Here is a 57,671-nt window from a genome sequence, read left to right on the forward strand (position 1 = left end):
GCCGGAACGGGACCAGGACGACGCCGTCGTCGCCGACGTGCTCGAACGCTGCGACGTCGCCCGCTTCGCGGCCCGGCCGTACCCGGCGCTCTCCGGCGGCGAGCAGGCCCGCGCCGCGCTGGCCCGCGTCCTCGCGCAGCAGGCCACCACGCTGCTGCTCGACGAGCCGACCGCCGCGCTCGACCTGCGGCACCAGGAACTGGTCATGCGTATCGCCCGGGAGCGGGCCCGCGCCGGGGACGCCGTGGTCGTGGTGCTGCACGACCTGACGCTGACCGGCGCGTACGCGGACACCGTGACCCTGCTCGGCGACGGACGCGTCCGCGCCGCCGGAGCACCGCGCGATGTGCTCACCGCCCCGCTGCTCAGCGAGGTCTACCGGTACGACATCGACGTCGTCCCCCACCCCCGTGACGAGCTGCCGCTGATCGTCCCGCGACGCGGCCGGCCCGAGAACCAGTCAGTTGGCGAGGAGAGATAACAGATGAGTTCCCAGACGTTCGCGGCCCGGCTGCGCGCCGAGACCCGCGACGCGCACCAGAGCGCCGAGTCCCAGCGGTACGTCTCCGCGCTCACCTCGGGTGAACTCGACGTGGCCGGCTACACCGCGCTCGTCGTCGCGCACCACGTCATCTACGCGGCGCTGGAGGGCGTCGCGGAGACGATGCGCGACGACCCGCTGGCCGGCCCGTTCGTCGACGACGCGCTGACCCGGCTGCCCGCGCTCGCCGCCGACCTGCGGTTCCTGCTCGGCCCGCGCTGGCGCGAGGTGATAGAGCCGATCCCGGCCGCGTCCGCGTACGCCGCGCGGATCACCTCGGCCTGCGCCGGGTCGCCCGAGCGGTTCATCGCGCACCACTACATCCGCTACCTCGGGGACCTGTCCGGCGGGCGGCACATCGGGCGCTGCGTGGCCCGGTACTACGTGGTGACCGGCGAGGCCGGGGCGTCGTTCTACAGCTTCCCGCACATCGCCGACCCGAAGTCGTACAAGGACGCCTACCGGGCGCGGCTCGACGCGCTCCCGCTGGACGAGGCGGGCCGCGACGCGCTGCGCGACGAGGTGCTGGTGGCGTACGAGCACAACATCGCGGTCTTCACCGGCCTGGGCCGCCTGGTGGCGGCGAGCGGCCAGGAGGGCGCCGCGTGAGCGCCGGTTTCCCGCCGGAGGTGGTCGCCGCCGTCGCCCGGCACATGAACGACGACCACGCCGGGGACGCGCTGCTGATCTGCCGTACGCTCGGCGGCCGGCCGGACGCCACAGCGGCCCGTACCACCGGCCTGGACGCCGACGGCATCGACTTCGCCATCACCGTCGGCGACGCCGAGGTCCCGGTGCGCGTCCCGTTCGCCCACCGGCTCACCGAACGGGCGCAGATCCGCCGGGAGGTGGTGCGCATGTACCAGGAGGCGTGTGAGCGGGCGGGCGTACCGCCCCGGCCGGCGGGCTGAGCGCCGGGGACACGTCCCGGCGGTGGAAACTCGGTCGGCCGTCGCACCGCCGCGGCGTACAGTCCGCCGCATGGCTGTGGACACCAGGCCGGCGGTGCGTGCCGGCCGATTCCGGCTGCTCCCGCTGGGTGTGGTGTTCCTGACCGTCGGTCTGTCCACCGCCGTGGTGCTGCCGTTCCTGTCGCTGTTCCTCGACCGCGAGGTCCACGCCAGTCCGATACGGGTGACCGTGTTCCTGGTCGTCGCCCCGCTGTCCGGGGTGGTCGCCTCCGCGCTGATCGGCCGGCTGTCGGACCGCCGGCCGATCCGGCGCGCGCTGCTGGTCGGCGCCGCGCCGGCCGGCGTGGCGGGCGCGGGCCTGACCGCGTACGTCCGCGACTACTGGATCCTGCTGGGGCTGACCGCGACCGCCACGGCACTGGCGAACTCGCTGTTCCCGCAGTCGTTCGCGTACACCCGGGCGCTGTTCGACAGGGACGATCCGGCGCGGGCCGCGTTCGGCGTCAGCCTCATGCGTACCGTGTTCTCGTTCGCCTGGGTGGCCGGACCGGCGCTGGCCGCGGTGCTGCTCGACGTCGGCGGCTTCCGCCTGGTCTACGGCATGGCCGCCGTCATGTACGCGCTGGCCGCGCTGGTGGCCGCGCTCCGGCTGGAGGAACTGCCGCTGCCGGCGCGGCCGGTCGCGGCCGATCCGGACGGCTCGGCACCCGGCCCGCCCGGCGCGTCCCGGCTGCGGCTGGCGCTGACGGCGCTCACGTTCGTGCTGCTCCAGTGCCCGCTGACGGTCGGCGTGCAGGCGATGCCGCTGTTCATCGACACCGAACTGAACGACGACCCCTCCCGCGCCGGGCTGGTGCTGGGCCTGTGCGCGGCGCTGGAGATCCCGCTGATCCTCGGGCTGGGCGTGCTGACCGCGCGGGTCCGGCTGCGGCCGCTGATCCTGATCGGCGGCGCCTGCGGGGTCGCCTACTACGCGAGCGCCGCGCTGGCGCCGAGCGTGCCGTTCCTGCTGTTCGCGCAGCCGGTGAACGCGCTGTTCATCGCCGCGGTGTCCGGCGTCGGCATCGCCTACGTGCAGGATCTGCTGCCGGGCGAGCCGGGCCGGGCCACCACGCTGTTCACCAACACGTTCCCGATCGGCGCCATGCTCGCCGGGCCGCTGCTCGGGCTCTCCGCGCAGGTCGGCTACCGGTGGGCGTACGGCATGAGCACCGCGCTGTGCGCGACCGGGCTGCTGGTGCTGCTGCTGACCCGGCCGGCCGCGCGGGCCTGACCGGCGCGGCGGTCAGCGGCGCCGCACCAGCACCACATGGTCGATCAGCTCGCCGGTCCGGCCGTCCGGGCCGGTGGCGGTACGGCGCGCCGCGCCCAGCCGCTCGGTGTCCCAGCCGTCCGGGTCGAGGTCCATCGCGGCCAGGATCTCCTCCGGTTCGGCGAACCGGTGGTGGCCGGTGTCGGGTCCGGCCCAGGGCGGCGGCGCGCCGTGCTCGACGACGAGCAGCCGGCCGCCGGGCGCGACCGCTTCGGCGGCCGGGGGCAGCACCTTCTCCCGGGGCAGGACGAGCGGCGACTGGAAGAACTGCGCGGACACCAGGTCGTACCGGCCGGGCGGGAAGCCCTGGGTGAGGTCGTGCCGGACGGTGGTGATCCGGTCGGCCACCCCGGCCCGCTCGGCCTCGACGGCGAGGCGGTCCAGCGCGACGGACGAGATGTCCACGGCGGTGACCCGCCATCCCTGCGACGCCAGCCAGACCGCGTCGCCGCCCTCCCCGCTGCCCAGGTCGAGCACGGTGCCCGGGGGCAGCGTGCCGGCCACCTCGGCCAGGACCGGGTTCACCCGGCCGCTCCAGATCCGGTCCCGCTGGCCGTACCGCTCGTCCCAGAACCGGCCCGGGTCGGTGTCCGCCGCCGGGTGTTCGTGGTGGTGCCCCGTCATGTCCGCCTCCTCGCCGCCGGGCGTCTCCCCGCCCGGGCCCCACCATCGTGCGCCGCAGCCCGACCAGCAGCAAGGAACCTTGCCGTTCCGGCAAACCAATGAGGGACAGCAGGATTAGCGCACCGCGCCCGTGGGCAGACATTTGTCATCAGTCACGCGACCCAGGGAGCTGACGGCATGGCGAAGGGCGACATCGACACCTACCAGCAGGACGGGCAGTGGAAGAACCGCCCGGAGGGCAACGAGCGCGCGAGCAGCCGCCACGACACCAAGGCGGAGGCGGAGGCGGCCGGCCGGGAGATGGCGGTCGAGCGCGGCACCGAGCACGTCATCAAGAAGCAGGACGGCACCATCGGGGAGAAGAACACGTACCCCCGCGAGCGCGACCCCCGGGACATCCCGGGCTGAGCCCGCACCGCAGGCACGTCACGGCGCCGGACCCGCACGGGTCCGGCGCCGTAGCGCGTACTGGCGGGTAGTGAGTGGCTGGCTAAAAAGTTTTGTTCGGTTCCTACAACGGCTCCCGCTCAGGCTTCGGCCGTTACGACATGGCGCCACCCGCGCACAGGCGGAAGGGTGAGGCAAGCCGGGGGCATCGTCGCGCCCGGCGCGCCACCGTGGGTCTACCGAAGGGGACGGTCACGTGTTCACCCGTGTCGCCATCGTCAACCGTGGTGAGGCCGCGATGCGGCTCATCCACGCGGTCCGGGAACTGGCCGCGGAGACCGGCACCCGGATCGAGACCGTCGCGCTCCACACCGACGTCGACCGCACCGCCACCTTCGTCCGCGAGGCGGACGTCGCCTACGACCTGGGCCCCGCGTCCGCCCGCCCGTACCTCGATCTCAAGGCGCTGGAACGCGCGCTGGTGGAGACCGGCGCGGACGCCGCCTGGGTCGGCTGGGGCTTCGTGGCCGAGGACCCGGCGTTCGCCGAGCTGTGCGAGAAGATCGGCGTGACGTTCGTCGGGCCCAGCCCGGACGCCATGCGCAAGCTCGGCGACAAGATCGGCGCGAAGCTGATCGCCGAGGAGGTCGGCGTGCCGGTCGCGCCGTGGAGCCGCGGCGCGGTGGAGAGCCTGGAGGACGCGCTGCGCGCGGCGGCCTCGATCGGCTACCCGCTGATGCTCAAGGCCACGGCGGGTGGCGGCGGGCGCGGCATCCGGGTGGTCCGCAGCGACGCCGAGCTGGCCGACGCCTACGAGCGCACCAGCCAGGAGGCGGCGCGGGCGTTCGGCAGCGGCGTGGTGTTCCTGGAGCGCCTGGTGACCGGCGCCCGGCACGTCGAGGTGCAGGTGATCGCCGACGGTCAGGGCACCGCCTGGGCGCTCGGGGTACGGGACTGCTCGGTCCAGCGGCGCAACCAGAAGGTGATCGAGGAGTCCGCGTCGCCGGTGCTCGCCCCGGAGCAGGCGGCGGAGCTGAAGACGTCGGCGGAGCGCCTGGCGGTGGCGGTCGGCTACCGGGGCGCGGCGACTGTCGAGTTCCTCTACCACCCGGGCGACCGGCTGTTCGCCTTCCTGGAAGTGAACACGCGCCTCCAGGTCGAGCACCCGATCACCGAGGCGACCACCGGGTTCGACCTGGTCAAGGCGCAGCTGCACGTGGCCGGTGGCGGCCGGCTCACCGGCGAGCCGCCGGTCGAGCGCGGGCACGCGATCGAGGCGCGGCTCAACGCCGAGGACCCGGACCGCGACTTCGCGCCCTCCCCCGGGCGGATCACCCGGCTGGACCTGCCCGCCGGGCCTGGTATCCGGGTGGACACCGGGGTCAGCGAGGGCGACACCATCCCGGCCGACTTCGACTCCATGATCGCCAAGATCATCGCGTACGGCCGGGACCGGGACGAGGCGCTGGGGCGCCTGCGCCGGGCGATGGCGAACACCACAGTGGTCATCGCCGGTGGCGCCACGAACAAGAGCTTCGTGCTCGACCTGCTCGACCAGCCCGAGGTGATCGACGCCAGCGCGGACACCGGCTGGATCGACCGGGTACGCGGCGAGGGCCGGCTGATCGCGCACCGGCACTCCGCCGTCGCGCTCGCCGCCGCCGCGATCGAGGCGTACGAGGAGGACGAGACCGCCGAACGGCAGCGGCTGCTGTCCACCGCCGCCGGTGGACGCCCGCAGGTGCAGCACCGCAGCGGCCGGCCGCTGGACCTGAAGCTGCGCGGCGTGACCTACCGGATGCGGGTGGCCCGGGTCGGCGCGCACCGGTTCCGGGTCGGCGTCGAGGCCGCAGGCGACGTGCGCACCGCCGACGTCGAGCTGGACCGCTTCGACCGGCACACCGGCCAGATCGCCGTCAACGGCGCCCGGTTCCGCCTGCTCACCGACACCCACGGCCCGGTGCACCTGGTCGAGGTGGACGGCGTGACGCACCGGATCAGCCGCGACGAGGGCGGCGTGGTGCGCTCCCCCATGCCGGCGCTGGTGGTCGCCACGCCACTTGCGGTCGGCGCGGAGGTCGAGGCCGGCGCGCCGGTGCTGGTGCTGGAGGCGATGAAGATGGAGACGGTGCTGCGCGCGCCGTTCCGGGCCCGCCTCAAGGAGTCGTCGGTGCAGGTCGGCACCCAGGTGGAGGCGGGCGCGCCGCTGCTGCGCCTGGAGCCGCTCGCCGAGTCCGGCGCCGAGGCGGCCGTCGACCCGGCCGGTCCCGCCGTCGAGCTGGACCTGCCGGTGCCCCCGGTGGACGTGCCGGCGCGGTCCCGGGCCGAGCGCGGCCAGGAGGACCTGTGCGCGCTGCTGCTCGGCTATGACGTCGACCCGCACGACGAGCGCCGGGTGCTCGACGACTACCTGGACGCGCGGCGCGCCGCCACCGAGGCGGGACACCGGCCGCTGGCCGAGCAGCTGGAGCTGGTCGGCGTCTTCGCCGACCTGGCCGAGCTGAGCCGCAACCGCCCCGGCGACGACGGGCCGGCCGGGCACGTGCACAGCGCCCGCGAGTACTTCCACACCTACCTGCAGAGCCTCGACGTCGAGCGGGCCGGTTCCCCGGAGTCGTTCCGGGCCCGGCTGTCGAAGGCGCTCGCCCACTACGGCGTCACCGAGCTGGACCGCTGCCCCGAGCTGGAGGCCGCGGTCTTCCGGATCTTCCTGGCCCAGCAGCGGGCCGCCGCGGACGCCACGGTGATCGCCGCGCTGCTGCGCTCGTGGCTGCGCGAGCCGCCGCCGGACGAGGCGCTGCGCGAGCCAGCCGGCCTCACCCTGGAGCGCCTCGTCGCGGCCACCCAGGTCCGTTTCCCGGTCGTCGCCGACCTGGCCCGGGGCGTGGTGTTCGCCTGGTTCGCCCAGCCGCTGCTGCGCCGCAACCGGGCCCGGGTCTACGCGCGGGTCCGCGCGAACCTGCGGCACCTCGACGCGCACCCGGACGCGCCGGACCGCGCCGAGCGGGTCGCCGAGATGGTACGCAGCACCGAGCCGCTGGTCCGGCTGCTCGGGCAGCGCCTGGTCCGCGACGACCTGGACAACGCGACGATGCTGGAGGTGCTGACCCGCCGGTACTACGGCAACAAGGCGCTCCACGAGGTCAACACCCGTACCGCCGGTGGCTGCACGTTCGTGGTGGCCGGGCGGGACGGGTCGAGCGTCGTGTCCGCAGCGGTGCGGTTCGACGCGCTCGGCGACGCGCTGCGCGGGCTGGCCGAGGTGGCCGGGGACCGCGACGCCGTCGACGCGGACGTCTACCTGTCCTGGGAGAACCAGCCCGAGGACTTCGACGCCACCGCCGCCGCGCTGCTCGACGTGCTGAACGCGCACCCGCTGCCGGCGGGCGTACGCCGGATCACCACCACGGTCGCCGGGCGCGGCGGCGCGGTGATGCACCACCACTTCACGTTCCGTCCCGGCGAGGACGGGATGGCCGAGGAGCGCCTGATCCGCGGCCTGCACCCGCACATCGCGCAGCGGATGCAGCTGGAACGGCTGCGCGAGTTCGACCTGACCCGCCTGCCGTCGCTGGACGAGGAGGTCTACCTGTTCCAGGCGGTGGCCCGGCAGAACCCGTCCGACCAGCGGCTGGTCGCGTTCGCGCAGGTACGCGACCTGACCGGGCTGCGCGAGCAGGACGGCCGCCTGGTCTCGCTGCCGACCACCGAGGACACGGTGGCGGCCTGCATCGACTCGATCCGGCGGGCGCAGTCGCGGCGGCCGTCGAAGGCACGGTTCCCGACCAACCGGATCGTCATCTACGTGTGGCCGCCGAGCGAGCTGACCCGCGAGGAGATGGAGCTGATCGCCGGGCGGGTACGCCCCACCACTGTCGGCGCGGAGCTGGAGGAGATCCTGTTCATCGCGCGCCAGCGCGACCGCCGTACCGGCGAGCTGACCAAGGTCGGCGTGCGGATCACCTTCGACGTCACCGGGCACGCCCGGCTCGACATGGGTGAGCCGCCGAGCGAGCCGGTCGAGCCGCTGGACGAGTACCGGCTGAAGGTGCTGCGGGCGGCCAGCCGCAACACCGTCTACCCGTACGAGCTGACCGGGCTGCTGGGCGACTTCGTCGAGCACGACCTGGACGCCGACCACCGGTTGGTGCCGGTGGACCGGCCCAAGGGCCGCAACAGCGCGGCGATCGTGGCCGGCGTGGTCACCACCCCGACGCCCCGGCATCCGCAGGGCGTGACCCGGGTGGTGCTGCTCGGGGACCCGACCAAGTCGCTGGGCGCGCTGTCCGAGCCGGAGTGCCGGCGGGTGATCGCCGCGCTGGACCTGGCGCAGCGGATGGGCGTGCCGCTGGAGTGGTACGCGCTGAGCGCCGGCGCCCGCATCTCGATGACCTCCGGCACCGAGAACATGGACTGGGTGGCCGCGGCGCTCAAGCGCATCGTCGAGTTCACCCAGGACGGCGGCGAGATCAACATCGTGGTCGCGGGCATCAACGTCGGCGCCCAGCCGTACTGGAACGCCGAGGCGACGATGCTCATGCACACCAAGGGCGTGCTGGTCATGACGCCCGACTCGGCGATGGTGCTCACCGGCAAGCAGTCGCTCGACTTCTCCGGCGGCGTGTCCGCCGAGGACAACTTCGGCATCGGCGGCTACGACCGGGTGATGGGCCCGAACGGTCAGGCGCAGTACTGGGCGCCGGACCTGCCGGGCGCGCGGGACGTGCTGATGGCGCACTACGACCACACGTACGTCGTGCCGGGCGAGCACGCGCCGCGCCGGGCGGTCACCATGGACCCGGTGGACCGGGACATCTGCGGCTACCCGCACGCGGTGGCCGGCAGCGACTTCGCCACGGTGGGCGAGGTCTTCTCCGCCACCGCGAACCCGGACCGCAAGAAGCCGTTCGACATCCGTACCGTGATGCGGGCCCTCGCGGACCAGGACCACCCGGTGCTGGAGCGGTGGGCCGGCATGGCCGACGCGGAGACGGCTGTGGTGCAGGACGTGCACCTCGGCGGCATCCCGGTGTGCCTGCTCGGCATCGAGTCCCGCTCGGTGCCGCGGCACGGCTTCCCGCCCACCGACGGCCCGGACACCTACACCGCGGGCACGCTGTTCCCGCGCTCGTCGAAGAAGGCCGCGCGGGCGATCAACGCGGCCAGCGGCAACCGGCCGCTGGTCGTGCTCGCGAACCTCTCCGGCTTCGACGGCTCACCGGAGTCGATGCGCAAGCTGCAACTGGAGTACGGCGCGGAGATCGGCCGGGCGATCGTCAACTTCCGCGGCCCGATCGTGTTCTGCGTGATCTCGCGCTATCACGGCGGCGCGTTCGTGGTCTTCTCCAAGGCGCTCAACCCGGACATGACAGTGCTGGCGATCGAGGGGTCGTACGCCTCGGTGCTGGGCGGCGCGCCCGCCGCCGCCGTGGTGTTCGCCGGTGAGGTCGCCGCCCGCACCGCGGCCGATCCCCGGGTACGCGAGCTGGAGGGCCGGGTCGCGTCCGCCACCGGCACCGGGCGGGCCACGCTCAGCGCGGAGCTGGACGAGCTGCGCGCGTCGGTGCGGGCGGAGAAGCTGGGCGAGGTGGCCGCCGAGTTCGACCGGGTGCACAGCATCCAGCGGGCGGTCGAGGTCGGCTCGGTCGACGCGGTGGTCCGCGCCGCCGAGCTGCGGCCCCGGGTCATCGAGGCGATCGAGGCGATCGAGGCGCACCTGCGCTGACATGTTCCACGCATCGGACGGCGGGCGGGCCTTCGGGTCAGTCCGCCGTTTCGCGTCCGCCGGTGGGGCGGGACGCCTGTTTGATAATGGAAACGGTGTTCGCTCGGCGCAGGTCAGGCGGCGCAGCGGTCGCAGGTGCCGAAGATCTCCAGGGTGTGCCCGACGTCGGTGAAGCCGTGCTGCACGGCGACCTGGTCTGCCCACCGCTCCACGGCCGGGCCGGCCACCTCCACCGCGCGGCCGCAGCGGCGGCAGACCAGGTGGTGGTGATGGCGGCTCTGGCTGCACCGCCGGTACAGGTGCTCGCCGCCGGGCAGCCGCGCCGAGTCGATCTCGCCGTTGTCGACAAGCAGCTGCAACGTCCGGTAGACGGTTGTCAGGCCCACCTTCGCCTGCCGTTGCACGAGCATCTGGTGCAGCTGCTGTGCGCTGTGGAAGCCGTCCAGCTCCCGTAGCAGCGCCAGCACCTCGGCGCGCTGGCGGGTGTTGCGGGTCGCCCCGGTCGTCGCCTGGGTCACCGTCCGCCCTCCCTCGTCCGGGCGCCCTCTCCGGCCACGGCCGCGCCCGGCGCGCCACGTGACACCCGGAACCATTATGCCTTCCGCGCGCACCCCGGTCCCGGCCGCCGTGATCCGGGGCGGCATGTGACACGGCCGACTCCCCCGGCCGGAACTATCCGCCGTACCGCCCCGACCAACGGTACGAACACCGGATCTTCGAGGGGACGACGTCATGCCCAGCACCACCAGCCGCCGGTTCCTGCGCCCGGCGGCCCTGATCGGCGCCGCCGTGCTGGCCGCGTCCGTCGCCGCCTGCGGCTCCGCCGACGCCACGCCCACGCCCCCTGCCGCGCCGTCGGCGTCGGCGCCTGCCTCCGCGAGCGCGGCGGCGGGCGTGCTCACGATCCGCGACCCGTGGGTGAAGGCCGCCGACAAGGGCATGACCGCCGCCTTCGGCACGCTCGTCAACGACAGCGACACCGACGTCACGATCACCGGCGTGAGCACCGACGTCTCCCGGGCCGAGCTGCACGAGATGGCGATGAAGGACGGGAAGATGGTCATGCAGGCCAAGCCGGGCGGCGTCGTGGTCAGGGCCCGCTCCCAGGCCGCTCTGGAGCCCGGCGGCGACCACCTCATGCTGATGGACCTGACCCGGCCGGTGCGCCCCGGTGACCAGCTCGACATCACGCTCACCTTCGCCGACGGCCGCGCCCAGACGTTCACCGCCGTGGCGAAGCCGTTCACCGGCGCCCAGGAGTCGTACGCGCCCGGACACGGCGCCACTGGAGCGTCATGACCGAGACCACCGCACCCGCCCGCCGGATGAGCCGGCGCGGCCTGCTCACCGGCGGCGCGGTCGCCGCCGGGGGCGCGCTGGCCGGCGCCGGCGCGCTCGCCGCCGCCCGTTCCGGCGATCCCGGGGTACGCGCAGCCGAACCCGTTCCGGTGGCCCACGTCGGCAGCGCTGTCGAGCCGTTCCACGGCGCGCGCCAGTCGGGTGTCACCACCGAGCCGCAGGCACACGCCGCGTTCGTCGCGTTCACGCTGCGCCCGGGCACCGACCGGGCCGCGCTCGGGCGGATGCTGCGGCTGCTCTCCGACGACGCCGCCCGGCTCACCCAGGGCCGCCCGGCGCTCGCCGACACCGAACCGGAACTGGGCCTGCTCCCGGCCCGGCTGACGGTCACGTTCGGCTTCGGTCCCGGGCTCTACACCGCCGCCGGGCTCGACGACCGGCGGCCCGCGTCGGTGGCCGACCTGCCGGCGTTCCGCATCGACCGGTTGCAGCCGCGCTGGTCCGGCGGGGACCTGCTGCTGCAGATCTGCGCCGACGACCCGCTCACCGTCGCCCACGCCCAGCGGGTCCTGACCAAGGACAGCCGCCCGTTCGTCACCGTCCGCTGGGTGCAGCAGGGCTTCCGCCGGGCCGCCGGCGCCGAACCGGGGCGCACCCAGCGCAACCTGTTCGGCCAGCTCGACGGCACCGCCAACCCGAAGCCCGGCGCACCGGCCGACACCGCCGTCTGGGTGAGCGACGGACCGGACTGGCTGCGCGACTCCACCACCCTGGTGGTACGCCGGATCAGCATGAACCTGGAGACCTGGGACCTGCTGGGCCGCGCCGACCGGGAACTCGCGGTGGGCCGGCGCCTCGACACCGGCGCGCCTCTCACCGGCCAGGCGGAGCACGACGAGCCGGACTTCGCCGCGCTCGGGCCGGACGGGCTCACCGTGATCCCCGACTTCTCGCACCTGACCCGGGCGCGCGTGACCGACGACCGGCAGAAGATCCTGCGCCGGCCCTACAACTACGACGGCGCGCCGACCGCCGAGGGACACGCGGACAGCGGGCTCGTCTTCGCCGCGTACCAGGCCGACATCGCCCGTCAGTTCCTGCCCATCCAGCGGCGGCTGGCCGAACAGGACCTGCTCAACGAGTGGACCACCCCGATCGGCTCCGCCGTGTTCGCCGTACCGCCCGGCTGCCCCGAGGGCGGCTGGATCGGCCAGCAGCTGCTCGGCTGACCACGACGCTGACCACGACCAGGAAGGCGCGCCATGCGTACCCGTACCGTCCCCGCACTCCTCGCCGCGCTGTTCACCGCGGCGCTGCTGCTGGTCCCGGCCACGCCCGCCGCGGCGCACAACTCGCTGCAGGAGGCCACACCGGCGCGCGACGCCCGGCTCACCACCGCGCCCACGCAGGTGACGCTGCGGTTCATGCAACGGCTCAACCCGGCCTTCACCACCATCACGCTGCGCGACGCCGCCGAACGTCCGGTGCCCGCCAGCGCGCCCGCCGTGAACGGCGCGACGGGCACGGTGACGATCGAGGAGCCGCTCGGCAACGGCACCTACACGGTCGCCTACCGGGTGGTCTCCCGCGACGGCCACCCGGTCCAGGGCTCGTACCGCTTCACTGTCGCCGACCCGGCCGCTCCGCCGGCGGCCGTCCCGTCACCGACCGCCGACGCTTCGGCGGGCGCTTCAGCTTCGGCACCGGCGGACGCTTCGGCAGGTGCGGACGCCTCTCCGGCGAGCGCTGACGCCTCGGCGAGCGCCGACGACGGCGGTCTGCCGGTGGGACTCCTGGTCGGCGGAGCGGTCGCCGCGGTGGCAGCAGCCGCCGTGGTCGCACTGTTGCTGCGCCGTCGCCGCCCGTCCTGACGCCTCACCCGCCGACGCGGGCTGACCCGTCACCCGCTTACGCGCGTCCGCCCGGAGATCTTGGTACGAAACGGCCCCCATAGGGGCGCATTCCTTCCAAGATCTCGGGCTTCCTGACAGGCGAGAGAGCCGTCCCGCTATGCGGACTGCGCCTGCGGGCCGGCCACGGGTGCGCCGGTGTGGGACGGGCGGGGGCACGGCGGGGCACGGCGGGGCACGGCGGGGCAGGGCGGGGCAGGGCGGAACGCGGGTCCCGGCGAGGGCGGGTCGGGGCTGGGTTAGGCTGCCGGCAGCGCTGGTTCACCCGGTCGGCGACGGCCGCCTGTCGTAAGAGGGAACCCGGTGGAAGTCCGGGACTGCCCCGCAGCGGTGAGTGGGAACGACCGCCGTCAACAGCACTGGGCCACCGGCCTGGGAAGCGACGGTCAGTAGGCGACCTCGTGTCAGGCCCGCGAGTCCGAAGACCTGCCCGCGTCGCGCGTACCACCGGTGCGCGCTGCCGTCGACCTCGCGGGTGGGTCGGGCGGGTGACACGCCGGGCGCGAGCCGTCGGCGTGCCTCGACGTGCACACCCCGTCCGGTCGGCGGTCCGCTTCTGCGTAGGACGGAACCGCACGATGACCGATGCCATCACCCTCACCGGCCGACCACCGTCGGCCTCGCACCTGACCCTGTCGCAGATCATGGACCAGCACCACACCAACCTCATGGGTACGGTGCACGGCGGCCGGATCCTCAACCTGATCGACTCGGTCGCCGGGGTGGTCGCCGCCCGCCACTCCGACGGACCGGCCGTCACCGCCGCGATCGACGAGACGGCCTTCCTGCGCGCGGTACGCGTCGGCGACGTGGTCCACGTGGACGCCCGGATCACCTGGGCCGGCCGCAGCTCGATGGAGGTGGCCGTAAAGGTCAGCGCGGACCGCTGGGACCGGGCGGTGCCACCGGTGGACGTGGCGACAGCGCACCTGGTGATGGTGGCGGTCGACGACGAGGGCCAGCCCCGGCCGGTGCCGCCGCTGCTGCCCGGCACCGACGGCGACCGGCGGCGCTACCGGGAGGCACAGATCCGGCGCGAACACCGGCTGGCGCTGCGCCGGGCGCTGCTCGACGGCGTCGAGGAGGGCTGAGGCGTGCTCGGACTGTCGGCGGCCACGCTCGCGGGTTACCTGGCCGCGATCGTGGTGCTCATGCTCACCCCCGGGCCGGACATGATGTTCGTGCTCGCCAACGCCACCCGGTACGGCGCGCGGGCCGGGGCGGTGGCGGCGCTCGGGGTCGCCGCCGGGGAGGCGGTGCACGTCGCCGCCGTGGTGGCCGGGCTCGCTACGGTGATCGCCGCGTCCCCGGTGCTGTTCACCGCGATCCGGTGGGCCGGGGCGGCGTACCTGATCGTGCTCGGGGTGCGGGCGCTGCGCGGCACGGGCCGTACCGGTCCGGCGGCCGGTGGGCCGGACGGCGGCGCCGGGCGGGCGTTCCGGCGCGGACTGCTCACGAACCTGCTCAACCCGAAGATGATCCTGTTCAGCGTGGCGTTCCTGCCGCAGTTCGTCCGGCCCGACGCGGGCCCGGTGGCGGCACAACTGATGCTGCTCGGCGCGCTGTTCGTCGCGGTACAGCTCACCGTGGACCTGGCTCTCGGCCTGGGCGCGGGGCGCTTCGCCCGCCGCTGGGGCGACAGCCGCTGGTCGCGGCGGGTCGACCGGCTCTGCGCTGTCGCCTTCGTCGCGCTCGGCGTCCGGCTGGCCGCCGGCTGAGACGCGCCGGTGGCGGAGCGCGGCGGGACGGGTCAGGCCGCTTGATCGACTTCAGCACGCCGGGGTGGCGGCATCAGGAGGGCTCCGACCCCGCCACCTCGGCGAGCTGGTGAGGATCATGCTCCGCCGGCGCCCGGGGCGGGGCGGCCGGCCGCTCGCGGTCCAGGTGCAGACGCAGCAGCACCCAGCCCAGCGACACGCCGCCGATGAACAGGTACGCGGGCTGCGTGCCGAACGTGTCCCAGCAGGTGTGCAGCGTGACAGCGGCGGCAAAGGTGAGCAGGAACGCCGCCAGTCTCCGGCCGCCGGGCGCGGCGGCGAACGTGAACAACGCGGCGGCGGTCAGCCCGGTCCAGGCCAGGTGCGCGGCGGGCGCGGTGAGACCGCGTACCAGCAGCGTCCGCTCGACCGCGCCGAGGCTGCCCTGCGACCCGACGAACGTGGCGAACGCGTACCCCATCGTCTCCAGCGCGGCGAACCCGGCGCCGGAGGCCACCCCGATCACCAGGCCCTGCGCCGGTGACCGGTGCCGCCGCCAGAGCAGCAGGATGCCGGCCGGCACGATCAGCTTCGCGGCCTCCTCGGCCAGGCCGACGAACGCCATCGGCAGGACTCCGAGCCGGTGCAGCGTGCCGTACTCCAGCCAGCCGGCGGCGACGACGCCGATCACTCCACCGAGGAACGCGGCGACGCCGACGACCGGGCCCGGCACCCGGCGGTGGCCGGGCCGCCCCTGGGTGAAGGCCAGGAACGTGGCCGGGGCGACTGACGCGCCGAGCACGATGAGCGTCGGCACGAACGTGACGGTCCCGGTGCCGGCCAGCGTCTCCAGCACCAGCAGGTGAAGCCCGACGCCGACGAGCAGGACCGCCACCCACGCCCACCGGCGTCCGGTATTCCCCATAGCGCCCAGTATCGCGCCCGGCGGGGAGCGACGGCATCGGGGGTGGGCACTGTGGACGGTGAGATTCATCCGACACGCCGACACGACATCTGGTGTTGCCAGACATCGCCCACCGCCATATATGGTGGTGCCGCAGCTGGTTCGGCCCAGCCCTCCCGGGCAGGGCCGAGGCAAGAGGGAACCCGGTGGGAATCCGGGACTGCCCCGCAGCGGTGAGTGGGAACGACCGCCGTCAACAGCACTGGGCCACCGGCCTGGGAAGCGACGGCCAGTAGGCGACCTCGTGTCGTGCCCGCGAGTCCGAAGACCTGCCAGCGCGCCGTGCGCCTCCGCGTGCGGCGGTCGGAGGTCGCGCGGGACGACCGACGCCAGCAGCCGGGCCGGCCGTGCGCCGCGCCCGTTGGCGTCTCCCGCCGTCTCCAGACGGTGACAGCGAGGAGAGGTCATGACTGTCGTGCAGGAACATCCCCCGTCCACCGCCGGCGGGTCCGAGCCCCGCCGGCTGGCGATGCGGGTACGCAAGCGGGACGGCGACACCGAGCCGGTGGACGTCAACAAGATCGTCCGGGCGGTCGAGCGCTGGGTCGCGGACCTGGACGAGGTGGACCCGCTGCGGGTGGCCACGAAGACGATCAGCGGCCTCTACGACGGGGCGAGCACCGCGGAGCTGGACCGGTTGTCGATCCAGACCGCGGCGGAGCTGATCGGCGAGGAGCCACAGTACTCGAAGCTCGCGGCGCGGCTGCTGGCCGCGTACGTGGACAAGGAGGTACGCGGGCAGCAGGTGGCGAGCTTCAGCCAGTCGATCGCGTACGCGCACGGGCTGGGCCTGATCGGCGACGAGACCGCCGCGTTCGTCTCGCGCCACGCCCGCAAGCTCGACGACGCCGTGGACCCGGCCGGTGACCTGCGGTTCGAGTACTTCGGGCTGCGGACGGTGGCGGACCGCTACCTGCTGCGGCACCCGCAGTCCCGGCTGGTGGTGGAGACGCCGCAGTACTGGCTGCTGCGGGTGGCCTGCGGGCTGTCCCGCACCCCGGGCGAGGCGGTCGGCTTCTACCGGCTGATGTCCAGCCTGGCCTATCTGCCCAGCTCCCCGACGCTGTTCAACTCCGGCACCCGGCACACCCAGATGTCGTCCTGCTTCCTGGTCGACTCGCCGCGCGACGAGCTGGACTCGATCTACGAGCGGTACCACCAGGTGGCGAAGCTGTCGAAGTTCTCCGGCGGCATCGGCATCTCCTGGTCGCGGGTGCGGGGCCGGGGCGCGCTGATCCGGGGCACCAACGGGCGCTCCAACGGCATCGTGCCGTTCCTGAAGACGCTCGACGCCGGGGTGGCGGCGGTCAACCAGGGCGGCCGGCGCAAGGGCGCGGCCTGCGTCTACCTGGAGCCGTGGCACCCGGACGTGGAGGAGTTCCTGGAGCTGCGGGACAACACCGGCGAGGAGTCGCGGCGTACGCACAACCTCAACCTGGCCAACTGGATCCCGGACGAGTTCATGCGCCGGGTCGAGGCCGACGGCGAGTGGTCGCTGATCGACCCGTCGGACGCCCCGGAGCTGCCCGACCTGTACGGCGAGGCGTTCGACGCGGCGTACCGGGCGGCCGAGAAGAACGCGGTGCGCACGGTACGGGCCCGGGACCTGTACGGGCGGATGATGCGCACGCTGGCGCAGACCGGCAACGGCTGGATGACGTTCAAGGACGCCGCGAACCGGCTGTCCAACCAGACCGGTGAGCCGGGCAACGTCATCCACCTGTCCAACCTGTGCACGGAGATCCTGGAGGTCAACGACGACGCCGAGACGGCTGTGTGCAACCTCGGCTCGGTGAATCTCGGCGCGCACGTCACCGCCGACGGCGTGGACTGGGAGCGGCTGCGCGCGACGGTACGCACGGCAGTGGTCTTCCTCGACCGGGTGATCGACATCAACTACTACCCGGCCGAGCAGGCGGCGGCGTCCAACCCGCGCTGGCGGCCGGTCGGGCTCGGCCTGATGGGCCTGCAGGACGCGTTCTTCACGCTGCGCCTGCCGTTCGACTCCGCCGAGGCGAAGGAGCTGTCCACCCGGGTGCAGGAGGAGATCCTGCTGACCGCGCTGGAGACCTCCGCCGGGCTGGCCGAGCGGTTCGGGCCGCATCCGGCGTACCCGCAGACCCGGGCCGCCAAGGGTGACCTGCACCCGGACCTGTGGGGCGCGGAGCCGGCGCAGACCGGGCGGTGGGCCGCGCTGCGCGAGCGGATCGCCGCGCACGGGCTGCGCAACTCGCTGATGGTGGCGATCGCGCCGACCGCCACCATCGCCTCCATCGCCGGCTGCTACGAGTGCGTCGAGCCGCAGGTGTCCAACCTGTTCAAACGCGAGACCATGTCCGGGGAGTTCCTCCAGGTCAACACGTACCTGGTGCGGGAGCTGAAGGCGCGCGGGCTGTGGACGCCGCAGGTCCGCGACCGGATCAAGCGGGCCGAGGGCTCGGTGCAGGGCGTCACCGAGCTGCCCGCGCCGGTGCGGGAGCTGTTCCGCACCGCCTGGGAGCTGCCGCAGCGGGCGCTGATCGACCTGGCCGCCGCGCGGGCGCCGTTCGTCGACCAGTCCCAGTCGCTGAACCTGTTCCTGAGCGCGCCGACCATCGGCAAGCTCTCCTCGATGTACCTGTACGCCTGGAAGGCCGGGCTGAAGACCACGTACTACCTGCGATCCCGTCCCGCCACCCGCATCCAGCAGGCCACCGTCGCGCCGGTGCTCGCCCCGGTCTCCGGCGTGGTCTCCGCCGTGAGTGACGACGAGGCGCTGGCCTGTTCCCTGGAGAACCCCGAGAGCTGCGAGGCATGCCAGTGACCACCACCGCGCCGACCCGGCACATGCTGCTCGACCCCGGCATGGACCTGACCCTGCGGCCGATGCGCTACCCGCGCTTCTTCGACCGGTTCAAGGACGCCATCAAGAACACCTGGACGGTGGAGGAGGTGGACCTGCACTCGGACCTGGCCGACCTGGCGAAGCTGTCGGCGGCCGAACGGCACCTGGTGTCGCGGCTCGTGGCGTTCTTCGCCACCGGCGACACCATCGTCGCCAACAACCTGGTGCTCAACCTCTACCAGCACGTCAACTCCCCGGAGGGCCGGCTCTACCTGTCCCGGCAGCTGTTCGAGGAGGCGGTGCACGTCCAGTTCTACCTGAACCTGCTTGACACGTACGTGCCGGACGAGAAGGAACGGTTCGCCGCGTTCGCCGCGGTGGAGAACATCCCGTCGATCGCCCGCAAGGCGGAGTTCTGCTTCCGGTGGATCGACTCGATCTTCGAGCTGCGGGAACTCCGGACCCGCGACGACCGGCGGGCGTTCCTGCTCAACCTGATCTGCTTCGCCGCCTGCATCGAGGGCCTGTTCTTCTACGGCGCGTTCGCCTACGTCTACTTCCTGCGGTCCCGGGGCCTGCTCAACGGGCTGGCCTCCGGCACCAACTGGGTGTTCCGGGACGAGTCGATGCACATGGCGTTCGCGTTCGACGTGGTGGAGACCGTACGCGCCGAGGAGCCGGACCTGTTCGACGCCGAGATGGAGCGGCAGGTGAAGGAGATGCTGGCCGAGGCGGTGGAGTGCGAGGTGAGCTTCGCCGCTGACCTGCTCGGTCAGGGCGTGCCCGGGATGTCGCTCGCGGACATGCGCGAGTACCTCCAGCACGTGGCCGACCGCCGGCTGGCGGTGCTCGGCATCGCCCCGATGTACGGCAGCGGCAACCCGTTCGCGTTCATGGAGTTGCAGGACGTGCAGGAGCTGTCGAACTTCTTCGAGCGGCGGGTGTCGGCGTACCAGGTCGGGGTGACCGGCAGCGTCACGTTCGACGACGACTTCTGACCGCCGCCCCCGCCCCGGCCGTCACGGCCGGGGCGGGGCCGGGCTCTCGCCGGGCAGCGCCGCCGCCCGGACCCGCCCGATCAACGCCACGACGGCGAGCGCCAGCACCGCCACCACCACGAACGCGGTACGCAGGTCCAGCGCGCCGGCGAGCAGACCGATCACCGGCGCCGCGAGCAGCGCGCCCGGCCACTGGCCCATCGCCACCACGGAGACGCCCTCGCCGGACGTGAGGCCCGGCTGCTCACCGGCGAAGCCGAGCACCGTCGGGGTCACGCACGCCAGGCCGAACCCGAGCAGTCCGAAACCGGCCATCACCGCCGCCGGATGGGGGTACGCCACCGGCAGCGCCACGCCGACGGTCGCGACGAGCGCGGACAGCCGGACGAAGCGGATCCGCCCGACCCGGCCGGCCAGCCGGTCGCCGAACAGCCTGGCGACGGTCGCGGCCAGCGAGAGACAGGTGTACGTGGCCGCGGCGAGCACCGCCGTGGCGCCGGCCACCTCGGTCGCGTACAGCGCGCTCCACTGGGCGCCGGCCATCTCGATGAACGAGGCCAGGAAGGCGATCACCGCGAGCAGCAGCAGTTGCGGGGTGAACCGGTCACGCAGCCGGCGCCGCGCCTCGCCGTCCTTCGTCTCCTGGCGGGGCGTGTCGGGCAGCCAGCGGTGCGTGCCGACCAGCAGCGCGCCCAGCAGGACACTGGTGACGGCCATCTGCGCCGACGGCGACATCCCGATCGCCGCGGCGCCGGTGCCGCAGAGGCCGCCGACCAGCATGCCGATGCTGAAACCCGCGTGGAACGTGGACAGGATGGGCCGCCCGTACCGCTTCTGCACCTCCACCGACTGGGCGTTCATCGGCGTGGCCAGCAGATTCGCCGCGAAGCCCCAGACCGCGAGCCCGCCGACCAGCGCCACCACAGTGGCGGACGCGGCCAGCAGCGGCGCGTTGAGCAGGATCAGCGCCGCCCCGGCCAGCGCCAGCCGGCGGGTGTTGATCCGGCTGATCAGCACCGCCACCACGACCAGGGAGACCAGCTCCCCGGCGTTCGTGGCGATGTTCGCCAGGCCCCAGCCGGTGTTGCCGACCCCTACCGCGTCGCGGACGTCCGGCACACGGGCCGACCAGCCGCCGATGGCCAGACCCATGATGACGAAGAGCAGCACCACCGACCAGCGGGCCCGTACGGCCGCGCGTGGCACGGGCGGCGCGGGCGGCTCCGTCGTGTGCTGGTTCGTCGAGGTGTCCGTCATATCGTCGTACCTCTCTGGGAGCGGTCCGGTCCCTCTCCTACCCGATCGCGTGGTCGAGGAAGCACGCACCGTCAGGCAGGCGCACCTGCCCCGGGGACATGTCGGGAGTGGTGACGAGTGCCGACACCACAGCGACGTAGTCGTCGATCAGCCCGCGGACGAGGTCGTCGCCGAAGACGCCCCGGTTGCGGATCACCACGCCCCCGGCCCGGTCGTCGTCCACCACGACGATCGGTGAGCCCCGCTTCACCCAGACGGGCAGGCACTCGGACGGCACGTCGGCGGCGACCACCGGCGGCGGGGTGCCGGGCGCGGGCCGGGCGGTGATGTCGACCGGCTCCACCCGCAGGTCCGGGCAGTGCAGCACCGGTGACGCCGACGCGGCGGACTGGAACCAGGCGTCGAACAGGTGGTTGTCCGGCCAGGGCCGGATCGCCGGGAAGTCGGGGCGGACCGACCGGGCCACCCGGTGGAACGCGGTGGCGTGCGCGACCGCCTCGGCCAGCGAGGCGTGCGCGGCCTCGACCACCGCGCGCATCGGCGCGTCCGGCTCGACGGTGACCGGCAGGTAGACGTTGTTCGTGAACTGACCGACGAGCCGGCGGGACAGCGGGCTCTCCCGGCCCAGCGTCGTGGTGCCCAGCACCACCCGGGACCGTCCGGCCCGCCGCGACAGCAGCACCAGGTACGCGGCGAGCAGCAGCACGTACGGGCTGGTGCGGGCCCGCCGGGCGGCCGGGCGCAACCGCGCGGTGACCTCGGCCGGGAACGCGAAGCGGGTGGCCACCTCGGCGCTGAGCGCGACGTCCGGCGCCGGTGGCGACGCGGGGAAGAGCTGGTACGGCTCCACCGGCCGCAGCCGGTCCCGCCAGTACGCGGCCCGGACGGCGGCGTCGACGCCGTTCCCGGCCTGCTCCGTCTCCTGGAGCGCGGCGAGCGCGGTGAAGTCCACGCCCAGCGGCGGCTGCGGGTCGGCCGCGCCGAGCCGGGCCGTGTACGCGTGGCACAGGTCCTCCACCACGACCCGGCACGACCAGCCGTCGGAGACCATGTGGAAGAAGCAGAGCGCGAGCACGTGCTCGGTCGCGGAGAGCCGGACCAGCGCGGCCCGCCACAGCGGCGCCCGGCCGGGGTCGAACGCGTCGTTGCGGTGCGCGTACGCGATCCGCTCCACGCGGGCCTGCTGCTCGGCCGGCGGCAGGCCGGACAGGTCGACGTACTCCAGCGGCGACTCCACATGCGGCAGGATCCGCACCGCCGGCTCCACGCCGACGCGGTCGAACCGCATCCGCAGCGCGTCGTGCCGGTCCACCACGTCCTGCATCGCCTGCCGCAGCACGTCGACCCGAAGCGTGCCCCGCAACCGGCGGAACTCCACCACCACGAGCCGGGCGGCGCCGGGGTGGGCCGGGTCGAGCGCGGTCATGAACTCCCACATCATCTGCTGGCCGGGGGCCAGCGGCAGCGTCGTCGCCACGGCCGCCCCCTCAGGCCGCCACCGGCGGCGCCGCCACCGGCGGGATCGGCTGGTAGTCCGCCTCGTCCGGCGCGCGGAAGCCGGTGAAGAGCAGGTCCGGGCGGCCGAGCCGCAGCGAGGTGACGAACGCGGCCCCGTCGAAGAGCGTCTCGATGGCCGCGCAGGCCGCCGACTCGGCCACCGCGCGCGGTCCCCGGTCACCGCCGAGCCGGCCGGGCGTCTTCGCGGCGATCACGGCGGCCGCGACGGCCGGCACCGCGAGCAGGCTGCGCCCACCGCTGCGCCGGGCCGTCAGCAGCCCGGCCAGCGCGGTCACGGCGAGCGTGCTGGCGGTGTTGAGCACGAACCGGCGCCGGTGCGGGTGGGCCAGGCAGAGCCACTGCTCGGAGCGCCCGTACGTGGTGAACCGGTAGGCGACCGCGCGGAACGTGTCGGCGACGCCGGTGTCGTGGGTGACCACCCCGTCCGGGTCGGTGAGCAGCACGTAGCCGGCGTCGGTGAGGAGCAGCCCGAGGTGCAGGTCCTCCCCGCCCAGCGGCATCGGGGAATCCTCCGGGAACCCGCCGACCGCCTCGAAGACCGCGCGCTTCACGGCCATGTTCGCCCCGGCGCCCCAGGACACGCGCTCGTAGTGCAGCGGCCGGGTCAGGTCGCCGAGCAGCAGGTAGGAGCGGCGCATCACGCGGAAGAACGCGCTGTCGCCGGGCTCCACGAGCACCGGACCGGTGACGCCGGCGACCTCGGCGCCCGAGGCGCGCAGCCGGGCCGCGTACCGGGTGATCAGGTCTGCGGGCACCCGGCAGTCGGAGTCGGTGAACAGCACCAGGTCGTGGCGGGCGTGCCGGACGCCCAGGTTGCGTTTGGCCCCGACGTGCCGGGGTCCGCGCACGTAGCGGGCGCCGTACTCGGCGCAGGCCGCGCGGTGGGCGGCGGCCGCGGCGGGCGCCGAGTCGTCGACGACCACCACCTCCACCGGCTCCGGGCAGTTCGGGGCGGCGTCGCGCAGGCTGCGCAGCTGGCGGCGCATCTCCGCCACCCGGTCCTTGACCGGGATGACCACGGAGACGCCGCGCGTGACGGCGCGGGGTTCGGTCGGTTCGCCCACGGGCGATGCGGATCGGCTCATGCACCGAGAGTCGACCACCGGGATACAACGCCGATACACGGCGCCGCCCGCCCCGGACATCGCGTGTGTACCGCTGATGTATCGATGAGCATCAAGGTCGAAGGCATGACGACCTCCATCCCCATCGACCGGCGGCTCGCCGTGGACGGCGGCCGGCCGGTCCGCCCGCCGGACCGCCCATGGCCACGCTGGCCGACCCCCGCGCCGGACGCCGCCGCCAACCTGACCGCGGTGCTGACCGGCGGCCGGTGGGCGATCAGCAGCCCGTCCGTCGGCGACGGCGTCCTGTTCGAGCGCCGCTTCGCCGCCGACTTCGCCCGCTACGTCGGCACCCGTCACTGCGTACCCGTCGACCACGGGTCCAGCGCCCTGGTGGTGGCCCTGGAATCACTCGGCCTCGGCTACGGCGACACAGTGCTCGTACCGGCGCTGACCTGGACCGCCTCCGCCACCGCCGCGCTGCGCGCCGGCCTGGTTCCGGTGCTCGTCGACGTCGACCGCGACACCGGCTGCGTCGGGCCGGACGACCTCGACCTGTCCGTGGACCCGCGGGCCGTGGTCGCCGTGCACTGGGCCTCCAACATGGCCGACGTGCCGGCGCTCGACGCGGTCACCCGGCCGCGCGGCATCTCCGTCGTGGAGGACTGCGCGCAGGCCCACGGCGCCACCTGGCAGGGCCGCCAGGCCGGCTCACTCGGCCGGCTCGGCTGCTTCAGCTTCCAGCACGGCAAGGTCCTCACCTGCGGTGAGGGCGGGGCCGTCGTCACCGACGACGACACGCTCGCGCCGGTGCTCGAGGAGCTGCGGGCCGATTCGCGCCGCTACCGCGGCGACCGGACGCCCCCGGGCGAACTGGACCTGGAGGAGAGCGCCGGCGTGCAGGGGGCCAACTTCTGCCTGGACGAGTTCTCCGCCGCCGTGGCCTGCGCGCAACTGGCCGTCCTGGACGACCAGCACGACGTGCGCAACCACAACTACCGGCTGCTCGCCGACCTGCTCGACGGCGTCGACGGCGTACGGCTGCTGCAACCCGCGCCGGAGCAGACCCGCATCTCGATCTACGAGGGCACGATCGTCTTCGACGAGCTGCCGGCCGGCCTGGACAACGCCGCGGTGGCCGCCGCGCTCACCGCAGAGCTGGGCCGGCGGTTCTACTGCACCGACGAGCCGCTGCACCGCAGCCGGCTGCTGCAGCCGTGGACCAAGCCGCTGCTCGCGCCGCTGGCCGAACGCTTCGCGGCGATCCACCGGGACCGGACGTACCCGAACACCGAATGGCTCGCCGCACACACCGTCCAGACGCACCACAGCACCTTCCTCGGCACCGAGCAGGACATGCACGACGTCGCCGCCGCCGTCGCCAAGGTGCTCGCCCGCTGATCCGCGCCATCGCCGGCGCACCAGAGAAGGGAACTTCCCGTGACCGTCACCCATCACGAGACCTCGCACGCCTCGACCCCGTCCCCCGACACGGACGCACCCGTCGGCGTGTGGCTCAACGGCGCCCGCGGTTCGGTCGCCACCACGGCGATCACCGGTCTGCTGGCGCTGCGCGCCGGCATGGCCGACTCGACCGGCTGCGTCACCGACACCGGCATGCTGCGCGACGCGCCGCTGGCGAGCTGGACCGACCTGGTGGTCGGCGGCCACGACATCGTCGACACGCCGCTGGAGAAGAAGGCCGAGTCGCTCGTCGACTCCGGCGTCATCCCGGCGCCGGTGCTGGCCGCCGTACGGGGCAGCCTGCCCGAGGTCGAGCAGAACCTGCGCACCGGCTACGACGCGCGTACCGAGACCGGTCCGCTGGCCGAGGTGGTCGAGCGGCTGGCCGGCGACATCGAGGAGTTCCGCGCCCGCAACGGGCTGTCCCGGGTCGTCGTCATCAACGTGTCCTCGACCGAGCCGCCGGCCGACCACCGGCCCGAGCACGACGACCTGGACGCGCTGACCCGCGCCCTGGCCGACCCGGACGACAAGGCGCTGCCGGCCAGCTCGGTGGTCGCGTACGCGGCGTTCCGGGCCGGCTGCGGCTTCGTCGACTTCACCCCGTCCACCGGGGCGCGGCTGCCCGCGCTGGAGATGCTGGCGCAGCGGGAGCGGGTGCCGTTCGCCGGCTCCGACGGCAAGACCGGGGAGACGCTGCTGCGCACCGCCCTGGCGCCGATGTTCACCAGCCGCGCCCTGCATGTGCTCTCCTGGGCCGGGGTGAACCTGCTCGGCGGCGGTGACGGCGCGACGCTGGAGGACCCGCGCAACGCCCGCAGCAAGCTCAGCTCGAAGTCGGGTGTGCTGCCCGCGCTGCTCGGTGAGGACGTCACCGCCCCGCTGCACATCGACAACGTGCCGGACCTCGGCGACCACAAGACCGCCTGGGACCACGTGTCGTTCGAGGGCTTCCTCGGCGTCCGGATGTCCATGCAGCTCACCTGGAGCGGGGTGGACTCCACGCTGGCCGCCCCGCTCGTGCTCGACCTGGCCCGGCTGACCGCCGCGGCGCACCGCGCCGGACACGTCGGCCCGATCGAGGAGCTGGGGTTCTTCTTCAAGGACCCGATCGGCACCGACGAGCACGCGCTGGCCGAGCAGGCGCACGCGCTCGCCGCCTGGGCCAACGGGCTGGACGGCCGCGGCGACAGCTGACCTTCTTCACCGGCCGCCGGCGCGGCAACTCCCGCGCCGGCGGCCCCGCCCCACGTATCCGCATCGAGGAGCCTCCCATGTCCCCACACGTCCCGAACGCGCCGGACCGGCCGAGCACGGATCCGGTGTGGACGCCGATCCTGACCGGTCTGCACGCGACCGCGCTGGACTGTCTCCAGACGAGCTTCGCCCTGCTCGCCGACTACGCCAACGGGTCCGGCAGCCACCTCGCCCTCGGCGCCCGGTACGGGTTCCGCACCCGGGATCAGGACGCTCTGATCTCCGTCGAGGCGACCTCGGACGACCGGGCCGCCGAAGCGGTAGACCTGCTGGGCCTGCGGGTCGAGGGCCGGTGGATGCAGCTCGACGGCCCGCAGGTCCGCCGGCTGTGCGCCCCGGGCCAGCCGCTCTACGTCACCGCCGACGCGTACGACCTGCCGTGGTGTCCCTACCACGGGCACGAGCACATGCGGCACAGCTTCCTCGTCACCGACGCCGGGCCGGATCAGGTCTCAGTGGTCGACGCCTACCACAACGACACCGCCTGGGGCCCCGCGCGTCCCGGCGTGTGGCGACTGCCCACCGCCGCGTTCGACGCGGCGCTGGCCGCAGGCGCGCACACGCTGGCGGTGACGGCACACCCGGCGCCGGCGATCGACGTACCCGCCATGCTCGCCGGCAACGCCGCCCGGGCCCGGCGGGCTCGCCCGGAAATCGCCCGCTACCTGGACCGCACCGGCGCCGCCCTGGACACAGTGGCCGGGCTGCACCGCTTCGTGCTCGACGTCTGGCTGCTGGCGCGCGCACGCGACCTGCACGAACGCTGGCTGGCCGCGGTCCGGCCCGAGGCCGTCGCCGCGCTGGCCGGGCAGGCAGCCCGCTGGCAGCAGCTCGCCACGCGCAGCTACGTGGCGCTGCGGCGGGCCCAGGCGGGCCGGCCGGCCGCGCCGGAGCTGGTGGACGCGCTCGGCGCGCTGATCTCCGACCACCTCGCCGCGCTGGAGTCGATCGCCGAACCGGCCGCCACGCCCGGCCACGACGCCGTGCCGCCCGCGCCGGACCCGGCAGGCGGGGACGGCGTACGCGCGGCGGTGCTCGGCGCGCTGGGCGACACCCTGGACCTGGACGGCTCGACGCTGCGCACCACCGACGTGCTCCGGGAGCTTCCCGGCTTCGACTCGTTCCGGCTGGTCGACGTCATCGACCGGGTCGAGCGGCGGCTCGGCGTCGAGGTTCCGGCCACCGCGCTCTCCGCGGCCGACCTGCGCGACGTCGGCTCCCTGTGCGCCATGTTCGGCGCCGCCACCGGAGGTGCCCGATGAGTACCGAACTCCTGCACGACCTGCTGGACCGCACCGCCGGCGCGCGCCCCGACGCGCCCGCCGTCGGGGACGGGACCGTCGGGCGCACGTACCGCCAGGTGCGGGCCGACAGCCTGCGCCTGGCTGGCTGGCTGCGCGGGCAGGGCGTCCGGCGCGGCGACCGGGTGCTGGTGGCGCTGCCCGCCGACGCGACACTGCCGGCGCTGCTGTACGCGGTCGCCCGTACCGGCGCGGTCTTCGTCGTCCTCCGGACGCCGGCCCCCGAGGTCGCCCTCGCCCACGTGCTGGACGACGCGGAACCGGTCCTGGTCCTCACCGACGACCGGGTTCTCACCGACCTGTGCCACGCCCGTGGCGTCGCGGTGTGCGACGCCGCCGCGCTGCGGCGCGCGGCATCCGCCGTGGCCGGCGGCGACGCGCCGGCCGGGCCGGGCCCGCTGGCCGTCGACCCGGTCTGCCTGATCTACACCTCCGGCAGCACCGGCATGCCGAAGGCCGTCGTCTCCACGCACGCCCAGGTCACGTTCGCGGTCCGGGCGATCCAGTCGGAGCTGCGCTACCGGCCCGACGACGTGGTGCACGTCCTGCTGCCGCCCTCGTTCGACTACGGCCTCTACCAGATCTTCCTGAGCACCGTCGCCGGCGCCCGGCTGCGCCTGGGCGACAGCGCGGAGACCGGTGGCCGCCTGCTGGTGAGCCTGGTCGAGTCCGGCGCCACGGTGCTGCCCTGCGTGCCGTCGCTGGCGATAAACCTGCTGCGGCTGCTCGGCCGGGCGGGCGCGCCGCGCCCGCCGCTGCGCCTGCTCACGAACACCGGCGCCGCCATGCCGCCGGAGGTGCTGGCCGGCCTGCGCCGGCTGCTGCCCGGCCTGGCCGTCCAACTCATGTTCGGTCTCACCGAGTGCAAACGCGCGGCGATCATGCCGCCGGACGCCGACCTGCGCCGGCCCGGCGCCTGCGGGCGGGCGCTGCCCGGCACCGAGATCTTCACAGTGGACGCCGAGGGGCGGCGTCAACCACCGGGCGTCCCCGGCGAGCTGGTGGTACGCGGCCCGCACGTGATGGCCGGCTACTGGCGGCGGCCGGAGCTGACCGCACAGCGGTTCCGGCGCGCACACGGGCTCTTCCCGCAGCTGCACACCGGCGATCACGGCCACGTGGACGACGACGGGTACGTCCACTTCGCCGGCCGGCGCGACGACGTCTACAAGGAGAAGGGCACCCGGGTCAGCGCCACCGAGGTGGAGGCCGCCGCGTACCGGGTCGACGGCGTGGCCGCGGCCGGGGTGCTGCCGCCGGCCGACGGCCACGACGGCGCGACGCTGTTCGTGGTGGCCGCGCTCACCCCCGCCGACGTGCTGGGCCGGCTGCGGGAACAGCTGGAGGAGATGAAGGTGCCGGCGCGCTGCGTCGTGCTGCCCGACCTGCCGCTCACCGGCAACGGCAAGGTGGACCGGCGGGCGCTGGCCCGGCTGGCGGGTGAGCACAATGGCTGACCTGCCCTTCGACACCCCGGCCTACCGCTACGACCTGGCCCGGGTACGCGTCAACCACGCAACCCTGGTCGCCGCGCTGCCCACGCCGAGCCGGCTGTTCTACTCGCTCAAGGCCAACCCGCACCCGGCACTGGTGGCGGCGCTGCACACCGCCGGCTGCGACGCGGAGATCTGCTCCCCGGGTGAGCTGGCCGCGGCGCTGCGGGCGGGCGTGCCGGGTGACCGCATGCTCTACACCGGACCCGGCAAGCGCGACGCCGAGGTGGCCGAGGCGGTGCGCGCCGGTGTCCGCTGGTTCTCCGTCGACTCGCCCGAGGGCCTGGACCAGGCCGACCGGATCGCCGTCGCGCACGGCGTCGAACTGCGGTGCCTGCTGCGGGTCAACGACCGGGTGCCCAACCCGGGTCAGGGGCTCACCATGACCGGCGTCGCGTCCCAGTTCGGCGCCGACGTCGACTGGATCGAGCAGGAACCGCAGCGGTTCCGCTCCCGCCCGTCGGCCCCGGTCCGCGGGTTCCACCTCTACACCGGCAGCAACGTCGACTCGGTGGACGCGCTGGTAGCCCAGTTCACCACCGCGGCGCGTACCGCCCGGCGGCTGCGGGACCTGCTCGACATCGACCTGACCCTGCTCGACCTCGGCGGCGGCTTCGGCGCGCCGTTCGCCCGGCCCGGCCACAACGCGGACCTGACCGGCCTCGCCGACCGGGTCGGCCCGGCCCTGGACGGGCTCTTCCCCGGCTGGCGCGACGGCGCGCCGGAAGTGGCCTTCGAGTCGGGACGGTTCCTCACCGCCACCGCCGGCACGCTGCTGACCCGGGTGCTGGACGTCAAGCGGTCGCAGGGCACGCCGGTGGTGGTGCTGGAGTCCGGCATCAACCACCTCGGCGGGATGTCCGGCCTGCGCCGGCTGCCGCCGCTCGTGCCCACCCTGCACGCCGCTGACGACCGCGACGGCGCGCCGCTCGAGGCCGCGATCGTCGCCGGACCGCTGTGCACCCCGCTGGACACCTGGGCCCGCGCCGCGAGCCTGCCCGACGTACGGCCGGGCGACGTGCTCGCCGTGCCGAACGTCGGGGCGTACGGGCTCTCGGCGAGCCTGCTGGCCTTCCTCGGCCACCCGGCGCCGGTCGAGGTCGTCTGCGACGGCGACCACGTCGTCGAGACGTCCCGGCTCACCCTGACACGGCACCCGGTCGACGCGCCGGGAGCCACTGACGAACCACGAGAAGAAAGGTGACGTCATGAACACCGAATTCACCGAGCTGCTCCGGCCGTTCCTCAAGTTCGCCGGCCCGGACGAGATCACCGAGGACGCCCGGCTGCGCGACCTCGGCCTGGACTCCATGCGCGAGATCGAGCTGCTCTTCGCCATCGAGGAGACGTTCGGGGTCGCCGTGCCCGACGACAAGCTGGTCGACTCCACGTTCGCCACCGCCGGCGGGCTGTGGGGCGTGGTCGAGGAGCTGCGCACGCCGGTCGGCGGTGGTTCCCGATGACGGCCGTCGCCGGGTACGCCCCGGCCGTCGAGACCGTCGCCGGCGTCGCCGCCGAGCACGCCCGGGAGGCCGACGAGACCGCGGCCTTCCCCACCGAGGCGCTGGCCGCCATGCGTCACAGCGGGCTGCTGGGGCTGCTGGTCCCGGCCGCCGAGGGCGGCGCCGGCGGGACGCTGCCGGACCTGGTCGACGTCACGCTGGCGCTGGGCCGGGTGGACATGTCGGTGGCGATGGTCTTCGCCATGCACTGCCAGCAGGTCGCCGCGATCACCGCGTACGGCGGGGAGAAGCTGCGCGCCGAGGTGCTGCCGTCGGTGGCCCGGGGCGAGCGGTATCTCGGCTCGGTCACCACCGAGGCCGGCAAGGGCGGTCACCTGCTGACCGCCGAGTCGGCGCTGGAGCACGACGGCGAGATGCTGCGCGTCGACCGGCAGGCCCCGATCGTCACCGGCGGCCCGTACGCGGACGCCTTCCTGATCACCACCCGCGCCCCGGGTGCTGACTCGGCGGCTCAGGTGGACCTGGTCTACGCCGACCGGGACCAGGTGGAGGTCGAGGTGACCGGCGGGTGGCGTCCGCTGGGCATGCGGGCCACGCACAGCGTTCCGATGCGGCTGCGCGGCGCGGTGCCGCAGTGGCAGGTGATCGGCGAACACGGCGGGTTCCGGGAGATCGCCACCACTGTCTTCGCGCCGCTGGCGCACGTCGGCTGGGCGGCGGCCTGGATCGGGGCGGCGGCCGGCGCGTACGCCCGGGTGCTGCGGCACGCCCGCAGCGAGGCGGGACGGCGGCAGTTCGCCCCCTCCTCCGAGCTGGTGCTGCTGCGGCTGGCCGGGATCCGGGCCCGGCTGGACGCGGCGCACGCGCTGCTGCGGCACACCGTCTCGGTGGTCACCGACGCGCCGGACATGTCGGCGGCGCCGGTGCAGATGCTGCTCAACACGCTGAAGATCCGCGCGGCCGAGGAGTCCTTCGCCGCCGCGCACGAACTGGTCGAGCTGGCGGGCCTGCGCCACGGCTACCTGACCGACTCGCCGCTGGCGCTGGAGCGCACGTTCCGGGATCTGCGCTCGGCCTCGCTGAACTACGCGAACGACCGGCTGCGCCTGGCGAACGGGGCGCTGTCACTGCGCGACCCGGGGGTGCGTCTTGCCTGAGCCGAGGGCGACACCGACGACGGCCGGGGACCACGCCGTCCCGGTGGGCGCCGCCCTGTCCGGAGTGGACCCCACCGACCCGGGTGCGGTGTGGCGCGCGCTGGGCGCCGCCGGGATCGTCGAGGCGCTCTACGGCGACGGCGTCCAGCCCGACCCCCGGCGGCTGTCGGCCCTGCTCACCGAACTGGACGCCCGGTGCCCGCTCGGCGTGACGCTGTCGGTCTGCGTCCAGGTCGCCACGGTGCTGCCGCTGCTGGCCGGCGCGACCGGGCCGGCGGAGCGCGCGCGGCGCGGGATGCTGCGCGGCGAGACGGTGGTGGCGCTGGCCGTCACCGACGCCGCCGGGTCGGGATCGGACCTGCTCGACGCCGCGACCCGGGTGAAGCTGGGCGACGACGGCGCGGTCCTGGACGGGGGCAAGGACTGGATCACCAACGCGACGAGCTGTGACGCGGCGCTGGTGCTGGCCCGGCACCGCGAGGCGCGGCACTTCACCAGCTTCTGCTGGGTGCTGGTGCCGGCCGACGCGCCCGGCGTGACAGTCGGATCCGCCGGCCGGGCGTTCGCCGGGTCCGGCGTGGGCCACCTGCGCTTCGCCGGCGTGGCGCTGGGCCCGGACGCCGTGCTGGGCCGCCCCGGCCGGGCGCTGGCCGGGTTCGCCCGGCAGGTCGGCGTCGAACGGGTCGCCGGGGCGCTGTGGGCCCGGGCGATGTGCCACCGGATGCTGACGGGCCTGCGCGACTGGCTGCGGCGGCGGCCGGCCGGGGCGGGCACGCTGTGGGACCGCCCGGCGGTCCGCGAGCGGTACGCCCGGTGCCTGGTCGCCGTGCACCAGCTCGACGCGCTGTGCGCGCCGCTGCTGGACGCGCCGGCGGCCGTCCCGTCCGCGGTCGCCGGGATGCTGCTGAAGGTCAGCGCCGCCGAGACCGTGGACCGGGTCGCCGCCGAGGCGGTGCGCCTGCGCGGCGCGGACGCGTTCCGCGACGGCGGGGAGGCTCAGCTGCGCACCGAGGCGGCCATGTTCGGCATCGCCGGTGGAGCAACCGGAGCGATGCTCGCCGGCATCGCCGACCACGCCGACGAGCTGGCCGGCGCGGTGACCTGACGGGCGTCCCGCGCCCGGTGGCGGCGGGACGCCGATCGACGACAGCACAGCGAAGGGAGCAACGTCGTGAGTCTCTACCAGTGGTTCGAGCGAACCGTGGCACGGGTGCCGGAGGCGGTCGCGCTGGAGGTCGGCGGGGAGTCGGTGACCTACCGCCGGCTGCGCGACCTCGCCGGCCGGATCCACGCCGAGGTGGGCCGACGCCCCCGCGCGGTCGGCCTGCTGGCCGCCCGCAGCCTGCCCGCGTACGCCGGCTATCTGGCCGCGCTGCGCGCCGGAGCGGTGGTGGTGCCGCTCAACCCGGCCTTCCCGCCGGCCCGCACCGCCCGGCTGTGCCGGGACGCGGGGGTGGACGCGCTGGTGGTCGACGACGCCGGCGCCGCGACGGCGGCGCAGGTCGCGGGCGGCGCCGTGACGGTACGCCTCGACGGCGCGCCGGGCGTCCCGCCGCCGACCGCCCCGGTGGCGCCGGACGACGTGGCGTACCTGCTGTTCACCTCCGGCTCGACCGGGCGGCCCAAGGGCGTGCCGATCCGGCACCGCAACGTCGACGCGTTCCTCACGTACTGCCGGGACCGCTACCCCGTCGGCCCGGGCGACCGGCTGTCGCAGACCTTCGACCTGACCTTCGACCCGTCCGTCTTCGACATGTTCGTCGCCTGGGGCGGCGGCGCCACGCTCGTGGTGCCGCAGCCCGACGAGGTGCTGACGCCGGTGCGGTTCGTCAACGAACGACGGATCACGCACTGGTTCTCGGTGCCCTCGGTGGTCTCGCTGGCCCGCCGGATGCGGATGCTCTCCCCCGGCGCCATGCCGGGCCTGCGGCACAGCCTCTTCGCCGGCGAGGCGCTGACGCTGGAGCAGGCGCGGGCGTGGGCGGCGGCGGCGCCGGGCAGCGGGGTGGAGAACCTCTACGGGCCCACCGAGCTGACCGTGACCTGCACCGGTCACCGGCTGCCGGCGGATCCGGCGGCCTGGCCGGCCACCTCGAACGGCACCGTGCCGATCGGTGACGCGCACCCCGGGCTCGACGCGATCCTGCGCGCCGAGGACGGCACCGTCGGCGGTGACGACGGCGAGCTGTGCGTGCACGGGCCGCAGCGGTTCGACGGCTACCTCGACCCGGCCGACGACGAGGACCGGTTCGTCACGCACGCCGGTCGCCGGTACTACCGCACCGGGGACCGGGTCCGCCGCGAGCACGGCACGCTCGTGCACCACGGCCGCCTGGACGACCAGGTGAAGCTGCGCGGCTACCGGATCGAACTCGGCGAGATCGAAATGGTCCTGCGCGGCCACCCGGGGGTGCAGGACGCGGTGGTGCTGGCGTTCGGCGCGGGCGACGACGTCGCCCTGCGAGCCGTCTACACCGGCGCCGCCGGGATCACCGCCGAGTTGACCCGCCGGTGCGCGGACCGGCTGCCCGGCTACATGGTGCCGGCCCGGATCCACCACGTGGCCGCGCTTCCCACGAACGCCAACGGCAAGACCGACCGACGCCGGACCGCCGACCTGGTCGGCAGCGCGACGAGAGGAGAACGACGATGACCGGGACAGGAAACGGACACGAGGAGGAAGGGGCGTTCCGTTCGGTGGCCGGGCGGTTCGCCACCGGAGTGGCGGTGGCGACGGCCGTCGGACCCGACGGCCCGGTGGGCATGACTGTGAACTCCTTCACCACCGTGTCGCTGTCGCCCCGGATGCTGCTGGTCTGCCTGCGGCGGGACTGCCGGCTGCTCGGCGCGGTCCGGCGTACCGGGCGCTTCGCGGTGACAGTGCTCGCCGACGACCAGCGCGCGGAGGCGGCCTGGTTCGCCAGCCGGGGACGGCCCAGCGGCGCCGACGGCTTCACCGGCGTCACCTACGACGCGGAGCGGGCGACCGGCTGCCCGCGCCTGACCGACGGGGTGGCGTACTTCGGCTGCGAGGCCGTCTCCGCCGACCCGGCCGGTGACCACGCCGTGCTGATCGGCGCGGTCCGCTCCGCCGGCCTGCTCCGGCCGACCCCGCCGCTGCTGTTCGTGGACGGCCACTACGCGCGGGTCGCCGCACCGGCGGAAGCGCAGGTGGCGCGATGAGCATCGGCGCCGCTCCCGGCGACCTGCGCTACCTGAGCCTGCGCGCCGCGCGGGCCGGGGCGGACGCGATCCGCGAGGCGCGGAGCCAGGGCTTCCGGACCATGCACAAGGGCGGGGCGGCACAGGACCCGGTGACCACCGCCGACCACGCCAGCGAACGGGCCATCCTCGACCTGCTCGCCCGCGACCGGCCGCAGGACGCCGTCCTGGCCGAGGAGTCCGGACTCAGCGCCGGCTGCTCCGGCCTGCGCTGGATCGTCGACCCGCTCGACGGCACGCTGAACTTCAGCCACGGGGCGAGCCGCTACGCGGTGAGCATCGCGGTGGCGACCGGCTGCGACGACGGCGACGGCCAGGTGGTCGCCGCCACCATCCTGCAACCGGCCACCGGCGCCTGCCTGGTGCTCGACGGCGACGGCGCGCTCGACGGCGACGTCCCGGTCACCGTCGACCGGGAGGCCGCGCCGGGGCACGCCCTGGTGGCGTTCGCGGTGCCGAACGCGCCCGGGTCGCGGCGGCGGGCGTACCAGTCGCTCGTCGGCGTCGCGCCGCTCGTCGCCGACCTGCGCAACTCCGGCTCCACGGTCTGCGACCTGGCGGCGGTGGCCCGGGGGGAACTGGACGCGTTCGTCAGCTTCGACCCCGCGCCGTGGGACGTCGCGGCCGGCACCGCGCTGGTCGAGGCCGCCGGCGGGGTGAGCCGGCGGTGGCGCCACGACGGGCTGGCGGTCCTGGCCACCGGCGCGCCGGCCGTCGTGGACGCGCTGGCCGGCTGGCTGAGCCCCGACCGTACGAACGGCGCCGACGAGAAGAAGGGAACCGACGATGACAGGCAGCGATGAGTTCCGGCTGGCACTTGTGGGAGCGGGCCGGATGGGCCGCCACCACCTGCGGGCCCTGGCCGACCACCGGACGGTCCGGATCCGGCACGTCGTCGACCCGGTTCCGGCGGCACGGGCGGAGGCCGCCGCGGCCGGGCTGCCCGCGTACCCGAGCGTGGCGGACCTGCTCGCGGACGCCGTGCCGGACGGTCTCCTGGTGACCGCGCCCACCGGCCGGCACGGCGAGCTGGTCGCGGCCGCCGCCGAGGCCGGGCTGCCGGTGCTGTGCGAGAAGCCGGCCGGGCTCGACCCGGCCGAGGCGGCGGAGGCGGGGCGGGTGGCCGCCGCCGCCGGGATCCCGTTCCAGGTCGCCTACTGGCGGCGGTTCGTCCCGCAGCTGCGCCGGCTGCGCGAACGGATCGCCGTCGGCGCGCTCGGCGAGGTCCTGTTCGTGGCCGCGTCGCAGTGGGACGGCGAGCCGCCGGCGGCGGCGTTCCGCACCGGCAGCGGCGGGATCTTCGTGGACATGGGCGTGCACGAGTTCGACCAGATCCGGTGGCTGACCGGGCAGGACATCGACCGGGTCGCCGCGCAGCCGGCCGGTCCGGTCACCGACCCGGCGGTACGCGGCCGGGACGTGGACAGCGCGCAGGCGTTGCTCGGCCTGTCCGGCGGCGGTACCGCGCTGGTCTCGCTCGGCCGGCACCACCGGGGCGGCGACATGGCGACGGTGGAGGTGTTCGGCACCCGGGACCACGAGCGGCTGACCTTCCTCGACCCGGCCGACGGGGACGCCACCATGTACGCGGCCCTGGCGCGCCAGGCGGAGGACTTCGCCGAGCTGGTCCGCGCGGGCCGGTCGGCGGGCGCCGGGGTGGCGGACGCGGTGGCGGTGCTCGACGCGGCGCACCGGGCGACCGCGCAACTCACCCGGGGTCACGAATTACACACCGTTCGGTGACTACTTGCACCATCTGGGATCGAGGTATTCCCCAGCCGAAGGTGGGAAATCCAGCCGTACACCACACTGTGGACGGTACTGCGGAGCGGGGGAATACATCGATGCGATTCAGTGTCCTCGGTCCGCTGGCCCTCCACGTGGACGATCGCCCGGTCACGCTCACCGGCACCAAGCCCCGCCTCCTGCTCGCCGTGCTGCTGCTGAGCCCGGGGCGCACGGTCGCCACCTCCCGGCTGGTCGACGGCCTGTGGCCGGACTCGCCGCCCGCGTCGGCGGTACGCAACCTGCGGACGTACGTACACCGGCTGCGGCAGGCGCTGGACCGCGGCGGCGACTCGGCCGACCGGCTGGTCCACGACGGCACCGGCTACCACCTGCGGGTCGACGAGGACGAGCTGGACCTGCTGCGGTTCCGGCGTCTCACCGACGAGGCCCGCCGGGCCGCGCGGGGGGACCGGCCGGAGGCCGCCGCCGAGCTGTTCGACCGGGCGGTCGAGCTGTGGGGTGGGCACCCGCTGGAGGACCTGGCGGATCCGGGCACCGACCTGGGCGCGAACGTCACGGCGCTGCGGGAGCAGCACCGGGAGATCACGACCGAGCTGTTCGACCTGCGCCTGCGACTGGGGCAGCCGGCCCGGGTCATCCCGTCGCTGCGCCGGATGGTGGCGGAGGAGCCGCTCGACGAACGCTGGCAGGCGCAGCTGGTGACCGCGCTGACGCTGGAGGGGCGTGTGGCCGAGGCGCTTGCCGTGTACCAGCAGGCCCGGCGCGGCATCGTCGACGAGCTCGGCGTCGACCCTGGCCCCACCCTCCAGGGCGCCCTCCAGGCCGCGCTGGACGGGGACTCCGCCGAGGTCCGGCCACCGTCCGGCTGGCCGGCGGCCCTCGGCGCCGGGCCCGCGGCGCCGCCCGGCCCGCCGCCGAGCCCGCAGGCCCTGCCGATGAAGCCGCCGTCCCTTGTCGGCCGGGACACCACGGCCAGCCAGCTCCGCACCATCGCCGAGGGGATCGCCGACCCGGCCGGCGCCGACGAGCACGCCGGGGTCGTGCTCGTCTCCGGCGCGCCGGGCGTCGGCAAGTCGTCGTTCTCGGTGTCCAGCGGGTACGACCTGGCCGACCTCTTTCCCGACGGTCAGCTCTTCGTCAGCTTCGACAGCAGCGACGAGCCACCCCGCGGCAGCGGGGAACTGATCAGGGAGCTGCTCGTCGAGCTGGGTGTACCGCTGGCCGGCGTGTCCGAGGACATCCGGGAGCGCTCCGCCGCGCTGCGGTGCGCGCTCGCCGGCCGGCGGCTGCTGCTCATCATCGACGACGTCGACTGCGCGCAGCAGGTGCGCCCGCTGCTGCCCGGGGCGGGCCGCAGCCTGGTGCTGATCAACAGCCGGCAGCGCCTGCTGGACCTGGACGTCGGCTGGCGGTTGACGCTCGGCGCGCTCGACCGTGCCGACGCGGTGGAGCTGCTGGCCACGATCGCCGGTGAACGCCGGGTACGTGAGCAACCGGAGGTGTTCGGCCGGATCGCCGCGGCCTGCGACCGGCTGCCACTGGCGCTGCGGATCGTCGGCAGCCGGCTCGTCACCCAGCCCGACGTCGCCCTGCCCGGCTTCGCCGCGCACCTGGAGGACGAGGAGAACCGGCTGTCCGAGCTGGCCGTCGGGGACATCTCGGTGCGCGGCAGCCTCTCGGTCAGCTACCAGGCGCTGGACGTCGACGCCCGCCGGGCGCTGCGCGCGCTGGCCCGCGCCGGCTCGTTCATCACCCCGGCCAGCGCGGTGGAGATCCTGCGCCTGCCCCGGCAGCAGGCCAACCGGATGGTGGAGCACCTGGTCCAGCACAATCTGCTGCTGCCCGTCGACTCGGACGATCCGGGCCAGCACTTCCACCTGCCGGAGCTGCTGCGGCTCTTCGCCCGCGAGTGTGTGGACGCGCACGGCCGCCCGCTGCCGGCCACCTGACCCGCCGGAAGCCGGATCGGGGTGTGCGGGTCAGCCGACGCGCACACCCCGATCCGGGTCTCCTCACTTGAGGAAGCGGTCCAGCGCGGCCTCGATGGTGCCGCTGTCCGGCGACGCGTACGACTTCATCGTCACCTTGTTGTAGGAGATGAAGCTCGGGCAGCGGGCGGCCGGGGCCGTCACCGTGCCGCCGTCACCGACCTTCTCGCCGGTCTTGGCGGCGTGGAACGTCAGCGTGTACCGCGAGGAGATGTAGTCGACGGTGACGACCTTGTCCTCGCTGTTCTTGTACTGGCACTTCTTCGGCGTGCCCTCGCTGCCCTCGACCATCTTGAGGCAGCCGATGACCGACACGGTGGCGAAGTCCGCCGACTTGGCGTAGTACGGCTTGGCCGAGCTGACCGTCTTCTGCGACCAGAACGTCGGCCGGTCCGGGGAGTTGGAGAAGACGTACGCCTTCGAGCCCGCCGGCGCGGTGTACGGGGCGGCGTTGAGGATCGCTCCCCCGTCGCAGACCGCCGACATCTCGCTGGCGTACCGCGCGGTGATCGAGTCGTTGTTGGCGGGCCCGTCCGGCCCGGGCGACTCCGGCCCGTCAGCGCTGGGGGTCGCGGACGGGCTGCCGTCCGGGCCGGGGGTGGCGCTGCCCGAGGCCACCGGCTTCGGGTCCTCCTCGTCGCCGTTGAAGGCGACGTAGGCGAGGCCGCCGCCGCAGCAGAGCAGGGTCAGCGTCACCGCACCGGCGGCGAGGCCGACGATCAGCCCCTTGCTCTTGCCGCCGCCGCCCTGCGGCGTGCCGGGCGCGTAGGGCGCGGCCGGCGGCGGGAAGCCGGCCTGCCCCGGGTACGACACCGCGGGCTGCGGCGCCCCGTACGGCGCGCCGGAGGCGGGCTGTGATCCGTAGGGCGCGCCGGAAGCGGGCTGGGCGCCGTACGGCGCGCCGGAGGCCGGCTGTGATCCGTAGGGCGCGCCGGAAGCCGGCGGCGAGCCGTAGGGCGCACCTGACGCCGGTGGCGAACCGTAGGGCGCGCCGGAGGCCGGCTGGGCGCCGTACGGGGCGTTCGGGTCGGGCTGGTTGCCCCACGCTCCGGCGTTCGGGTCCGGATAGCCTCCGTAGGGAGGGTGATTGTCACTCATCTGAGGTTCTTCCACCTGTCGTCCGTGGTTCCGGCGATCAACCACTTCGCAGCGTAATGACGGCTGCAAATCCAGGATCGCCGACATTCGATCGGTCGTTCACCAGCCGTGCCGGGGTGGCTCCGGTGCGTGCCTTCGCAAATCCGGCCCCGGCCCGCCCACCAGGGATGACGGCGCCGGGGAGCGTTGCGCCGCAACGAATCGACTCATGGGCACGCTCTCCGCACCCGGCTCCGAGCCCGCCGAAAAGTGTGACGTACGCAACATCGGCAGCCGCATGCCCGACCCCTCGCCGGGCGGCGCCGGACCACATCCCGGGACACCTTTTAATGAGCCCTGTCTATATTGACGTACGTCACAGGCGTGGACAGAATCCCAGCACCACCACCAGGACCCCTCCGGGAGGGCCCCATGAACCGTCCCCGCCTGCCGCTGATGCGGACCGCCACCCGACTTGCCGCGGTCGCCGCGGCCACCGCCGGCGTACTGCTCGCGGTCACCGCACCCGCCGTCGCCGCCGCGCCCACCGGGCGGTACGTGGCGCTCGGCGACTCCTACACCTCCGCCCCGCTCGTGCCCACCCAGGTCGACCTGAACTGCCTGCGCTCCAACCGCAACTACCCGTCGCTGGTCGCAGCGTCCGCCGGCTCGTCGTCGTTCGCCGACGTGAGCTGCTCCGGGGCCACCACCGAGGACATCCTGTACGGCGGCGACGGCGCGCTGGGGATCGCGCTGCCGCCGCAGGTCAACGCGGTCACCTCCGGCACGGCGCTGGTCACAGTCCAGATCGGCGGCAACGACATCGGCTTCTCCGGCATCATCGGCGACTGCGCCGAGGCGAGCGTGAGCAGTCCCCTCGGCTCGCCCTGCAAGGACCGGTTCACCGCGGGCGGCACCGACCAGTTGCGGGCCCTGGTCGCCGCCACCGCGCCGAAGGTGACAGCGGTGCTGCGGGCGGTCCGCCAGGCCGCGCCGAACGCGCGCGTGGTGGTGCTCGGCTACCCGGCGATCCTGCCCGACAGCGGGTACGGCTGCTGGCCGGTGGTGCCGATCGCCTACCAGGACGTGCCGTACCTGCGTGGCGTCCAGAAGGCGCTCAACACGATGCTCGCCGACACCGCGGCGGCGGGCGGGGCGAGCTACGCCGACGTCTACACCCCGTCGATCGGCCGGGACGCGTGCAAGAGCAGCGGCACCCGCTGGGTGGAGGGGCTGGTGCCGCAGAACGCCGCCGCGCCGTTCCACCCGAACGCGCGGGGCGAGCAGGGCATGGCCACCGCCCTGCTGGCGCACCTGAACTGAGGCCGCCCGGATGAGCCGGTCCCGCTCCGGCGGGACCGGCTCACGTCCCGCGGCTCACACCCGGGTGATGCGGACCGCGTCGGCGACCACGTACCCGGTCCCGGCGCTCCAGCGGCTCACCCCGACCTTGTCGCCGGTCCCGGCGGCGAGCGTGAACACGCCGAGCGAGACCCAGCGTCCGCCACCGGCGCGCTGGTCGACAGCCACCGTCCGGTTGCCGGTCGTGGTGACCACCAGGTACGGGGTGCGGTCGTTGTAGCCGCTGTCGGCCGGGTACCACACCGAGACCTCGTAGCTGCCCGTCACCGGCAGGGTCGCCCGGTACCAGGCGACGTCGCTCGCCGCCGTCGGCGTGGCGAAGCGGTAGTCGGTGCCGTACCGCTGCCCGGAGTACGCCGAGGTGCCCCACGCCGCGCCGGCGGTGAACCCGCCCGCGGTGCCGTTGTCCACTGTCACGCTCCACGGCGCGGGCGTCGCCGTGCCGGCCCGGACGTCGAGGTAGTTGCGGTCGATCTTCATGGTCACGCCGCCCCACGTCTCGGTGACGTCCCCGGCGTACTGGTGCAGGCGCTGCTGGTCGGCGTACCGGTCGTCGGCGCAGTACGTGCCCCCGTCGGTGTCCGCGACGCCGTTCCACCAGGCGATCCAGATCTGGTCCAGACGCAGGTAGCGGGTGTCGTCGTAGGCGTCGCAGACGTCCTTGATACCGGACGAGCCGCTGGAGTACATGCCGGCGAGGTAGCCGCGCGTGTGCAGGCGCTCGACCCAGCCGGAGAGGAAGGAGAGCACCGCGGCCCGGCAGGAGGCGTTCGTCGGGTACTGCTCGATGTCGTTGTAGAGCGTGCTGCCGGCGCCGATGCCGAGCGCCGCCGCCGCCGCGACCGCGCTGTCCGCCGCGGTCCTGCCCTGCCCGCGGGCGGTGGCCGGATCGGCGGACATCTTCGGCGTACGGGTGCCGCACGGCGCCTGGTAGCCCAGCTCGATGGGGATGAGCCGCCAGCCCTTGCGGGTCTGGTCGGCCACCCAGGTCGCGGTCAGGTTGGGCTGGGCGCACGTGCGGCTGCCGCCGCTGATGTAGACGCCGACCGCGCGGTACGGCGACGCGGCAAGCCAGGCGTCCATCGCGGCCTGGGACGGCGCGGTGCAGGTGTCGAAGCCCTTGCCGGTAAAGGTGCCGGGCTGCGGGCCGACCGCTGCCGCGACGGCCGGCTCGGCGGTGCCTGTCGTCCCGGCGCGGGCCGGGACGGCCGGAGCCGGGAGGGTCGCGGCCGCGACCACGGCGAGCAGTGTCAGGGCCGTGGTGATCGCTCTCATCGGCGCCCCTCCTGTGAAGGATTCCCCGCCGGACGGCGAGACCTGGGCAGGATTTCTACCACGCATCGACGGTTGACGACAGATGGCCGTGGCGAAAGTTTTCACAATGGAAACGATCATTGAAGGGTATCGACAAGCACCCGGCGCCGGGATAGCGTGCCCACACTCACATGCGTCGATCAGTGAAGCGCCGTCACCCGAGGAGCGCCATGCCCACGTCACGATCCCCCCGTCTGCGACGCCGAGGTCTGCTCGGCGTACCCGCCCTGGTCGCCGCCGCGGTCACCGTGGCCGTCCGTCCCGGCGCGGCGCACGCGGCGCCGAAGGCCGAGTGCCTCGCCGACCTGCTCCGGGAGCAGTGATGGCCACCATTCCCTGGCTGGTGGACGTGCTGCGGGCCGCCGGCGTGCAGGTCGTGGTCGAGGGCGACTGGCTCAACCGGATGCGCTCCGGCTCGTTCGACCCGATCGGCGTGCTGTGGCACCACACCGCGGCCACGTCCAGCGCCACCAACCCGCACCCGGCGCTGAACATCTGCATCAACGGCCGGTCCGACCTGCCCGGCCCGCTCTGCCAGGCGCTCGTGGACTACCACGGCGTGTTCCACGTGATCTCGGCGGGCCGGTGCAACCACGCCGGCACCAGCGGCGGCAGCGGCCCGATCCCGGCCGGCGACGGCAACACCCTGATGATCGGGTGGGAGATCGACTACAACGGCGTCGACCAGCGGATGACCACCGCCCAGTACAACGCGAGCATCGCGGCCACCGCCGCCGTGCTCAAGCGACTCGGCCGGGACTCCAGCTACGCCCGCGGGCACCGGGAGACCAGCACGACCGGCAAGATCGACCCGTCCTTCATCGACCTGAACACGATGCGCGCCGACGTGGCCGCCAAGATGGCCGGCGGCGGCACCGGCTGGACGTCGATAGTGGACAACGCCACGGCGGGCCGGTTCACCGCGAGCGCCAACTGGGGCACCTCGACGTACTCCGGGCAGCGCTACGGCGCCGACTACCGCTACGCGGACCCGGTCGCGGCGAGCGACGCGGCCTGGTACAAGTTCAACGTCCCCCGCACCGGCAACTACCGGGTCGAGGCGTGGTGGCCGGCGAACGCGGGCTACAACGCGGCCACGCCGTACATCGTCGCCACCACCACCGGCAACAAGACGGTCACCGTCGACCAGCGGGCGACCGGCGGGCAGTGGCGCTCGCTCGGCACGTTCACACTGCCGGCCGGGGACGCCAACCGGGTGGCGGTCAGCCGGTGGAGCTCCGCCGCCGGCCTGGTCATCGCCGACGCGGTCCGGTTGACCGAGGTCTGACCCGGCGTACGGACGCGGCCCGGTGGCGTCCACCCGGCCGCGTCCGGTCGTCGGTCAGCGCAGTGACCGGAAGGCCGCCCGCATCTCCTGCGCGAACAACTCCGGCTGCTCCCAGGCGGCGAAGTGCCCACCCCGGTCCAGCTGGTTGTAGTGGATCAGGTTCGGGTACGCCCGATCCGCCCAGCTTCGCGGCGCGAGCAGGATCTCCTCCGGGAACTGGCTCACCGCGGCCGGCACCTGCACGCCCTTCGCGGCGAAGAACGACAGCGCGTTCTGCGCGTACAGCCGGGCCGAGGACACGCCGGTGTTGGTCAGCCAGTAGAGCGTGACGTTGTCCAGGATGTCGTCGCGGCTCAGGCCGCCGGGGCGACCGGCGAAGGCGGCGCAGATCAGGTCCAGGCTGGCCGCGTCGTGGTCGAGCATGAACGTCGCCAGCCCGGCCGGCGAGTCGGCGAGCGCCGTCAGCGTCTCCGGACGGGTCGTCATGATCAGCGCGTACGCGGAGTGCTTCCAGAAGAAGTCGATCCGCTCGCAGGCGGCCCGCTCCTCGTCCGAGAGCCCGGCCGGCAGCTCCGCGAGGGGGTTGTTCACGCCGGTGATGCCGCGCTGCAGCAACGCGTCGATGTCCGGCGGCACCACGCAGGGCATGTTGGTGTGGATGCCGGCCAGTTCCGGCGGCGCCTGCACGCCGAGCATGTCGGTGATCAGCGCGCCCCAGTCGCCGCCCTGGGCCACGAACCGGGTGTAGCCCAGCCGCCGCATCAGCTCGGTCCAGGCGCGGGCGATGTGCTGCGGGTCCCAGCCGGGCCCGTCCGGCTTGCCGGAGAAGCCGTAGCCGGGCATCGACGGGATGACCAGGTGGAACGCGTCCGAGGCGCGGCCGCCGTGCGCGGTCGGGTCGGTGAGCGGACCGATGATCTTCAGCTGCTCGATCACCGACCCCGGCCACCCGTGGGTGACGATCAGCGGCAGCGCGTCGTCGTGCCGGGACCGGACGTGGATGAAGTGGATGTCCAGGCCGTCGATCTCGGTGACGAAGTTCGGCAGGTCGTTGAGCCGCGCCTCGACCTTGCGCCAGTCGTACTCGGTCGCCCAGTACCGGGCCAGCGCCTGGCTGGTCTCCAGCGGCACGCCCTGGGACTGGTCGTCCACTGTCTGCCGCTCCGGCCACCGGGTGGCCGCGAGCCGGGTCCGCAGGTCCTGCAGGTCCGCCTCCGGCACTTCGACGCGGAACTCGCGGATGTCGGCGCCGGTACGCGTCGGCGTCAGGGTCTTGACGGCCACGGGCTGTCCTCCTCGGGTCGGGTCAGGGACCGAACGTGAAGACGTACGCGCGGAGACCGGGCCGCTCGGCGCGCAGGGTGAGCTGGTGCTCCCCCGGCGGCGCACCGTCGACCAGCCGGATCATGGCCGCCCGGTCGGCGGACGCCTATCGGGCGGCAGCCGGGTCGCCACGGCAGGGCCGTCACGCGATGCGCCGGTCATGCCCGGCTCCCTTCCTCGGCGGTCCGGCGGCGGTTACCCGGACGGCACGGGTTCGAACGGCCGCCCGCCGGATCCGCGCGGCGTTTGCCGACGGCCCGGCGGGGTAGGACGCTGCGCCGCCCGAGGGCGGGCCGTGCAGGCGGCGAGGGCGGCGCGGAGGGTCGATGACGGCTGGACCAGGGCGAGCGCAGGCCCCGTCGGGCGAGGTGGTGGAGCTGCGGGTGCACGGCGTCTCCTCGGCCGGCGCCGCCGAGGTGCTGGACCGGCCGCTGGTACGGCAGGTGGCGGGCGACCGCAGCGCCGGCTTCTACCGTCCCCGTCCCGGCCTGTCCGACGAGCGCGGCACGGGCGGCGTGACGCTGGAGGCGTACCGGTGGAGCGACCTGCCCTCCGGCACCGCGCTGCGGACCCTGTCGCTGCTGTTCCTGTTTCCGTTCATGCTGATCAACGTGGCCGTGTGGATGCGGCCGGGGGACGCGCTCGGCGGCGCGGTGGTACGGGCGCTGTGCCGGGTGCTGGGGCTGAGCCTGACCTCGCTGTACGTGCTCGCCGGCGCCGGGGTCGCGCTGGACCTGGTGGCCTGGCAGTGCCTGTCCTCCCCGGCCTGCCTGTCCGACCGCGAATGGCTGTCCTGGCTGGGCGGCCGGCCGGTGGGCCTGCGGCTCGTGGTGCTGGCGCTGGTCCCGTCCGCCGCGGTGAGCCTGCTCTGGTGGGGCGCCCGGCGGCCGGGCCGCTCGTTCACCGCGTTCCGGGCGCCGGAGCGGGCGTCCGCCGGGCCACCGTTGAGCACGATCGGGCAGTGGGACACCGAGCCGCTGATGGGCCGGCTGCGTTCGATCCACATCGCGGCGGCCTTCGCCACCCTCGACGGCAGCCTCCTCGCCGCCCGGGCCGCGCAGGGCGTCCCGCCCGCCGTGGCGGCGCTGCTGGCGGTGACCGGCGCGGTCCTGCTCGCCTGCGTGGTCCTGGTCTGCCTGCCGCCGCTCGTCGACCGGGCGCCCGGCGACCCGCGACGCGACCGGATCGCCCGGGCGCTGCGCGCCACCGCGATCGTCCTCACCGTCGCGGTGGCCGGCCACCTGCTGTTCGCCCCCGCCCGCTGGCGTGCCGACGGTGGCCTGCCCGGTTACGGCTCGATCCTGACCTGGCTGCTGGTGACGCACGCCGTGCTGCTGGGCGCGCTGGGCGTCGTGCTGCTCTGGCACCGCCTGCGGGCACGCGGTCACCAGCCGCCCAACGGACTCGGCGCGCTCGTGGTCGCGGCGGCGGCGGGTGGGCTCGCTGTCGCGTACTCCGCCGAACTGGTCCAGCGCGCCGCCGACCTGCTGGACCGGGGCAGGTCCCCGGCGGACGCCCTGCCGGGCCCGGCCCGCGCGTACGACTGGGCGATCTACGGCTTCTTCCGGGCGTTGCTGGTCACGCTGGTGGCCGCCGCCGTGGTGGCGCTGGTCTCCCGGCGCGGCCGGACACGGGCCGCCCAGGCGGTGGTGGAGCGCGACTTCCCGGCGCCACCGGCCGAGGCGGCGCCCCGGCTGCGGCAGGTCCGGGCGGCGATCGTCCGGGCCCGCTTCACCGACCTGCTGGTGCCGTTGGCGGTCCTGTTCGCGATCATGGCCGGGGCGGGCGCGGCGACCACCGCGATGGCGTTGCTTCGCCCCGACCCGGGCGAGGCGCTGCAACGCCGGACGCACGTACCGGCCGAACTGGTCATGTTCGGCATCGAGGTGGGCGGTGTGGCGCTCTCGGCGGCGGTGCTCGCCGTGGTGGTCGCCGCTGTCTTCGCCTACCGCAGTCCCGGGTTCCGGCGCCACGTCGGCGTGCTCTTCGACCTCGCGACGTTCTGGCCCCGGTCCGCGCACCCGTTCGCGCCGCCCTGCTACGCCGAGCGGGCCGTGCCGGAACTGGCCCGGCGCATCACGTTCCTGGTGCAGAGCGGCAACGGCGTGCTGCTCGCCGGGTACAGCCACGGCTCGGTGCTGGTCGCCGCCACCGTCCTGCAACTGCCCGCCGAGATCAGCGCGCGGGTCGCGCTGCTCACCTACAGCTCCCCGTTGCGCCGGCTCTACGCCCGGCTGTTCCCCGCCTACGTCGGCGACGAGATGCTGTGCGGCATCGGCGGCCGGGTCGGCTGGCGCTGGCTCAACCTGTGGCGGGACACCGACGCGGTGGGCGGATGGATCTTCTCCCCGCACCGCGCCGACGAGCCGGCCGGCATCACCGGCCCGGCGGCCACTGTGGACCGCCGGCTGCGGGATCCCGACGGCCTGGTCGCCCCGCCCGGGGACAGCGTCCCGCCGCCGATCAAGGGGCACTGGCCGGCCGAATCCGACCAGGCGTACGGCGCCGCGGTGCGGGATCTGGCCGCCCGCCTGCGCGCCGCCGCGCCGTGACCCGGCGCGGCGGTCACGGCGCCGGATGGTCCGCCTCGAACCGTTCCCGGGTCAGGAACGCCAGCCGGGCCCGCTTGTCCGGCATGTCGATCTCGTCGCCGAGCGTGAAGCCCTCGATCCGCAGCCGGCGCAGCATCGCGTCGTTTCGCACGTCCGGTTCGAGCACGATCCGTCGCGCGGCCGGGTCGCGCAGCAGGAACCGCATCAGGGCCGGGAAGACGGCGCTGGTCACGCCGCGCGGATACCGCCGGGGCGGATCGAGCAGCAGGTGCGCGCCCACGTCGCCGGGGCGCACCGGATACCGCTCGCCGACCGGGTCCGCCTCCGGCTGGTAGGTCTGGAACAGCCCGATCGGCTCGCCGTCGAGCCGGATCAGGTACGCGTGGTGGGTGTCCAGCCCGTCGACGAACGCGTAGATCTCGCGTACCTGGTCGACGGTGTGCGAGCCCATGCCCCAGAACCGGTTGCGGGGCCGGATCACCCAGCCGTGCAGCAGTTCGGCGTCCCGGTCGGGGCGGACCGGCTCCATCGCCAGCTCGCCGAGGCCGGGGATCGGCTCCAGGTGGATCACGTCGTCTCGTCTCCCGTCAGTGGGCCGGCGGGCACCGGGATCAACGTCCCGGCGGCCCAGTGGGTCAGTTGGTCGGCGAAGTGCGGGTCCCCGGGGCGCCCGGACGCGCCGAACGGGACGACCCAGCGGCTGGCCGCCCGGTCGGTCAGGTCCCACACGTAGCGGGCCACCGGGCCGCGCCAGCAGGCGTCGGAGACGCCCGGCACGCTGGAGGTCGCCAGCACGCAGTCGGTGTCGCCGGACAGCGCCACCCGCTCCCGCATCGCGGTCACCGCGTCGGTGACCGCCGGGTCGACGCCCAGGTGCACCGGGTGCAGCAGGTGCCGGCTGCCCCACGCGCCGGGCGCCGGACCGGCGGCCACCTCGGCCAGCGCATCGGCCGCCGGTTCCGCGAGGTCGAACCCGGCCGCGAGGTGGTCCAGCGCCAGGCCGATCCGGGCCGCCGGGTCGGTCCAGGGGGCGAACAGCTCGTCGAATCCGCACGGCTCGTCCAGGGCACGCAACAGCGGGTGTACGCGCAGCCGCCGCGCCAGCGCCGCCCGCCAGGCCGCGTACGCGCCGGCCTCGGCCGATCCGGCCGCCATCGCGCGGTCCCATTGGCGCAGCCGCCGCAGCAGCGCGCGGGCGGGTTCGTCGAGCCGGCCCGGGTCGAGGCGGTCGAGCAGCCGGTACAGCGGTCCGGCCGGGAGCCGGTCGTCGGTGTGCACTGCGGACGCCTCGGCGCCCTCGGCGAGCAGCGCCCGGATCCGGCGCGCCCGGTGCGGCGGGGCGAAGTCGTCGCCGTGCGCGGCCACGTCGTCGCGGCGGTCGTTGGCGCACACCGCCACGCCGTCGACCGGCTCGTCCACCGGCGGCAGGTAGTCGCCCCGCCACCGGTAGGCCGGCTCCCAGGCCGGCACCGGCTCCCGGCGGCACCGCTCGTCGCGTACCGGGACCAGGCCGGTGACCAGCCGGCGGACGCCGCCCTCGGTGTCGGCGACGAGCACGCTGTTGACCGGCTCGACCCAGTGGCGCAGCGCGTCGGCGACGTCTCCGGCGCGCCGGGCGCGCAGCAGCGGCAGCAGCGCCTCGAAGCCGAGCCGGGCCTCCACCCGGCTCGGGGCGCGAAGCGCGATCGCCTCGCCGGTGACCCGGTCGTGGTCGATCACCGGGCCGCGGGGCGTCTCGATCACCTCGACCGTCTCCGGGTCGCCGCCGCGGACCTCGATCTCCTCGACGTGGCGCGAGACCGGGGTCCAGCCGTCGACGTCGCGCGCCAGCACCCGGTCGCCGTCGCGGCGCAGCCGCTCGCGGTAGAGGTCCTGGTAGTCGGCCATCGCGTTGGTGACTGCCCAGGCCACATGCCCGGTGTGGCCGAAGTGCGGCAGGCCCGGCACGCCGGGGAAGGCGAGACCGACCACGTCGAACTCCGGGCAGGCCAGCCGGAGCTGCTGGTAGACGCCGGGCAGTTCGAGCAGCCGGTGCGGGTCCCCGGCGATCAGCGGGCCGCGCCCGGTGGCCGGGTCGGCGGGCAGCGCCCAGGCGTTGCTGCCCGCCGACGCCGGTCCCTCCACGGCGAACAGTCCGGCCGCTTCGGGGCCGAGCGTGCGGGCCACGTGCGCGCGCCAGAGCTTGTTCGGGAAGGTGGAGAAGAGCACGTGCTGGACGAGGAACACACCGAGCGGCGACCAGGGGCGCCAGGGTTCGGGCGCGCTGCCGGTGGCGGCGAACTCGGGCGCGGCGGCGGCGCCCTCGGCGAGTCCGGAGTTGACCCCGTCGACGTACGCCTCGACCCATCGCCGGGTGTCCGGGTCCAGCCGCTCGTAGCAGCGCCGGGCGGTGTCGTCCAGCCGTACGCGGCGGGCGAACCGGTCCCATGCCAGCTCGGACGGGCCGACGTGGGCGGCCAGGCGGCCCTCGGCGCGCCATCGTTCGACGCTGATCTGCCACGCCCGGTCCGTCGCGGCGACCCGGCCCTGCAGACGGGCCAGCGCGTCGGCGTCGCCGGCCCACAGCTGCGGCACGCCCCACCTGTCGCGATCGACGCGCGTCACCGTCTTGCCCCGCCCTGGCGCGCCGGGCGGCGATTCCGTTCCACAGTCAACTTAGGATAACCTCCCCTAACCGACGGCGACCTTACCGCGACAGGCGGGATGCGCCAACCGGCGGTACATCCGGGACAAAGCATCCCGAGTCGCGCTTGCTAGTTAGGCCAGCCTAACCTAACCTGATCGCCGCGGCTCTGGCCGCACGCCCTGTCCGTACGACCGCTGGGAAGTCGCATGAGTTCGATCGGGAGCCCGACCGGCGCCGCGCCCACCGACACCGGCCGCGCCGCCGCCACGGCCCGCGGCCACCTGTTCAACGCCGGCTCGCTCGGGCGGTACCGGGACGTGCTGGCGCGCGGCGTCGACCGGGTCGCCCGGCGGGTTGGTGAGGTGGACACGCCGTTCACCGGCGTCACGCCCGACGAGCTGGCGCCGCTCATCGGCGGCATCGACCTCGACCGGCCGCTGGGCGACACCGACGCCGCCCTGGACGAGCTGCACGACGTGTGGCTGCGCGACGCGGTCTGGTTCCACCACCCGCGCTACCTCGCCCACCTCAACTGCCCGGTGGTCATCCCGGCGCTGCTCGGCGAGGCGGTGCTCAGCGCGGTGAACTCCTCACTGGACACCTGGGACCAGAGCGCGGGGGCCACGCTGATGGAGCGGCGGCTGATCGAGTGGACGGCCGGGCGGATCGGGCTGGGTCCGACCGCCGACGGCGTGTTCACCAGCGGCGGCACCCAGTCGAACCTCCAGGCCATGCTGCTCGCCCGGGAGGAGGCGTACCGCCGGGCGGTGGGCGGCGCGGCCACCCGGCCCGACCGGCCTCAGGTGCTGTCCCGGCTGCGCGTCATCACCTCCGCGGCCGGGCACTTCAGCGTGCAGAAGGCCGCCAAGCTGCTCGGCCTGGCCGCCGACGCGGTGCTCACCGTGCCCACCGACGCGAGCCGCCGGATGCGCGCCGACGAGCTGGCCCGCACGATCGACCGCTGCCACCGCGACGGCGAGGTGGTGATGGCAGTGGTCGCCACCGCCGGCACCACCGACTTCGGCAGCATCGACCCGCTGCCGGAGATCGCCGACATCTGCGCCGACGCGGGCGTCTGGATGCACGTCGACGCCGCGTACGGCTGCGGGCTGCTGGTCTCCCCCACCCGCCGGCACCTGCTCGACGGCATCGAGCGGGCCACCTCGGTGACAGTCGACTACCACAAGTCGTTCTTCCAGCCGGTCAGCTCCAGCGCGCTGCTGGTACGCGACGGCCGGGCACTGCGCCACGCCACCTGGCACGCCGACTACCTCAACCCGGCTCGCGCCGTCGAGCAGGGCATCCCGAACCAGGTCGACAAGAGCATCCAGACGACCCGCCGGTTCGACGCCTGCAAGCTCTGGCTGACCCTGCGGATCATGGGGCCGGACGCCGTCGGCGAGCTGTTCGACCAGGTCGTCGACCTCGCCGCGCAGGCGTGGCGGCGCCTCGACGCCGATCCCCGGTTCGAGGTGGCCGCGCCGTCGCAGCTGAGCACAGTGGTCTTCCGCTACCGGCCACCCGGCCTCGCCCCCGACCTGGCCGACGAGGCCAACCTGCACGCCCGCGACGCGCTGGCCGCCTCCGGCGCCGCCCTGGTCGCCGGCACCAAGGTCGACGGCGCGCACCACCTGAAACTCACACTGCTCAACCCCGAGACCACGGTGGACGACATCGCCCACGTGCTGGACCTCATCGCCGACCACGCCGCCTGGTACGCCCGGACCGCGACCGCCGCCGAGCTGTCCTGCCCGGTCGGCTGACCCCCGTCGAGGAGAACGAGAACCCCATGTCGACCCACGACTTCATCGCCGTCGGGCTGGGCCCCTACAACCTCGGCCTGGCCTGCCTCACCGCACCGATCGACGACCTCGACGGGCTGTTCCTGGAGGCCCGCGACAGCTTCGACTGGCATCCCGGCATGCTGCTGGAATCCACCCGGCTCCAGACGCCGTTCATCGCCGACCTCGTGACGCTCGCGGACCCCACCTCGCCGTACTCGTTCCTGAGCTACCTCAAGGAAACCGGCAGGCTCTACCCGTTCTACATCCGGGAGAGCTTCTTCCCGCTGCGCGCCGAGTACAACGACTACTGCCGGTGGGCCGCCGCCAAGCTGCCGAACCTGCGCTTCCGGCACGCCGTCACCGCCGTCGAGTACGACGAGACCGACGACCGCTACGTGGTGCGCGCCGACACGCCGGCCGGGCCGGTCACCCACCGGGCCCGGCACCTCGTGCTCGGCACCGGCACCCCGCCGTACCTGCCGCCGGCCTGCGCCGGACTCGGCGGTGACCTGATCCACAACTCGCGCTACCTGGAACACCGGGAGGCGCTGCGGGCCAAGGACAGCATCACGATCGTCGGCAGCGGCCAGAGCGCCGCCGAGATCTACCACGACCTGCTCGGCGACATCGACACGTACGGCTACCGGCTCACCTGGGTGACCCGCTCGCCGCGGTTCTTCCCGCTGGAGTACACCAAGCTGACGCTGGAGATGACCTCGCCGGACTACGTGGACTACTTCCACGCGCTGCCCGAGCCGACCCGCTACGCGCTGGAGGCCGCACAGAAGCCGCTGTTCAAGGGCATCAACGCCGACCTGATCAACGACATCTACGACCTGCTGTACGCCAAGAGCCTGCACGGCCCGGCGCCGACCCGCCTGCTGACGAACACCGAGCTGGTCGAGGCGGCGTACGCCGACGGCCGCTACCGGCTCGGACTGCGCCACACCGAGCAGGACCGCGCGTTCACGCTGGAGACCGAAGGGCTGGTGCTGGCCACCGGCTACCACTACCGGGTGCCGGAGTTCCTCGCGCCGGTACGCGACCGGCTGCGCTTCGACGCCCACGGCCGCTTCGACGTCGCCCGCAACTACAGCGTCGACCACACCGGCCGCCGGGTGTTCCTGCAGAACGGGGGCACGCACACGCACAGCATCACCTCGCCCGACCTGGGCATGGGCCCGTACCGCAACTCGTGGCTGATCCGGGAGATGACCGGGCGGGAGCACTACCCGGTGGAGAAGACCATCGCGTTCCAGGAGTTCGGCGCCCCGGCCGGAGCGCCGGCATGAGCGAGCGCACCGAGCGAAGCGAGGGCCGCGAGCGCATGCCCAGCCGGCCCGGCATGAGCGAGCGCACCGAGCGAAGCGAGGGCCGCGAGCGCATGCCCGAACGGTTCAGCATGAGCGTGTTCACCCGCGTCGACGACGCGCTGGGCGAGTTCACGCTGCGCCCGCTGGACCCGGACGCCGACGCGGCGCTGCTGCACCGCTGGGTCACCCATCCCAAGTCTGCGTTCTGGCTGATGCAGGACGCCGACGTGGACGCCGTCGCCGCCGAGTACCGGCGCATCGCCGACCACCCGCACCACGACGCGTACCTCGGGTCGTGGCGCGGCACCCCGGCGTTCCTGGCCGAACGGTACGACCCGGCCCACGTCGAGCTGGCCGGCCTGTACGACCCGGAGCCCGGCGACGTCGGCATGCACTTCCTCTGCGCGCCAGCCGACACGCCGGTGCACGGCTTCACCCGCGCCGTCATCACCACGGTGATGGCCTGGCTGTTCGCCGACCCCGCCACCCGCCGCGTGGTGGTCGAGCCGGACGTGCGCAACACCGCAGTGCACGCGCTCAACGCCGCCGTCGGCTTCACGGTCGTCGGTCCGATCCGCAAGCCCGAGAAGGAGGCGCTGCTCAGCGTCTGCACCCGGGACCAGTTCCGGGCCGCCACCGGCGCGCCCGCCACCCAGGAAGGGGCACCGGCGTGAACGCCAGCGCATCAGTGGACCACCTGACCCCCGAGGCGTGGGCGACGGCCAACCGGCTGCTGGTGCGCAAGGCGCTCGCCGAGTTCGCCCACGAACGCCTGATCACCCCCGAGGCCACCGGCCCCGGACAGTGGCTCGTCCGCAGCGACGACGGCGCCGTCGAGTACCGGTTCGCCGCGCAGCGGCTGGCGCTGGACCACTGGCAGATCGACGCGGACAGCATCGTGCGGCGCCGCGACGGCGCGGACCTGCCGCCGGACGCCGTGGATCTCTGCGTGGAGCTGCGCGGCGCGCTCGGCCTCACCGACGCGATCCTGCCGGTCTACCTGGAGGAGATCACCTCCACGCTGGCCGGAACCGCGTACAAGCTGGCCAAGCCCGCGGTGAGCGCCGCCGAGCTGGCCGCCGCCGATTTCCAGGCGATCGAGACCGGCATGACCGAGGGTCATCCCTGCTTCGTGGCGAACAACGGCCGCATCGGCTTCGGCGTGCATGAGTACCACGCGTACGCCCCGGAGGCCGCCGCGCCGGTACGGCTGCTCTGGCTCGCCGCGCACCGCGACCACACCACGTTCACCTGCGCCGACGACCTGGACTACGACACGCTGGTGCGGGCCGAGCTGGGCGAGGAGACGCTGGCCGGGTTCACCGCCACGCTCACCGGGCTGGGCCTGGACCCGGCCGACTACCTGCTCGTGCCGGTGCACCCGTGGCAGTGGTGGAACAAGCTCGCCGTCACGTTCGCCGGTGAGGTGGCCGCCGGCCGCCTGGTCTGCCTCGGCGAAGGCCCGGACGAGTACCTCGCGCAGCAATCCATCCGCACGTTCTTCAACGTCAGCGACCCGGCCAAACACTACGTGAAGACCGCGCTGTCGGTGCTGAACATGGGCTTCATGCGCGGCCTGTCCGCCGCGTACATGGAGGCGACGCCCGCGATCAACGACTGGCTGGCCGGGCTGATCGAGAACGACCCGGTGCTCAAGCGCACCGGCCTGTCGATCATCCGGGAGCGGGCCGCGATCGGTTACCGGCACCGGCAGTACGAGGCGGCGACCGACAGGTACTCCCCGTACCGGAAGATGCTGGCGGCGCTCTGGCGGGAGAGCCCGGTCCCGGCCCTGGAGCCCGGGCGGCGGCTGGCCACCATGGCCTCGCTGCTGCACCTGGACCGCGACGGCCGTTCGCTGGCCGCGGCGCTGATCGACGAGTCCGGGCTCGCCCCGGCCGACTGGCTGCGCCGCTACCTGGACGCCTACCTGGTGCCGCTGCTGCACAGCCTGTACGCCTACGACCTGGCGTTCATGCCGCACGGCGAGAACGTCATCCTGGTGTTGCGCGGCGGCGTGGTCGAACGGGTCGTCTTCAAGGACATCGCCGAGGAGATCGTGGTGATGGACCCGGACGCGGACCTGCCGGAGCGGGTACGGCGGATCCAGGCCGCGATCCCGGAGGACGAGAAGATCCTGTCCATCTTCACCGACGTGTTCGACTGCTTCCTGCGGCACCTCAGCGCCGCCCTGCACACCCAGGGCGTGCTCGACCAGGACGAGTTCTGGCGTACGGTCGCCGCGTGCGCCACCGGCTACGCCGAGACCGTGCCGCACCTGGCCGACCGGATGCGCCGGCACGACCTGTTCGCGCCGGAGTTCACGCTGTCCTGCCTCAACCGGCTCCAGTTGCGCAACAACCAGCAGATGGTGGACCTGTCCGACCCGTCGGCCGCGTTGCAGTTCGCCGGCACGCTGGTCAACCCGCTCGCCCCGTACGCGCCGCGCGGATGACGAAGCGGGCCGGCGCGCCGTGCGCCGGCCCGCTCCAACGGCGGTGGGGGCGATCAGTTCTCCGCGCGGCCGGCCCGCCAGTAGCCCATGAACGCCACCGCGCGCCGGTCCATGCCCCGCTCGGTGACCAGGTGCCGGCGCAGCCCGCGGATCACCGCCGCCTCCCCGGCGAGCCAGGCGTAGACCGCCGCGCCGTCGGGCCGTTCCGGCACCTCCCAGAGGATGTCCCGGTCCACGTCCACCTCGGCCAGCGGCGCGGCGCCCGCCGCGACCGGTACCGGCACCAGCCGGCCGGCGAGGCTCGTCACGGCCTGGGTGAGCCGGCTGCCGTGCGGGGCACCGGCCCGGGGCAGCCAGGTCACAGTGACGCCGGCCGGGGCCCGGCAGGGCAGTTCGTCGCCGGCCTCCGGCACCTCCACGAGCGCGTGCCCGCGCACGTCGGCGGGCAGCCGCTCCAGGATCGCGCAGATCGCCGGCGCGGCGGTCTCGTCGCCGGCCAGCAGCAGCGTCGCGCCGGCCGGCGGCTGGAACTCGACCCCGCCGTGCGGGCCGTCCCACCCGGCGTCGGGGCCGACCACAGCGATCCGGTCGCCGAGGCGGGCCCGCCGTGCCCAGCGGGTGGCCGGGCCGCCGTCGCCGTGCAGCGCCATGTCCACGTCCACCTCGTACGCCTCCGGGCGGACCGCGCGGACCGTGTAGGTGCGGATCGGGCTGCGCAGCCCGTCCGGCAGCTCACGCCACCGCTGGAACCAGTCCGGCCCGTCGGGCAGTTCCCCGGACGCGCCGTCGACCGGCGGCAGGGCCAGCTTGATCCGCTGGTCGTACCCGTTGTCGGCGAACCGGTCCAGGTCCGGGCCGGTGAGCGTCACGCGCAGGAACGACGGGCCGAGGCGGCGCAGCGCGCGGACCTCGACGGCGAAGACGCGCCAGGGCGCGACGGCCAGGGTGCTGGTCATGCGTTATTCCTCTCACGGCCGGCGGGCGGCGCGTCGGTGAACGGGCTAACGGGCGGCTGCGGCGGCGCGGGAACGCCACAGCAGCCAGACGAAGTACGGGGTGCCGATCAGCGCGGTGACCAGTCCGGCGGGGATCTGGGCGGGCGCGATCACGGTGCGGCCGAGCGTGTCGGCGAGGCTGACCAGGGTGGCGCCGAGCAGCACCGCGACCGGCAGGACGCGGGTGTGCCGCCCGCCGACGAGCGCGCGGGCCGCGTGCGGCGCGACCAGGCCGACGAAGCCGATCACGCCGACCGCCGACACGGCGGTGGCGGTGAGCAGCGCCGCCAGGCCGAGCGCGACCAGCCGGGCCGGTTCCAGGCGCACGCCGAGCACCCGGGGGGTGTCGTCGTCGAGCGCCAGCAGGTCCAGCTCGCGGCGCACGGCGGCCACCAGCGGCAGCGCCAGCAGCAGCGCGATCATCACCGGCAGCACCTGCGGGGCGGTACGCCCGTAGGTGGAGCCGGACAGCCAGGTCAGCGCCTTGCCGGTGTTCCACGGGTCGGAGGACACCACGATGAACGTGATGATCGCCGTACCGCCCTGCCAGACCGCGAACCCGATCAGCACGAGCCGGTCGGAGTTGAGTCCCCGCCGCCGGGCCAGGCCGTAGACCAGCGCGAACGCGGCGACCGCGCCGAGACCGGCGGCGCCGGACAGCGCGAGCACGCCGGCCATCGGCGCGAACGTCAGCAGCGAGACCGCGCCGATGCCGGCGCCGCCGGTGATGCCGAGGATGCCCGGCTCGGCGAGCGGGTTGCGGCAGACCGCCTGCACTGTGGTGCCGGCCAGGGCCAGCGCGGCGCCGGCCAGCAGCGCCGCGGCGACCCGCGGCCAGCGGGCGTCCAGCACGAAGGTGTACGCCGGGCCGGTGCGGCCCTGCACCCAGTTGACGATGTCGCCGAGCAGCACCCAGGTGTCACCGGCGAGCATGCCGAGCACCAGCGCGGCGGTGACGACGACCGCGCAGACCGCGATGACTGTGGCGACGAAGCCGCGGGAGCGGACGGCGGCGTGACCGCCCGGCGCCTGCCGGGTCGGCCCGGCGTCGCGGTGGCGGCGGGCCAGCCAGATCAGCAGCACCGCGCCGAAGAGCGTGGTCACCACGCCGGTCGGCACGTCGACGCCGGCCTGCCCGCCGAGCACGGCCCGCAGCAGCACGTCGGAGCCGAGCACGATGACCACGCCGACGATGCCGGCCAGCGGCATCAGGACCCGGTGCCGGTGCACCTCGGGCACCCACTTGCCGAGCAGCCGGACGATCACCGGCGCGCCGAGGCCGACGAAGCCGATCGGCCCGGCCATGGTGACCGCCGCGGCGGAGAGCAGCACGGCGAGCAGCACCACTGTCAGCCGGGTGCGGCGCACGTTGAGCCCGAGCACCGTGGCGGTGTCGTCGCCGAGGGCGAGCAGGTCCAGCCGGTGCCCGAGCGCCACGAGCAGCAGCGCGCCGATCC

At 74.2% G+C, this 57,671-nt stretch carries 47 protein-coding genes and 2 riboswitches (2 of these 49 only partly in view); of the genes, 34 read left to right on the forward strand and 13 right to left on the reverse strand.

What is annotated here, in order from left to right:
* The 4 genes from MicB006_RS32320 to MicB006_RS13500 all read left to right on the forward strand — a co-directional run.
* Positions 1-481 carry the 3' portion of a heme ABC transporter ATP-binding protein gene (locus tag MicB006_RS32320; RefSeq protein ID WP_225980734.1) on the forward strand. 389 nt of this gene lie to the left of the window's left edge, so only the last 481 of its 870 coding nucleotides appear in the window; its start codon lies off the left edge, out of view; it ends in the stop codon at positions 479-481.
* 3 nt (positions 482-484) lie between these two features.
* A complete protein-coding gene (locus MicB006_RS32325) occupies positions 485-1,150 on the forward strand; it encodes a heme oxygenase (biliverdin-producing) (RefSeq protein WP_225980735.1) in 666 nt (221 codons plus the stop codon).
* Positions 1,147-1,452, forward strand: a complete 306-nt coding sequence (locus tag MicB006_RS13495; RefSeq protein WP_116506464.1) for a DUF2470 domain-containing protein — start codon at positions 1,147-1,149, stop codon at positions 1,450-1,452. The genes MicB006_RS32325 and MicB006_RS13495 overlap by 4 nt, the downstream gene beginning before the upstream one ends.
* Before the next feature lie 70 nt (positions 1,453-1,522).
* Positions 1,523-2,725: a sugar efflux transporter gene (locus MicB006_RS13500; RefSeq protein ID WP_225980736.1), complete on the forward strand. Its 1,203-nt coding sequence runs from the start codon at positions 1,523-1,525 to the stop codon at positions 2,723-2,725.
* A 12-nt stretch (positions 2,726-2,737) separates the two neighbouring features.
* Here MicB006_RS13500 and MicB006_RS13505 read toward each other — a convergent pair whose 3' ends face one another.
* Complete coding sequence (locus tag MicB006_RS13505; RefSeq protein ID WP_116506466.1) at positions 2,738-3,388, reverse strand: bifunctional 2-polyprenyl-6-hydroxyphenol methylase/3-demethylubiquinol 3-O-methyltransferase UbiG; 651 nt, start codon at positions 3,386-3,388, stop codon at positions 2,738-2,740.
* Positions 3,389-3,565: 177 nt separating this feature from the next.
* Here MicB006_RS13505 and MicB006_RS13510 point away from each other — a divergent pair, with 177 nt between their 5' ends.
* Both MicB006_RS13510 and MicB006_RS13515 read left to right on the forward strand, forming a co-directional pair.
* Positions 3,566-3,796: a DUF2188 domain-containing protein gene (locus MicB006_RS13510; protein ID WP_043323386.1), complete on the forward strand. Its 231-nt coding sequence runs from the start codon at positions 3,566-3,568 to the stop codon at positions 3,794-3,796.
* Positions 3,797-4,031: 235 nt separating this feature from the next.
* Positions 4,032-9,500 (forward strand): carboxyl transferase domain-containing protein, encoded by a 5,469-nt coding sequence (locus tag MicB006_RS13515; RefSeq protein ID WP_116506468.1) that lies wholly within the window; start codon positions 4,032-4,034, stop codon positions 9,498-9,500.
* Positions 9,501-9,613: 113 nt separating this feature from the next.
* Here MicB006_RS13515 and MicB006_RS13520 read toward each other — a convergent pair whose 3' ends face one another.
* Complete coding sequence (locus MicB006_RS13520; RefSeq protein WP_116506470.1) at positions 9,614-10,018, reverse strand: Fur family transcriptional regulator; 405 nt, start codon at positions 10,016-10,018, stop codon at positions 9,614-9,616.
* Positions 10,019-10,232: 214 nt separating this feature from the next.
* Between MicB006_RS13520 and MicB006_RS13525 the strand changes: the two genes are divergently transcribed.
* The 5 genes from MicB006_RS13525 (at position 10,233) to MicB006_RS13545 (ending at position 14,427) form a co-directional block, all read left to right on the forward strand.
* Positions 10,233-10,799 (forward strand): copper chaperone PCu(A)C, encoded by a 567-nt coding sequence (locus MicB006_RS13525; protein ID WP_116506473.1) that lies wholly within the window; start codon positions 10,233-10,235, stop codon positions 10,797-10,799.
* 26 nt (positions 10,800-10,825) lie between these two features.
* Positions 10,826-12,028, forward strand: coding sequence for a Dyp-type peroxidase (locus MicB006_RS13530; protein WP_370013485.1), 1,203 nt, complete (start codon positions 10,826-10,828; stop codon positions 12,026-12,028).
* A gap of 33 nt (positions 12,029-12,061) precedes the next feature.
* Positions 12,062-12,670, forward strand: a complete 609-nt coding sequence (locus MicB006_RS13535; RefSeq protein ID WP_116506477.1) for a copper resistance CopC family protein — start codon at positions 12,062-12,064, stop codon at positions 12,668-12,670.
* Positions 12,671-12,962: 292 nt separating this feature from the next.
* Positions 12,963-13,158, forward strand: a riboswitch (cobalamin riboswitch).
* Positions 13,159-13,287: 129 nt separating this feature from the next.
* Positions 13,288-13,800: an acyl-CoA thioesterase gene (locus tag MicB006_RS13540; protein WP_073828221.1), complete on the forward strand. Its 513-nt coding sequence runs from the start codon at positions 13,288-13,290 to the stop codon at positions 13,798-13,800.
* A 3-nt stretch (positions 13,801-13,803) separates the two neighbouring features.
* Positions 13,804-14,427, forward strand: coding sequence for a LysE family translocator (locus MicB006_RS13545; protein WP_116506479.1), 624 nt, complete (start codon positions 13,804-13,806; stop codon positions 14,425-14,427).
* Between the two features lie 73 nt (positions 14,428-14,500).
* On the opposite strand, the gene MicB006_RS13550 is transcribed toward MicB006_RS13545, so the two are convergent.
* On the reverse strand, positions 14,501-15,331 hold the full coding sequence (locus tag MicB006_RS13550; RefSeq protein ID WP_116506481.1) for a PrsW family glutamic-type intramembrane protease: 831 nt from the start codon (positions 15,329-15,331) through the stop codon (positions 14,501-14,503).
* Positions 15,332-15,451: 120 nt separating this feature from the next.
* Positions 15,452-15,662: riboswitch (cobalamin riboswitch) on the forward strand.
* 114 nt (positions 15,663-15,776) lie between these two features.
* Here MicB006_RS13550 and MicB006_RS13555 point away from each other — a divergent pair.
* Positions 15,777-18,173, forward strand: a complete 2,397-nt coding sequence (locus tag MicB006_RS13555) for a ribonucleoside-diphosphate reductase subunit alpha (RefSeq protein WP_116506483.1) — start codon at positions 15,777-15,779, stop codon at positions 18,171-18,173.
* Positions 18,164-19,192, forward strand: a complete 1,029-nt coding sequence (locus MicB006_RS13560) for a ribonucleotide-diphosphate reductase subunit beta (protein ID WP_116506485.1) — start codon at positions 18,164-18,166, stop codon at positions 19,190-19,192. The genes MicB006_RS13555 and MicB006_RS13560 overlap by 10 nt, the downstream gene beginning before the upstream one ends.
* Positions 19,193-19,213: 21 nt before the next feature.
* Here the strand turns inward: MicB006_RS13560 and MicB006_RS13565 are convergent, their stop codons facing one another.
* Genes MicB006_RS13565 through MicB006_RS13575 form a run of 3 tightly spaced genes read right to left on the reverse strand, consistent with a single transcriptional unit; the run spans position 19,214 to position 23,052 of the window.
* The gene (locus MicB006_RS13565; protein WP_116506487.1) at positions 19,214-20,449 is read right to left on the reverse strand and encodes an MFS transporter; all 1,236 of its coding nucleotides are present in this window, start codon (positions 20,447-20,449) and stop codon (positions 19,214-19,216) included.
* A gap of 37 nt (positions 20,450-20,486) precedes the next feature.
* A complete protein-coding gene (locus MicB006_RS13570) occupies positions 20,487-21,926 on the reverse strand; it encodes a condensation domain-containing protein (protein ID WP_116506488.1) in 1,440 nt (479 codons plus the stop codon).
* Between the two features lie 10 nt (positions 21,927-21,936).
* Positions 21,937-23,052, reverse strand: a complete 1,116-nt coding sequence (locus MicB006_RS13575; protein WP_225980737.1) for a glycosyltransferase — start codon at positions 23,050-23,052, stop codon at positions 21,937-21,939.
* A 105-nt stretch (positions 23,053-23,157) separates the two neighbouring features.
* Between MicB006_RS13575 and MicB006_RS13580 the strand changes: the two genes are divergently transcribed.
* From MicB006_RS13580 to MicB006_RS13640, 13 genes are all read left to right on the forward strand, one after another.
* Positions 23,158-24,432: a DegT/DnrJ/EryC1/StrS family aminotransferase gene (locus tag MicB006_RS13580; protein WP_184686403.1), complete on the forward strand. Its 1,275-nt coding sequence runs from the start codon at positions 23,158-23,160 to the stop codon at positions 24,430-24,432.
* 39 nt (positions 24,433-24,471) lie between these two features.
* On the forward strand, positions 24,472-25,692 hold the full coding sequence (locus tag MicB006_RS13585; protein WP_116506492.1) for an inositol-3-phosphate synthase: 1,221 nt from the start codon (positions 24,472-24,474) through the stop codon (positions 25,690-25,692).
* A gap of 77 nt (positions 25,693-25,769) precedes the next feature.
* On the forward strand, positions 25,770-27,014 hold the full coding sequence (locus MicB006_RS13590) for an acyl carrier protein (protein WP_116506494.1): 1,245 nt from the start codon (positions 25,770-25,772) through the stop codon (positions 27,012-27,014).
* Positions 27,011-28,510: a class I adenylate-forming enzyme family protein gene (locus MicB006_RS13595; protein ID WP_116506496.1), complete on the forward strand. Its 1,500-nt coding sequence runs from the start codon at positions 27,011-27,013 to the stop codon at positions 28,508-28,510. Before MicB006_RS13590 ends, MicB006_RS13595 begins: the two co-directional genes overlap by 4 nt.
* The gene (locus MicB006_RS13600) at positions 28,503-29,750 is read left to right on the forward strand and encodes an alanine racemase (RefSeq protein ID WP_116506498.1); all 1,248 of its coding nucleotides are present in this window, start codon (positions 28,503-28,505) and stop codon (positions 29,748-29,750) included. The genes MicB006_RS13595 and MicB006_RS13600 overlap by 8 nt, the downstream gene beginning before the upstream one ends.
* A gap of 4 nt (positions 29,751-29,754) precedes the next feature.
* Positions 29,755-30,009 carry a phosphopantetheine-binding protein gene (locus MicB006_RS13605; protein ID WP_116506500.1) on the forward strand — a complete coding sequence of 85 codons (255 nt, stop codon included), beginning with the start codon at positions 29,755-29,757 and terminating at the stop codon, positions 30,007-30,009.
* Positions 30,006-31,166, forward strand: a complete 1,161-nt coding sequence (locus MicB006_RS13610) for an acyl-CoA dehydrogenase family protein (RefSeq protein WP_116506502.1) — start codon at positions 30,006-30,008, stop codon at positions 31,164-31,166. The genes MicB006_RS13605 and MicB006_RS13610 overlap by 4 nt, the downstream gene beginning before the upstream one ends.
* On the forward strand, positions 31,159-32,271 hold the full coding sequence (locus MicB006_RS13615) for an acyl-CoA dehydrogenase family protein (RefSeq protein ID WP_225980738.1): 1,113 nt from the start codon (positions 31,159-31,161) through the stop codon (positions 32,269-32,271). Before MicB006_RS13610 ends, MicB006_RS13615 begins: the two co-directional genes overlap by 8 nt.
* 66 nt (positions 32,272-32,337) lie before the next feature.
* The gene (locus MicB006_RS13620) at positions 32,338-33,819 is read left to right on the forward strand and encodes an amino acid adenylation domain-containing protein (protein WP_116506506.1); all 1,482 of its coding nucleotides are present in this window, start codon (positions 32,338-32,340) and stop codon (positions 33,817-33,819) included.
* Positions 33,816-34,349 carry a flavin reductase family protein gene (locus MicB006_RS13625; protein ID WP_116506508.1) on the forward strand — a complete coding sequence of 178 codons (534 nt, stop codon included), beginning with the start codon at positions 33,816-33,818 and terminating at the stop codon, positions 34,347-34,349. Before MicB006_RS13620 ends, MicB006_RS13625 begins: the two co-directional genes overlap by 4 nt.
* Positions 34,346-35,191, forward strand: coding sequence for an inositol monophosphatase family protein (locus MicB006_RS13630; RefSeq protein ID WP_116506510.1), 846 nt, complete (start codon positions 34,346-34,348; stop codon positions 35,189-35,191). Before MicB006_RS13625 ends, MicB006_RS13630 begins: the two co-directional genes overlap by 4 nt.
* The gene (locus MicB006_RS13635; protein ID WP_116506512.1) at positions 35,175-36,131 is read left to right on the forward strand and encodes a Gfo/Idh/MocA family protein; all 957 of its coding nucleotides are present in this window, start codon (positions 35,175-35,177) and stop codon (positions 36,129-36,131) included. The genes MicB006_RS13630 and MicB006_RS13635 overlap by 17 nt, the downstream gene beginning before the upstream one ends.
* Before the next feature lie 101 nt (positions 36,132-36,232).
* Positions 36,233-38,086: an AfsR/SARP family transcriptional regulator gene (locus tag MicB006_RS13640; protein WP_116506514.1), complete on the forward strand. Its 1,854-nt coding sequence runs from the start codon at positions 36,233-36,235 to the stop codon at positions 38,084-38,086.
* A gap of 63 nt (positions 38,087-38,149) precedes the next feature.
* Here MicB006_RS13640 and MicB006_RS13645 read toward each other — a convergent pair whose 3' ends face one another.
* Positions 38,150-39,223 (reverse strand): hypothetical protein, encoded by a 1,074-nt coding sequence (locus MicB006_RS13645; RefSeq protein WP_116506516.1) that lies wholly within the window; start codon positions 39,221-39,223, stop codon positions 38,150-38,152.
* 411 nt (positions 39,224-39,634) lie between these two features.
* On the opposite strand from MicB006_RS13645, the gene MicB006_RS13650 reads away from it, so the two are divergent.
* Entirely contained in the window at positions 39,635-40,525 is an 891-nt protein-coding gene (locus tag MicB006_RS13650) for an SGNH/GDSL hydrolase family protein (protein ID WP_116506518.1), read from the forward strand.
* A gap of 54 nt (positions 40,526-40,579) precedes the next feature.
* Here MicB006_RS13650 and MicB006_RS13655 read toward each other — a convergent pair whose 3' ends face one another.
* Positions 40,580-41,839 carry a glycoside hydrolase domain-containing protein gene (locus MicB006_RS13655; RefSeq protein ID WP_116506520.1) on the reverse strand — a complete coding sequence of 420 codons (1,260 nt, stop codon included), beginning with the start codon at positions 41,837-41,839 and terminating at the stop codon, positions 40,580-40,582.
* A 209-nt stretch (positions 41,840-42,048) separates the two neighbouring features.
* On the opposite strand from MicB006_RS13655, the gene MicB006_RS32005 reads away from it, so the two are divergent.
* Positions 42,049-42,201, forward strand: a complete 153-nt coding sequence (locus tag MicB006_RS32005; RefSeq protein WP_174533668.1) for a hypothetical protein — start codon at positions 42,049-42,051, stop codon at positions 42,199-42,201.
* Positions 42,201-43,166 carry an N-acetylmuramoyl-L-alanine amidase gene (locus tag MicB006_RS13660; protein ID WP_073828168.1) on the forward strand — a complete coding sequence of 322 codons (966 nt, stop codon included), beginning with the start codon at positions 42,201-42,203 and terminating at the stop codon, positions 43,164-43,166. Before MicB006_RS32005 ends, MicB006_RS13660 begins: the two co-directional genes overlap by 1 nt.
* A 54-nt stretch (positions 43,167-43,220) precedes the next feature.
* On the opposite strand, the gene MicB006_RS13665 is transcribed toward MicB006_RS13660, so the two are convergent.
* Positions 43,221-44,450: an epoxide hydrolase family protein gene (locus MicB006_RS13665; protein ID WP_116506522.1), complete on the reverse strand. Its 1,230-nt coding sequence runs from the start codon at positions 44,448-44,450 to the stop codon at positions 43,221-43,223.
* A 365-nt stretch (positions 44,451-44,815) separates the two neighbouring features.
* Here MicB006_RS13665 and MicB006_RS13675 point away from each other — a divergent pair, with 365 nt between their 5' ends.
* Positions 44,816-47,041 carry a hypothetical protein gene (locus tag MicB006_RS13675; RefSeq protein ID WP_116506524.1) on the forward strand — a complete coding sequence of 742 codons (2,226 nt, stop codon included), beginning with the start codon at positions 44,816-44,818 and terminating at the stop codon, positions 47,039-47,041.
* Between the two features lie 13 nt (positions 47,042-47,054).
* Here the strand turns inward: MicB006_RS13675 and MicB006_RS13680 are convergent, their stop codons facing one another.
* Complete coding sequence (locus MicB006_RS13680; protein ID WP_370013487.1) at positions 47,055-47,570, reverse strand: GNAT family N-acetyltransferase; 516 nt, start codon at positions 47,568-47,570, stop codon at positions 47,055-47,057.
* A gap of 38 nt (positions 47,571-47,608) precedes the next feature.
* Complete coding sequence (locus tag MicB006_RS13685) at positions 47,609-49,645, reverse strand: penicillin acylase family protein (RefSeq protein ID WP_116506527.1); 2,037 nt, start codon at positions 49,643-49,645, stop codon at positions 47,609-47,611.
* Positions 49,646-49,873: 228 nt separating this feature from the next.
* Here MicB006_RS13685 and MicB006_RS13690 point away from each other — a divergent pair, with 228 nt between their 5' ends.
* The 4 genes from MicB006_RS13690 (at position 49,874) to MicB006_RS13705 (ending at position 55,219) form a co-directional block, all read left to right on the forward strand.
* Positions 49,874-51,430, forward strand: coding sequence for an aspartate aminotransferase family protein (locus tag MicB006_RS13690; protein ID WP_116506529.1), 1,557 nt, complete (start codon positions 49,874-49,876; stop codon positions 51,428-51,430).
* Between the two features lie 26 nt (positions 51,431-51,456).
* The gene (locus tag MicB006_RS13695; protein ID WP_116506531.1) at positions 51,457-52,743 is read left to right on the forward strand and encodes a lysine N(6)-hydroxylase/L-ornithine N(5)-oxygenase family protein; all 1,287 of its coding nucleotides are present in this window, start codon (positions 51,457-51,459) and stop codon (positions 52,741-52,743) included.
* Between the two features lie 110 nt (positions 52,744-52,853).
* A complete protein-coding gene (locus MicB006_RS13700; protein WP_116511408.1) occupies positions 52,854-53,438 on the forward strand; it encodes a GNAT family N-acetyltransferase in 585 nt (194 codons plus the stop codon).
* Positions 53,435-55,219 (forward strand): IucA/IucC family siderophore biosynthesis protein, encoded by a 1,785-nt coding sequence (locus MicB006_RS13705; RefSeq protein WP_116506533.1) that lies wholly within the window; start codon positions 53,435-53,437, stop codon positions 55,217-55,219. Before MicB006_RS13700 ends, MicB006_RS13705 begins: the two co-directional genes overlap by 4 nt.
* Before the next feature lie 53 nt (positions 55,220-55,272).
* Here MicB006_RS13705 and MicB006_RS13710 read toward each other — a convergent pair whose 3' ends face one another.
* Complete coding sequence (locus MicB006_RS13710; protein WP_073828143.1) at positions 55,273-56,175, reverse strand: siderophore-interacting protein; 903 nt, start codon at positions 56,173-56,175, stop codon at positions 55,273-55,275.
* 45 nt (positions 56,176-56,220) lie between these two features.
* Positions 56,221-57,671, reverse strand: partial view of an iron ABC transporter permease gene (locus MicB006_RS13715; protein WP_116506535.1) — the 3' portion only. Its footprint extends 652 nt past the window's final position; the window shows 1,451 of its 2,103 coding nt (coding positions 653-2,103); its start codon lies off the right edge, out of view — the gene reads right to left on this strand; it ends in the stop codon at positions 56,221-56,223.

The organism is Micromonospora sp. B006, assembly GCF_003408515.1.
In the GTDB taxonomy this organism is placed as follows: domain Bacteria; phylum Actinomycetota; class Actinomycetes; order Mycobacteriales; family Micromonosporaceae; genus Micromonospora; species Micromonospora echinospora_A.

Coding starts and splice junctions, on each gene's coding strand:
- MicB006_RS13650 (WP_116506518.1), top strand. CDS start 39,635: ATGAACCGTCCCCGCCTGCCGCTGATGCGGACCGCCACCCGACTTGCC.
- MicB006_RS13595 (WP_116506496.1), top strand. CDS start 27,011: ATGAGTACCGAACTCCTGCACGACCTGCTGGACCGCACCGCCGGCGCG.
- MicB006_RS13550 (WP_116506481.1), bottom strand. CDS start 15,331: ATGGGGAATACCGGACGCCGGTGGGCGTGGGTGGCGGTCCTGCTCGTC.
- MicB006_RS13540 (WP_073828221.1), top strand. CDS start 13,288: ATGACCGATGCCATCACCCTCACCGGCCGACCACCGTCGGCCTCGCAC.
- MicB006_RS13565 (WP_116506487.1), bottom strand. CDS start 20,449: ATGACGGACACCTCGACGAACCAGCACACGACGGAGCCGCCCGCGCCG.
- MicB006_RS13640 (WP_116506514.1), top strand. CDS start 36,233: ATGCGATTCAGTGTCCTCGGTCCGCTGGCCCTCCACGTGGACGATCGC.
- MicB006_RS13555 (WP_116506483.1), top strand. CDS start 15,777: ATGACTGTCGTGCAGGAACATCCCCCGTCCACCGCCGGCGGGTCCGAG.
- MicB006_RS13535 (WP_116506477.1), top strand. CDS start 12,062: ATGCGTACCCGTACCGTCCCCGCACTCCTCGCCGCGCTGTTCACCGCG.
- MicB006_RS13605 (WP_116506500.1), top strand. CDS start 29,755: ATGAACACCGAATTCACCGAGCTGCTCCGGCCGTTCCTCAAGTTCGCC.
- MicB006_RS13690 (WP_116506529.1), top strand. CDS start 49,874: ATGAGTTCGATCGGGAGCCCGACCGGCGCCGCGCCCACCGACACCGGC.
- MicB006_RS32325 (WP_225980735.1), top strand. CDS start 485: ATGAGTTCCCAGACGTTCGCGGCCCGGCTGCGCGCCGAGACCCGCGAC.
- MicB006_RS13600 (WP_116506498.1), top strand. CDS start 28,503: ATGGCTGACCTGCCCTTCGACACCCCGGCCTACCGCTACGACCTGGCC.
- MicB006_RS13560 (WP_116506485.1), top strand. CDS start 18,164: ATGCCAGTGACCACCACCGCGCCGACCCGGCACATGCTGCTCGACCCC.
- MicB006_RS13580 (WP_184686403.1), top strand. CDS start 23,158: ATGACGACCTCCATCCCCATCGACCGGCGGCTCGCCGTGGACGGCGGC.
- MicB006_RS13630 (WP_116506510.1), top strand. CDS start 34,346: ATGAGCATCGGCGCCGCTCCCGGCGACCTGCGCTACCTGAGCCTGCGC.
- MicB006_RS13660 (WP_073828168.1), top strand. CDS start 42,201: ATGGCCACCATTCCCTGGCTGGTGGACGTGCTGCGGGCCGCCGGCGTG.
- MicB006_RS13675 (WP_116506524.1), top strand. CDS start 44,816: ATGACGGCTGGACCAGGGCGAGCGCAGGCCCCGTCGGGCGAGGTGGTG.
- MicB006_RS13710 (WP_073828143.1), bottom strand. CDS start 56,175: ATGACCAGCACCCTGGCCGTCGCGCCCTGGCGCGTCTTCGCCGTCGAG.
- MicB006_RS13645 (WP_116506516.1), bottom strand. CDS start 39,223: ATGAGTGACAATCACCCTCCCTACGGAGGCTATCCGGACCCGAACGCC.
- MicB006_RS13505 (WP_116506466.1), bottom strand. CDS start 3,388: ATGACGGGGCACCACCACGAACACCCGGCGGCGGACACCGACCCGGGC.
- MicB006_RS13680 (WP_370013487.1), bottom strand. CDS start 47,570: ATGGAGCCGGTCCGCCCCGACCGGGACGCCGAACTGCTGCACGGCTGG.
- MicB006_RS13500 (WP_225980736.1), top strand. CDS start 1,523: ATGGCTGTGGACACCAGGCCGGCGGTGCGTGCCGGCCGATTCCGGCTG.
- MicB006_RS13530 (WP_370013485.1), top strand. CDS start 10,826: ATGAGCCGGCGCGGCCTGCTCACCGGCGGCGCGGTCGCCGCCGGGGGC.
- MicB006_RS32005 (WP_174533668.1), top strand. CDS start 42,049: ATGCCCACGTCACGATCCCCCCGTCTGCGACGCCGAGGTCTGCTCGGC.
- MicB006_RS13575 (WP_225980737.1), bottom strand. CDS start 23,052: ATGAGCCGATCCGCATCGCCCGTGGGCGAACCGACCGAACCCCGCGCC.
- MicB006_RS13700 (WP_116511408.1), top strand. CDS start 52,854: ATGAGCGTGTTCACCCGCGTCGACGACGCGCTGGGCGAGTTCACGCTG.
- MicB006_RS13695 (WP_116506531.1), top strand. CDS start 51,457: ATGTCGACCCACGACTTCATCGCCGTCGGGCTGGGCCCCTACAACCTC.
- MicB006_RS13635 (WP_116506512.1), top strand. CDS start 35,175: ATGACAGGCAGCGATGAGTTCCGGCTGGCACTTGTGGGAGCGGGCCGG.
- MicB006_RS13625 (WP_116506508.1), top strand. CDS start 33,816: ATGACCGGGACAGGAAACGGACACGAGGAGGAAGGGGCGTTCCGTTCG.
- MicB006_RS13510 (WP_043323386.1), top strand. CDS start 3,566: ATGGCGAAGGGCGACATCGACACCTACCAGCAGGACGGGCAGTGGAAG.
- MicB006_RS13655 (WP_116506520.1), bottom strand. CDS start 41,839: ATGAGAGCGATCACCACGGCCCTGACACTGCTCGCCGTGGTCGCGGCC.
- MicB006_RS13590 (WP_116506494.1), top strand. CDS start 25,770: ATGTCCCCACACGTCCCGAACGCGCCGGACCGGCCGAGCACGGATCCG.
- MicB006_RS13525 (WP_116506473.1), top strand. CDS start 10,233: ATGCCCAGCACCACCAGCCGCCGGTTCCTGCGCCCGGCGGCCCTGATC.
- MicB006_RS13610 (WP_116506502.1), top strand. CDS start 30,006: ATGACGGCCGTCGCCGGGTACGCCCCGGCCGTCGAGACCGTCGCCGGC.